51 protein-coding genes, 5 tRNA genes, 1 rRNA gene and 1 other annotated feature are annotated in these 57,671 nt (G+C 27.6%); of the genes, 12 read left to right on the top strand and 45 right to left on the bottom strand.

All coding sequences use genetic code 11. The features are described from left to right. Window positions 1–233: 233 nt before the first annotated feature. Both ACQPUY_RS11870 and ACQPUY_RS11865 read right to left on the bottom strand, forming a co-directional pair. Complete coding sequence (locus ACQPUY_RS11870) at window positions 234–884, bottom strand: SanA/YdcF family protein (RefSeq protein ID WP_430841445.1); 651 nt, start codon at window positions 882–884, stop codon at window positions 234–236. Window positions 885–939: 55 nt separating this feature from the next. Beyond that, window positions 940–1,410 (bottom strand): GNAT family N-acetyltransferase, encoded by a 471-nt coding sequence (locus tag ACQPUY_RS11865; RefSeq protein ID WP_430841444.1) that lies wholly within the window; start codon window positions 1,408–1,410, stop codon window positions 940–942. A gap of 290 nt (window positions 1,411–1,700) precedes the next feature. Here ACQPUY_RS11865 and ACQPUY_RS11860 point away from each other — a divergent pair, with 290 nt between their 5' ends. The 4 genes from ACQPUY_RS11860 (at window position 1,701) to ACQPUY_RS11845 (ending at window position 5,408) form a co-directional block, all read left to right on the top strand. Further along, on the top strand, window positions 1,701–2,447 hold the full coding sequence (locus tag ACQPUY_RS11860; protein ID WP_430841443.1) for an ABC transporter ATP-binding protein: 747 nt from the start codon (window positions 1,701–1,703) through the stop codon (window positions 2,445–2,447). Window positions 2,448–2,460: 13 nt separating this feature from the next. Next, a complete protein-coding gene (locus ACQPUY_RS11855; RefSeq protein ID WP_430841442.1) occupies window positions 2,461–3,579 on the top strand; it encodes an ABC transporter permease in 1,119 nt (372 codons plus the stop codon). Next, a complete protein-coding gene (locus tag ACQPUY_RS11850) occupies window positions 3,576–4,679 on the top strand; it encodes an ABC transporter permease (RefSeq protein ID WP_430841441.1) in 1,104 nt (367 codons plus the stop codon). Before ACQPUY_RS11855 ends, ACQPUY_RS11850 begins: the two co-directional genes overlap by 4 nt. Window positions 4,680–4,859: 180 nt before the next feature. Beyond that, on the top strand, window positions 4,860–5,408 hold the full coding sequence (locus tag ACQPUY_RS11845) for a lysozyme inhibitor LprI family protein (protein ID WP_430841440.1): 549 nt from the start codon (window positions 4,860–4,862) through the stop codon (window positions 5,406–5,408). Window positions 5,409–5,491: 83 nt separating this feature from the next. On the opposite strand, the gene ACQPUY_RS11840 is transcribed toward ACQPUY_RS11845, so the two are convergent. From ACQPUY_RS11840 to ACQPUY_RS11830, 3 genes are all read right to left on the bottom strand, one after another. Further along, window positions 5,492–6,736 carry a glutamate-5-semialdehyde dehydrogenase gene (locus ACQPUY_RS11840; protein WP_430841439.1) on the bottom strand — a complete coding sequence of 415 codons (1,245 nt, stop codon included), beginning with the start codon at window positions 6,734–6,736 and terminating at the stop codon, window positions 5,492–5,494. A gap of 44 nt (window positions 6,737–6,780) precedes the next feature. Further along, entirely contained in the window at window positions 6,781–7,587 is an 807-nt protein-coding gene (proB, locus tag ACQPUY_RS11835) for a glutamate 5-kinase (RefSeq protein ID WP_430841438.1), read from the bottom strand. 74 nt (window positions 7,588–7,661) lie between these two features. Then, a complete protein-coding gene (locus ACQPUY_RS11830) occupies window positions 7,662–8,735 on the bottom strand; it encodes an AI-2E family transporter (RefSeq protein WP_430841437.1) in 1,074 nt (357 codons plus the stop codon). 187 nt (window positions 8,736–8,922) lie between these two features. Here ACQPUY_RS11830 and ACQPUY_RS11825 point away from each other — a divergent pair, with 187 nt between their 5' ends. Then, window positions 8,923–10,284, top strand: a complete 1,362-nt coding sequence (locus tag ACQPUY_RS11825; RefSeq protein WP_430841436.1) for a YjiH family protein — start codon at window positions 8,923–8,925, stop codon at window positions 10,282–10,284. Between the two features lie 37 nt (window positions 10,285–10,321). Here ACQPUY_RS11825 and ACQPUY_RS11820 read toward each other — a convergent pair whose 3' ends face one another. Further along, entirely contained in the window at window positions 10,322–10,975 is a 654-nt protein-coding gene (locus tag ACQPUY_RS11820) for a pentapeptide repeat-containing protein (RefSeq protein WP_430841435.1), read from the bottom strand. Window positions 10,976–11,215: 240 nt separating this feature from the next. On the opposite strand from ACQPUY_RS11820, the gene ACQPUY_RS11815 reads away from it, so the two are divergent. Continuing rightward, window positions 11,216–11,905, top strand: a complete 690-nt coding sequence (locus tag ACQPUY_RS11815; protein ID WP_430841434.1) for a YjjG family noncanonical pyrimidine nucleotidase — start codon at window positions 11,216–11,218, stop codon at window positions 11,903–11,905. A gap of 70 nt (window positions 11,906–11,975) precedes the next feature. Here ACQPUY_RS11815 and ACQPUY_RS11810 read toward each other — a convergent pair whose 3' ends face one another. The 4 genes from ACQPUY_RS11810 to ACQPUY_RS11795 all read right to left on the bottom strand — a co-directional run bounded on the left by ACQPUY_RS11810 (window position 11,976) and on the right by ACQPUY_RS11795 (window position 16,122). Then, window positions 11,976–13,148 (bottom strand): serine hydrolase domain-containing protein, encoded by a 1,173-nt coding sequence (locus tag ACQPUY_RS11810; RefSeq protein ID WP_430841433.1) that lies wholly within the window; start codon window positions 13,146–13,148, stop codon window positions 11,976–11,978. A 139-nt stretch (window positions 13,149–13,287) separates the two neighbouring features. Beyond that, window positions 13,288–13,644, bottom strand: a complete 357-nt coding sequence (locus ACQPUY_RS11805; RefSeq protein WP_430841432.1) for a hypothetical protein — start codon at window positions 13,642–13,644, stop codon at window positions 13,288–13,290. A gap of 175 nt (window positions 13,645–13,819) precedes the next feature. Next, a complete protein-coding gene (locus ACQPUY_RS11800) occupies window positions 13,820–15,526 on the bottom strand; it encodes an ABC-ATPase domain-containing protein (RefSeq protein WP_430841431.1) in 1,707 nt (568 codons plus the stop codon). An 11-nt stretch (window positions 15,527–15,537) separates the two neighbouring features. Then, window positions 15,538–16,122, bottom strand: coding sequence for a DUF1836 domain-containing protein (locus ACQPUY_RS11795; protein ID WP_430841430.1), 585 nt, complete (start codon window positions 16,120–16,122; stop codon window positions 15,538–15,540). Window positions 16,123–16,332: 210 nt separating this feature from the next. On the opposite strand from ACQPUY_RS11795, the gene trhA reads away from it, so the two are divergent. Beyond that, window positions 16,333–16,980: a PAQR family membrane homeostasis protein TrhA gene (trhA, locus tag ACQPUY_RS11790; protein WP_430841429.1), complete on the top strand. Its 648-nt coding sequence runs from the start codon at window positions 16,333–16,335 to the stop codon at window positions 16,978–16,980. 218 nt (window positions 16,981–17,198) lie between these two features. Here trhA and ACQPUY_RS11785 read toward each other — a convergent pair whose 3' ends face one another. The 4 genes from ACQPUY_RS11785 to ACQPUY_RS11770 form a co-directional block, all read right to left on the bottom strand. Further along, window positions 17,199–17,951, bottom strand: coding sequence for a hypothetical protein (locus ACQPUY_RS11785; protein WP_430841428.1), 753 nt, complete (start codon window positions 17,949–17,951; stop codon window positions 17,199–17,201). Beyond that, window positions 17,951–18,826, bottom strand: coding sequence for an ATP-binding cassette domain-containing protein (locus ACQPUY_RS11780; RefSeq protein ID WP_430841427.1), 876 nt, complete (start codon window positions 18,824–18,826; stop codon window positions 17,951–17,953). The genes ACQPUY_RS11785 and ACQPUY_RS11780 overlap by 1 nt, the downstream gene beginning before the upstream one ends. Beyond that, the gene (locus ACQPUY_RS11775; RefSeq protein WP_430841426.1) at window positions 18,826–19,191 is read right to left on the bottom strand and encodes a GntR family transcriptional regulator; all 366 of its coding nucleotides are present in this window, start codon (window positions 19,189–19,191) and stop codon (window positions 18,826–18,828) included. Before ACQPUY_RS11775 ends, ACQPUY_RS11780 begins: the two co-directional genes overlap by 1 nt. Before the next feature lie 170 nt (window positions 19,192–19,361). After that, on the bottom strand, window positions 19,362–20,672 hold the full coding sequence (locus ACQPUY_RS11770; protein WP_430841425.1) for a sodium-dependent transporter: 1,311 nt from the start codon (window positions 20,670–20,672) through the stop codon (window positions 19,362–19,364). A gap of 477 nt (window positions 20,673–21,149) precedes the next feature. On the opposite strand from ACQPUY_RS11770, the gene ACQPUY_RS11765 reads away from it, so the two are divergent. Further along, a complete protein-coding gene (locus tag ACQPUY_RS11765) occupies window positions 21,150–22,763 on the top strand; it encodes an ABC-F family ATP-binding cassette domain-containing protein (RefSeq protein WP_430841424.1) in 1,614 nt (537 codons plus the stop codon). A gap of 47 nt (window positions 22,764–22,810) precedes the next feature. Here the strand turns inward: ACQPUY_RS11765 and ACQPUY_RS11760 are convergent, their stop codons facing one another. The 7 genes from ACQPUY_RS11760 to ACQPUY_RS11730 all read right to left on the bottom strand — a co-directional run bounded on the left by ACQPUY_RS11760 (window position 22,811) and on the right by ACQPUY_RS11730 (window position 28,685). Beyond that, a complete protein-coding gene (locus ACQPUY_RS11760; protein ID WP_430841423.1) occupies window positions 22,811–23,173 on the bottom strand; it encodes a GNAT family N-acetyltransferase in 363 nt (120 codons plus the stop codon). Beyond that, window positions 23,145–23,294, bottom strand: coding sequence for a hypothetical protein (locus tag ACQPUY_RS11755; protein ID WP_430841422.1), 150 nt, complete (start codon window positions 23,292–23,294; stop codon window positions 23,145–23,147). The genes ACQPUY_RS11760 and ACQPUY_RS11755 overlap by 29 nt, the downstream gene beginning before the upstream one ends. A gap of 75 nt (window positions 23,295–23,369) precedes the next feature. Further along, complete coding sequence (locus ACQPUY_RS11750) at window positions 23,370–23,639, bottom strand: hypothetical protein (protein WP_430841421.1); 270 nt, start codon at window positions 23,637–23,639, stop codon at window positions 23,370–23,372. 3 nt (window positions 23,640–23,642) lie between these two features. Beyond that, on the bottom strand, window positions 23,643–23,939 hold the full coding sequence (locus ACQPUY_RS11745; RefSeq protein WP_430841420.1) for a hypothetical protein: 297 nt from the start codon (window positions 23,937–23,939) through the stop codon (window positions 23,643–23,645). A 500-nt stretch (window positions 23,940–24,439) separates the two neighbouring features. Continuing rightward, window positions 24,440–25,765: an MATE family efflux transporter gene (locus ACQPUY_RS11740; protein WP_430841419.1), complete on the bottom strand. Its 1,326-nt coding sequence runs from the start codon at window positions 25,763–25,765 to the stop codon at window positions 24,440–24,442. A 189-nt stretch (window positions 25,766–25,954) separates the two neighbouring features. Then, window positions 25,955–26,761, bottom strand: coding sequence for a Cof-type HAD-IIB family hydrolase (locus tag ACQPUY_RS11735; RefSeq protein WP_430841418.1), 807 nt, complete (start codon window positions 26,759–26,761; stop codon window positions 25,955–25,957). 193 nt (window positions 26,762–26,954) lie between these two features. Continuing rightward, window positions 26,955–28,685 (bottom strand): ferredoxin hydrogenase, encoded by a 1,731-nt coding sequence (locus ACQPUY_RS11730; protein WP_430841417.1) that lies wholly within the window; start codon window positions 28,683–28,685, stop codon window positions 26,955–26,957. 486 nt (window positions 28,686–29,171) lie between these two features. Between ACQPUY_RS11730 and ACQPUY_RS11725 the strand changes: the two genes are divergently transcribed. Both ACQPUY_RS11725 and ACQPUY_RS11720 read left to right on the top strand, forming a co-directional pair. Next, on the top strand, window positions 29,172–30,065 hold the full coding sequence (locus ACQPUY_RS11725; RefSeq protein WP_430841416.1) for a phosphatidylserine decarboxylase: 894 nt from the start codon (window positions 29,172–29,174) through the stop codon (window positions 30,063–30,065). Between the two features lie 12 nt (window positions 30,066–30,077). Beyond that, entirely contained in the window at window positions 30,078–30,884 is an 807-nt protein-coding gene (locus ACQPUY_RS11720; RefSeq protein WP_430841415.1) for a MurR/RpiR family transcriptional regulator, read from the top strand. 134 nt (window positions 30,885–31,018) lie between these two features. Here the strand turns inward: ACQPUY_RS11720 and ACQPUY_RS11715 are convergent, their stop codons facing one another. The 9 genes from ACQPUY_RS11715 to ACQPUY_RS11675 all read right to left on the bottom strand — a co-directional run bounded on the left by ACQPUY_RS11715 (window position 31,019) and on the right by ACQPUY_RS11675 (window position 38,868). Beyond that, on the bottom strand, window positions 31,019–31,279 hold the full coding sequence (locus ACQPUY_RS11715) for a hypothetical protein (RefSeq protein WP_430841414.1): 261 nt from the start codon (window positions 31,277–31,279) through the stop codon (window positions 31,019–31,021). A gap of 8 nt (window positions 31,280–31,287) precedes the next feature. After that, window positions 31,288–31,668, bottom strand: coding sequence for an SHOCT-like domain-containing protein (locus tag ACQPUY_RS11710; protein ID WP_430841413.1), 381 nt, complete (start codon window positions 31,666–31,668; stop codon window positions 31,288–31,290). A gap of 25 nt (window positions 31,669–31,693) precedes the next feature. Further along, window positions 31,694–32,056 (bottom strand): DUF2089 domain-containing protein, encoded by a 363-nt coding sequence (locus tag ACQPUY_RS11705; RefSeq protein ID WP_430841412.1) that lies wholly within the window; start codon window positions 32,054–32,056, stop codon window positions 31,694–31,696. A gap of 291 nt (window positions 32,057–32,347) precedes the next feature. Next, window positions 32,348–33,712 carry a 6-phospho-beta-glucosidase gene (locus ACQPUY_RS11700; RefSeq protein WP_430841411.1) on the bottom strand — a complete coding sequence of 455 codons (1,365 nt, stop codon included), beginning with the start codon at window positions 33,710–33,712 and terminating at the stop codon, window positions 32,348–32,350. Window positions 33,713–33,806: 94 nt separating this feature from the next. Next, window positions 33,807–34,949, bottom strand: coding sequence for a Card1-like endonuclease domain-containing protein (locus ACQPUY_RS11695; protein WP_430841410.1), 1,143 nt, complete (start codon window positions 34,947–34,949; stop codon window positions 33,807–33,809). Window positions 34,950–35,112: 163 nt separating this feature from the next. Further along, window positions 35,113–36,522, bottom strand: a complete 1,410-nt coding sequence (locus ACQPUY_RS11690; protein WP_430841409.1) for an NAD(P)/FAD-dependent oxidoreductase — start codon at window positions 36,520–36,522, stop codon at window positions 35,113–35,115. Window positions 36,523–36,773: 251 nt separating this feature from the next. Further along, window positions 36,774–36,850 (bottom strand) — tRNA-Arg (locus tag ACQPUY_RS11685). Between the two features lie 79 nt (window positions 36,851–36,929). After that, entirely contained in the window at window positions 36,930–37,844 is a 915-nt protein-coding gene (locus tag ACQPUY_RS11680; protein ID WP_430841408.1) for a sensor histidine kinase, read from the bottom strand. Between the two features lie 262 nt (window positions 37,845–38,106). Then, entirely contained in the window at window positions 38,107–38,868 is a 762-nt protein-coding gene (locus ACQPUY_RS11675) for a DUF1189 family protein (RefSeq protein ID WP_430841407.1), read from the bottom strand. Between the two features lie 159 nt (window positions 38,869–39,027). Here ACQPUY_RS11675 and ACQPUY_RS11670 point away from each other — a divergent pair, with 159 nt between their 5' ends. After that, window positions 39,028–40,278, top strand: a complete 1,251-nt coding sequence (locus tag ACQPUY_RS11670; protein ID WP_430841406.1) for a L,D-transpeptidase — start codon at window positions 39,028–39,030, stop codon at window positions 40,276–40,278. A 58-nt stretch (window positions 40,279–40,336) separates the two neighbouring features. On the opposite strand, the gene ACQPUY_RS11665 is transcribed toward ACQPUY_RS11670, so the two are convergent. Next, window positions 40,337–41,542: a L,D-transpeptidase family protein gene (locus ACQPUY_RS11665; protein ID WP_430841405.1), complete on the bottom strand. Its 1,206-nt coding sequence runs from the start codon at window positions 41,540–41,542 to the stop codon at window positions 40,337–40,339. A 122-nt stretch (window positions 41,543–41,664) separates the two neighbouring features. Here ACQPUY_RS11665 and ACQPUY_RS11660 point away from each other — a divergent pair, with 122 nt between their 5' ends. Continuing rightward, complete coding sequence (locus ACQPUY_RS11660) at window positions 41,665–43,020, top strand: CCA tRNA nucleotidyltransferase (protein WP_430841404.1); 1,356 nt, start codon at window positions 41,665–41,667, stop codon at window positions 43,018–43,020. 171 nt (window positions 43,021–43,191) lie between these two features. Here ACQPUY_RS11660 and addA read toward each other — a convergent pair whose 3' ends face one another. The 14 genes from addA to rrf all read right to left on the bottom strand — a co-directional run. Further along, entirely contained in the window at window positions 43,192–46,956 is a 3,765-nt protein-coding gene (gene addA / locus ACQPUY_RS11655; protein WP_430841403.1) for a helicase-exonuclease AddAB subunit AddA, read from the bottom strand. Window positions 46,957–46,958: 2 nt separating this feature from the next. After that, entirely contained in the window at window positions 46,959–50,393 is a 3,435-nt protein-coding gene (gene addB, locus ACQPUY_RS11650; RefSeq protein ID WP_430841402.1) for a helicase-exonuclease AddAB subunit AddB, read from the bottom strand. Between the two features lie 44 nt (window positions 50,394–50,437). Next, a complete protein-coding gene (locus tag ACQPUY_RS11645; RefSeq protein WP_430841401.1) occupies window positions 50,438–50,953 on the bottom strand; it encodes a GNAT family N-acetyltransferase in 516 nt (171 codons plus the stop codon). 180 nt (window positions 50,954–51,133) lie between these two features. Then, window positions 51,134–52,078, bottom strand: a complete 945-nt coding sequence (locus tag ACQPUY_RS11640; RefSeq protein WP_430841400.1) for an ROK family protein — start codon at window positions 52,076–52,078, stop codon at window positions 51,134–51,136. A gap of 184 nt (window positions 52,079–52,262) precedes the next feature. Further along, a tRNA-Ser gene (locus ACQPUY_RS11635) sits at window positions 52,263–52,353 on the bottom strand. A 26-nt stretch (window positions 52,354–52,379) separates the two neighbouring features. Continuing rightward, window positions 52,380–52,470, bottom strand: a tRNA-Ser gene (locus tag ACQPUY_RS11630). A gap of 136 nt (window positions 52,471–52,606) precedes the next feature. Then, a tRNA-Ser gene (locus ACQPUY_RS11625) sits at window positions 52,607–52,697 on the bottom strand. A 363-nt stretch (window positions 52,698–53,060) separates the two neighbouring features. Continuing rightward, entirely contained in the window at window positions 53,061–54,338 is a 1,278-nt protein-coding gene (gene serS / locus ACQPUY_RS11620; protein ID WP_430841399.1) for a serine--tRNA ligase, read from the bottom strand. A 52-nt stretch (window positions 54,339–54,390) separates the two neighbouring features. Then, window positions 54,391–54,589, bottom strand: a binding site (T-box leader). Window positions 54,590–54,634: 45 nt separating this feature from the next. Beyond that, on the bottom strand, window positions 54,635–54,889 hold the full coding sequence (locus ACQPUY_RS11615) for a DUF1667 domain-containing protein (protein ID WP_430841398.1): 255 nt from the start codon (window positions 54,887–54,889) through the stop codon (window positions 54,635–54,637). Beyond that, complete coding sequence (locus tag ACQPUY_RS11610) at window positions 54,882–56,294, bottom strand: NAD(P)/FAD-dependent oxidoreductase (RefSeq protein ID WP_430841397.1); 1,413 nt, start codon at window positions 56,292–56,294, stop codon at window positions 54,882–54,884. The genes ACQPUY_RS11615 and ACQPUY_RS11610 overlap by 8 nt, the downstream gene beginning before the upstream one ends. A gap of 18 nt (window positions 56,295–56,312) precedes the next feature. Beyond that, window positions 56,313–56,819 carry a transcription repressor NadR gene (locus ACQPUY_RS11605; protein ID WP_430841396.1) on the bottom strand — a complete coding sequence of 169 codons (507 nt, stop codon included), beginning with the start codon at window positions 56,817–56,819 and terminating at the stop codon, window positions 56,313–56,315. Between the two features lie 15 nt (window positions 56,820–56,834). After that, window positions 56,835–57,344: an HD domain-containing protein gene (locus ACQPUY_RS11600; protein ID WP_430841395.1), complete on the bottom strand. Its 510-nt coding sequence runs from the start codon at window positions 57,342–57,344 to the stop codon at window positions 56,835–56,837. A gap of 137 nt (window positions 57,345–57,481) precedes the next feature. Continuing rightward, window positions 57,482–57,557, bottom strand: a tRNA-Ala gene (locus tag ACQPUY_RS11595). A gap of 10 nt (window positions 57,558–57,567) precedes the next feature. Further along, a 5S ribosomal RNA gene (gene rrf / locus ACQPUY_RS11590) occupies window positions 57,568–57,671 on the bottom strand; the annotation flags it as partial.

Below are 57,671 nucleotides of genomic sequence, written 5' to 3'. Positions count from 1 at the left end.
ATTAACACTTTATCCACAAGATGAATATCCGTGTATTTATTTTTCATTTAATCTTTTTAGTATTATAAATAACACATAATAATATAATAGAAAAATTCATATGTATAATTTGCTTATTGAGTCATTCTGCTCTAAGTCATCGCAATATTAATAGATTAAATCTGAATTATGAAGATCGTAAAAAATAGAAGTGAGGTTTTAATTTCTCACTTCTCCATCTACTTATTTATAAATTACTTCTCGTCTTCCGTTACTCTTCCATCAGAATTATTTACAGGAATAGAATCACCTAAAAATGTAGGTTCAGGTTTTAATATATTCACATAAAAGAAATCCTTTAATTGAGCTAAAACTTCACGTCTTTTATAGCTATCCATTAATTGATATCCTCTTTTATCTGACTTTACACCATAAGCTTCTATTCCTAACCTTCTAGCTATATATAGTGCTCTAGGCAAGTGATATTCATTAGTAACTACAATAGCCTTCTCTACCTTAAAAATCTCTTTTGCTCTATACATACTATCATAAGTACTGAACCCTGCATGATCCATAAAAATTATTTTTTTATCTATATTATCTTTCATAATATAGTCTTTCATTGCTCTGACTTCATTATACTCTTCACTTCCATGGTCACCACTTAAAATAAATACATTACCAAGATTAGATCTATAAACCTCTAAGGAAGTTTCAAGCCTGTCTGCTAATATATCCGAAGGAGTTCCATCATTTCTAACTCCCGCCCCAAGAACTATTATGGCATAATTATCATTAGGTATATCTTCTAAATTATATATATACTTTTTATAACTATTAACTATTGAAATGGTAACACTTATGGTTAATACAAATATTATTAGTAAAGATACAAATATGCCCATACCTCTTTTCTCCACTTCTTAAATTTAAATATCTTCATAAAACCATCCTGCTCCATTATATTCCTAATTTCATTTTAACGTGCGGTATTCCCGCTTCTTCATATTCTGCTGAAACCTCTTTAAATCCAACACTCTTATATAATTCTTTAATATAACTTTGTGCAGATATACTTATATTATTCACTTTATAATTTTTCTCAATCTCATCAATTGCACTAAGCATCATTTCTTTAGCTAGACCCCTCCCCCTGTATTCCTTTAATACTAGTACTCTTCCTATTGAAGCATCTTCATAAGAAAGTCCCGGAGGAAGTAATCTACAATATCCAACTACTTTATCAAACCCATCTCCATTATCTATAGCAAATAAATGAATACACTTCTTATCTTTATCATCAAAATCATTTTCACATGTTATTTCTTGTTCACATGCAAAAACCTCATATCTCGCCTTAGCTATCTCATAAAGCTCATTTATGTTAAGTTCATTAAAATACTTACTTCTAATTTCATATTTTTTCTTCATATAATACTCCTTATCAATCACACTTATCATTTATTATCATTATAATATTATTGTTTTATATTTTCTATAAAGATCCATCGTTAAAACTATATGGCTTTATTATAATTTTCAATATCTAAATAAATACATTTAATATGAATTTTTAAGGTATGAGAACTTATCTAACCATATTGAATTAATTTACATCTTTTTTAGATATTTTAAGGAAATATTAAGTTTGTACAAGGCAACTTGTAGTATTAATATTAAATTATATTTAAATGAACATTGTTCATATAGGAGGAATTTATATGATAATTGAAATAAAAAATCTAGTAAAAAATTACAAAGATTTTAAAGCTGTAGACATAAAAGAGTTAAATATTAAGGAAGGAGATAGTTTTGGATTTCTAGGTCCAAATGGAGCTGGCAAAACAACTACTATAAGTATTTTAAGTGGACTTTTTTCTAAATACTCTGGTGAAGTTAAGATATTTGGAAAAAATATAAAATCAGATCCTGTATTTATTAAAAAAAACTTAGGTGTAGTTCCTCAGGATTTAGCTTTAATTGATGATTTAACAGCTGAAGAAAATGTTAAATTTTTTGGAGAATTGTACGGATTAAGAGGAAAACAACTTAAAGAAGCAGTTAAAGAAACATTGGAATTTGTTGGGTTATGGGATAGACGAAAAGACTTTCCTCCCAAATTTTCTGGTGGAATGAAAAGGAGATTAAATATAGCTTGTGCTATTGTTCATAAACCTAAATTAATAATATTTGATGAGCCAACAGTAGGTATTGACCCTCAATCAAGAAATAATATTTTAGAAACTATAAAGAAACTTAATGAACAAGGCTCTACTATAATTTATACTTCTCACTATATGGAAGAAGTAGATGCTATATGTTCTGATATTTGCATAATAGACCATGGAGAAATAATTGCAAGAGGCACTAATGATGAACTTAAGGCTTTAGTTAAACATGAAGATGGAAGCATAGCTTCTCTAGAAGAAGTATTCCTTCAACTTACTGGTAGAAGCCTTAGGGATTAGGAGGTATTGCCTTATGAAAATATTAACTATAGTCAAATACAGACTACTCCAATCAATAAGAGATGTACAAAGCCTTGTAACAATGATATTAATACCAATATTTCTAATATTGATTTTAGGAAATGCACTAAAAAATAATGAAGACTTTACTGCAAGAACTGTTGATAAAGTAAATTTATTATATGTAGATAAAGATTCAACCGACAGTGCTAAGGCCTTTGAAAACTTTATAACACTAGATGAACTTAGAAATATAATTCAAGTAGAAAAAGTTAATGATATCGAAGAGGGAAAAAAATTAATTGAAAATAGAAAATATGATGCATTAGTTGTTTATGATGAAAATTCTTCTGGTAAACTTGAGCTAATTGGCTCTGAATACAATCAACTTGGAGTTTCTATAGTAAAAGGAATAATAGAAACATATTCTTCTTCAGCAAATGCTATGGAAGCTTTAGCTAAGATTCAATCAAGAGATTTTACTTTAAATCAAAGTAATAATCTTCAAGATGAGGCAGTTTCAGTATCAGGTAAAAAACCTTCTGCTATAGATTATTATGCTATAACAATGCTTGTAATGATAATAATGTATGGATCAATTTATGCTAACTTTGCTATAGATAAATCTTATTATGGTCCAGTAGGAAATAGATTTAGATCTACTCCCTTGAGTCTTCCTGAAATATTTATTGGAGAAACTGTTGGTGTAGTTATAACAATCATGGTTCAAGCTTTAATACTATTGCTAATCTCAAATTTAGCCTTTGGGGTAACCTTTGGAAGTAGTATTCCAACAATATTATTATCAGCACTTTCACTATCAGTGTTATCTACAATGCTAGGTATATTTGTCGTAATGGCAACAAAGAAAGGTCTAATAGGACTTGCTCTTTTAAATGTTATAGTGCCTATATTTACATTTTTGAGCGGAGGATTTGTCAAGGTAAACTTCAGTGGAATTCTTGGCTATTTAGCCAAATTAACACCTAATTATCTAGCTTCAAATGCTATGTTTAAATCAATTTATGGAGGAGCTTCAAAAGAAGTATTCTTAAATATATTAGGCCTTTGGATTATATCTGCCCTATTATTCTTAGGAGCAAATATAATAGGAAGGAGTGAAAGAGTATGACAATATTTAAAGCAACATTAAAAAGATTATTTAGACAAAAATTAAATCTTCTATTTTTAATAGTATTACCATTAATTTTTATGATTATTGCCTTTTCAGGATCAAATGGTACAGCTCCTTTAAAGGTTACTATTATAGATAATGACAATACAGCTATTACAGAAGATATAATTGACAGTATTAAAGATAAGGCAGAGGTTAACTTTGATGATGAAGATACTATCCAAGATAACTTAATTAATAATGAAATAGATTATGCAATAGTTATTCCCGAGGGATATACCCAGTCTTTAATTAATGGTGAAGACCCTGTAATAAAGACTTATGAAGCAAAGGAAGGAAATACTTCTACAGCTATAAAAACCTCATTAGATAACTATATAAATATACTAAAAACTTTTGCTAAAAACTCTAATGGTGATGAAGAAAAGTTTTATGATGCAGTTAAATATTACTCAGATGGCTCTTATAAACTATCCTATACAAGTGTAGATAAGGGTGAAGGAAATAAGTCCAAAACAGATACTGCTATGGCATTTATAGTACTTAATCTATTATTTTCAGCAACTTCAGCAACTAATATTATACTAAAAGATAGAGAAAAAAACGTATTTACAAGATTATTTACTACACCAATAACAAGATTTAAATATATATTCCAAAGCTTACTTTCATTTTTAGTAATTACATTTGCACAAATTACCTTATACTTTTTAGTATTTAAATATATATTTAAATTTAATTTAGGAGATTCTCCTTTAAGTCTCTATATCCTATTCCTAATATTTGGTGTATTCACTATTTCTCTTGGAGTATTTATTACTACACATGCTAAAGATTTAAGGGTATCTGGAACAGTAAGTACACTTGTAATACTACCTTTTGCAATGCTTGGCGGATGCTTCTGGCCAAGAGATATAATGCCAACAGTACTACAAAACATATCTAAGGTAATACCAACAACTTGGATAAATGCTTCTAATAGCAATATACTTTATGGTGCAACTTTAGGAAATGAAATTACTACTATAGTATTACTGTTAGGAATTTCATTAATACTACTAGGATTATCTTCATACAAACTAAAAAATAAATCTTAAGGATATGTCACATAGATAGCAAATTAAAAACTATACATTAGTTTTTAATTTGCTATTTTATATTGTTAAATATTATTATTGGGATTTAATTAATAAAATTTGTTTTTTAAAACTTATTTGTATAACATTGGAAGATATATTATAATATATTTTGTTGTATAAAAATAAAGGAGAACATTCATGAGAAAATTTATGAAAAGTATAATTTTTATTATAGTTCCATTTACGTTGTTTTTAACAGGCTGTACTACTAACATAAATAAAATTGAAGAACAAACTAATGAAAAGGAAGATCAATCAATTTCTTCAGAAAAAATAGAAACTACTATCGATAAATCAAATGAAGAGAATATTACTGATGAATATTCTACAAAGCAAATTTATTTGGAGAAATTAAATCAATTAGAAGAGAATTTAAACACATCCTTAAAGGAAAAGTATGCTAGTCCTAAAACTCAAGATATGATTGATGCCGCTAATAAGGAATATACTGAATGGGATAATATGTTAAATGAAGTTTATACAAAATTAGAGGTACAATTGTCAAAAGAAGATATAGATAAATTAAGAAATGAAGAACTTGCTTGGATCGAAAACAGAGATAAAAAATCTAAAGAAGCATATGATCAATTTAATGGTGGAACAATAGCACCCTTAAGTCGTATTAAAAGTTTATCAAATAATACTAAATCTAGATGCTATGAGTTAGTTAATCAGTATATGAAATAGTAATTTAGATTATTTTTTTAGCACAAAAATTAGACAGTAGATATATATGTCTAAAAACAAAAATATCTCTGTCCTGAATTTTATTATCTTATTTGTCCATTTCCATATATTATATATTTAGTAGTCGTAAGCTCCTTAAGTCCCATTGGACCTCTTGCATGTAGCTTTTGAGTGCTTATTCCTATTTCTGCCCCAAATCCAAATTCTCCTCCATCTGTAAATCTTGTAGATGCATTAACATAAACTGCTGCTGCATCAATTTTATTTAAAAACTTTTGAGAATTCTTATAGCTATTTGTGACTATAGCTTCTGAATGACCTGTACCATATTTATTTATATGTGTAATAGCTTCATTTATATCTTTAACTACCTTAGCTGCAATTATATAATCTGAATATTCCTTACCCCAATCTTCTTCAGTAGCAGGTATAATATCAGATATTATAGACTTAACTTTTTCATCTCCTCTTACTTCCACTTTCTTTTCTCTTAAGGCTTTAATAATAATTGGTAAAAACTTATTTGCTATATTTTCATGAATAAGCATTTTTTCTGCTGCATTACATACTGCTGGTCTTGAGGTTTTTGCATTTACTATTATATTCTTAGCCATTTCAAAGTCACAAATCTCGTCTACATAAATATGGCAATTTCCAACACCCGTTTCAATAACTGGAACTGTTGCATTTTTTACTACAGCTTGTATTAAACCTGCTCCCCCTCTTGGAATTAGCACATCTATATATTCATTAAGTTTCATCATTTTAGTAGCTGTTTCCCTACTAGTATCTTCAACTAATTGAATTAAAAATTCAGGTAAACCAGATTCTTTTACAGCTTCCTTTAACACCTTTACTATAGCTTTGTTTGAATTTATAGCTTCACTTCCACCTCTTAAAATAACTGCATTCCCAGTTTTTAAACAAAGCCCTGCTGCATCACAAGTTACATTAGGCCTAGCTTCATATATTATTCCTATTACCCCCATTGGAACTCTTTGTTTTCCTATTTGAATCCCATTAGGTCTTTTCCACATCTCTATAACTTCTCCAATAGGATCATCTAAAGCTATAAGTTTCATTAATCCCTTAGCCATATCTTCAATTCTATCTTCATTTAAAGATAATCTATCTAGCATAGCCTTTGAAATTCCTTTTCCAATAGCTACATCTAAGTCTTTTTTATTTTCATTTATAATCTCTTGCTTATTTTTCAATAAAGCATTTGCCATTAATTCTAAAGCATTATTTTTTTCAGTTGTTGATGATACTCCTAAATCATAAGAAGCCTCTTTTGCATTTCTCCCTAACATCTCAATAGTAAGCATACTTAATCACTCCCTGCAATATTTTATATACTTTAAAAACTCACTTAGCAACTTACAAACAAAGTTCCTATTTCTTTACCATTTAGTATTCTTAATATTATATTTGGATCTTCTCCATTGGCTAATATCATATGAACTCCAGCCTCAGTTGCTGTTCTTGCAGCCGTTAACTTAGTTATCATTCCACCAGTACCTAAATTACTTCCTGCACCTCCACAACACTCTTCAAGCTCTGGAGTGATTTGTGTTATTTCTCTTATAAGCTTTGAATCTATATTTTTTCTAGGATCTGAATCATAAAATCCATCTATATCAGATAATATAATTAAAAGATCAGCATTTACTAACTTAGAAACTATTGCTGATAAATTATCATTATCTCCAAATCTAACTATATTTTCTATTTCATCTATAGAAACTGTATCATTTTCATTAACAACAGGAATAATTCCATTTTCGATTAATGTTTCAAAAGTATTACAAACATTATTTCTAACATGGTCATCTTCAACTACATCTCTAGTTAAAAGCACTTGACCTACAGTATGGCTATAGTCACCGAAAAACTTACTATATATATGCATTAATTCACATTGTCCTACTGCTGCAACAGCTTGCTTTTCTCTTATAGTTTTAGGCTTTTCTTTTAGTTTTAGTTTAGAAACCCCAACACCTATTGCTCCTGAAGTAACTAATATAACTTCTTTTCCCGAATTCATAACATCTGATAATACTCTTGTTAACTTTTCTATCCTAGTTAAATTTATACTTCCATTATCATATGTTAATGTTGAAGTTCCTACCTTAATAACTATCCTATTAGCTTCTTTTATTTTATCTCTATAATTCATTCCTACTAATCCCCCATTATTGTTCTTTATTTAATTATAGATTTTTTTGTATATTTTTTCTACAGCCTAATCTTTTAATTTTCTTCTTTAAACTCCTTTATCTTTTCTTCTACTTCTTTATTAAAATACTTAAAAATAACTTTAAGTAATGAGTAAATCGGCACTACAACAAAAGCCCCAATTGGTCCAACTAAAGATGCTGCTCCTACTACTAAGAAAATATCTGTAATTGGATGTATTTTCATTGTTTTTCCCATAATTAACGGTACAACTATTCTCCCTTTAAGCGTTTGAGCTATTAAAACTAATACAGATAATTTTAAAATCATATTCCAACCTAAAGCTATTGCAATTATGTAGGGAAGTATTAAAGATATAAAGAAACCAACAAATGGTATAAAAGCTAATATAAATGTAACAGATGCTAAAAGTAATGGACTTGCCATTCCTATTAGTTTATATCCAATAAACATCATTGTCGCCAAAGATAGAGCTACCTTTGCTTGCCCAATAATATATAAGGATAATACTTCATCTCCCTCTTCTACAACCTCATAAATCTTATTTTTATATTTCCCTGGAAATATATTTACTATAGATTCTTTTATATCATCCTCATCTTTAAGTAAATAGAACAATATTAAAATAATTAATAATATATCTGAAAATAATTGCATTCCTTTATCAAATATTTTTCTTAAACTAATACTTAATATAAATATATAATTTTGCATCTCTTCTAAAAACTTATCATAATAATTAGTCATTAAATTATTTCCTATAACTAAATCTTTAATATAATTCATTCCACCTCTTTCATTTATTATATTAAAGAAAATTGACTTAATATATAAAAATTGTTCAATAAAATAATCTCCAAAATATTTAATTATTCCAGTACTTATAAAGAAAAATATAAATAATGTTAAAACTGCAGCTCTGGCTCTTTTCATTTTCTTTTTAACAAATATATTATTTAGCGGTTTAAGTATATAAAATAAAAATACTCCAAATATTATTGGTATAACTACTACTGAAAAAATTACTCCTATAAAGCTTTTTAATAGGGATATCTTGCTTAATAAAATTATTAATAGTACAAATAAATTCAAAATAACTAAATATATTAAAACATTTTTCTTTTTCATAAGTTAGATTCTCCTTTTAGTTACTTAATAGATTTAGTTTATCCTTATTAAAAGAAAATATTAACATGTAATTTTTAAATAAATTTTAGTTGTTTTTGAGTATATATCTATTGATTTTTAGTTTTAAAATGTATTAAGATTAATTGCCATATATAAATATTAATAATTGAATTTAAAGGAGAACAAAATGAATAAATTAACTAATGATAAATTTTCTTTGAAGTCATCACTTACTTTTATTATTCCATCATTAGTAGGAATACTGCTGTTTATAGTGCCTATTAAGTTTAATGGAGAAATTACTATCCCTGTAGCTTTAATGTCTAAATTCTTAGCAACCATGTTAGATGGATATTTAACAACTATAATTACTTTGATCATTTGTATTTCTGCAATATGCAGTATAATTACTAAAATTTTAAAACCAGACCTTATTTTGGAAAACGAATTTTTAAATACTTTATTTAATGTAAGCACTATTTGGTTTATAGCTAGAATTTTAGGTGCAGTATTTTGCATTCTATCATTATTTAATTTTGGGCCTGATATAATAATAAATTCTGCAACCGGATCTTTTGTTTTAAATGATTTACTTACAATTTTATTTACTATATTCTTTTTTGCTGGTTTATTATTACCTTTGCTACTTAACTTTGGATTATTAGAGTTCTTTGGTGCAGTTCTTGCTAAAGTTATGAGACCTGTATTTACATTGCCTGGACGTTCATCAATAGATTGTATTACCTCTTGGCTTGGTGATGGAACTTTAGGAATAATATTAACTAATAAACAATATGAAGAAGGATTTTATTCTAAAAGAGAAGCTGCTGTAATAAGCACAACTTTCTCAGCTGTATCTATAACTTTTAGTTTAATAGTAATAGATACTGTTGGATTATCTCACTTATTTATTCCATTTTATTTAACAGTAACTGTTTCTGGAATAATTGCAGCAATAATTCTTCCAAGAATATATCCTTTACGTAGTATTCCTAATACATATTACAATAATAAAGAAAAAAGAGATGATGAAACAATTCCTGAAGGATATAATTCATTTTCTTGGGGATATAAAAAGGCTTTAGAAAAGGCTGAACAAAATCCTGGAATTAAGGATTTTGTAATAGATGGATTTAAAAACGTCTTAGATATGTGGCTTGGAGTTCTTCCTGTAGTTATGGCACTTGCTACTATTGCATTAATTATAGCTGAATATACTTCTGTGTTCCAAGTCTTAGGTTTACCGTTTATCCCTTATTTAAACCTACTTCAAGTTCCAGAAGCTGTAGCAGCATCACAAACTCTAGTAGTTGGATTTGCAGATATGCTACTTCCATCAGTTTTAGCTGCTAACTCTATCACTAGTGATATGACTAAATTCATAGTTGCTTGTACTTCTGTTTCTCAATTAATATATATGTCTGAAGTAGGTGGAGTTCTACTTGGATCAAAAATTCCTGTATCGTTAAAGCAACTATTAATAATATTTATAGAAAGAACTATAATTACACTACCTGTAATAGTTCTTATAGCAAATTTTATATTCTAACATGTAAAAGGCTGTCTCAAAGACAGCCTTTTGTAAATTAATAATTATTATTTACTACTATATTCATAAGTCTAGTTAAATCTAATGCCTGCATAGTATTAACTACAGCTCCTGATAAATCTTCTATTTCAACGTCTATTCCTGTAATATCACAAGTTGTAAAATCTATTTTATTTAAAGTTGTTTTATTAAAGTAGGCATTAGTTAAATCTGTTTCATTAAATATAACTTTATCTAATTTTACCTGTTGAAAAATTCCCTCAGAGAAATTACAATCATCGATAATAATATTCTTAAGTCTTGAAAAAGAAAGGTTCATATACTTACCAATTGAGTTATTAAATAATACTTCTTTTATACTACAATCATCAAACTTTGCTCCAAGTAGTTTACAATTAATAAACTCAACTCTATGAATACTTCCTCCCCCAAAGTCTACATTTGATAAATCACAATTTTCAAAAACTGAATCTAATAAATCTATATTCTGTAGTGAGCACTCATTAAATGTAGTATTTCTAAATATACAAGAATCTATAGTTAAGCCTTTTTCATTCAAATAATCTATTTCTACATTTTCTATTATCTTATTTTGTATTTTTTCAGATCTAACTACTTCATCTTCTATCCTTTCTATTTCTTCAAGCTCATCTATAAACTTAGGTTTTTGTATTTTATATGCCTTTCCCATATCCGATTCCCCAATCTTTTATATTCTATTTTATTATAAATATTATAACCTAATATAGAAGAAAATAAGAATATAATTAAAATTTCTATTATTTTTAATATAAGTTATGTAATTACAAAAAAGATTTGCATAACAATAAAATAAATCTATAATCATATTTATTAATCTAATGATTTAATGGATTTTAATTCCAAGCTGTTATAATATTTATATATAATGATACAACTATGGAGGTTATATATGAAATACGAAATTTTATTATTTGATGCAGATGAAACACTATTTGATTTTAAGAAATCTGAAAAGCAAGCTTTTGAAAATAGTATTCGTGAATTTAATATGGAATATGATGAAAATTATCATTTAAAGATTTATGAAGAAATTAATACAGGTATTTGGTTAGAATTTGAAAAAGGTCTAATAACTCAGGAGAAATTAAAGGTAGAAAGATTTAGAAGATTATCTGAAGAATTAAATGTACCTTTTGATGCAGTAGAATTTTCTAAAGCATACATAAGACATTTAGCCAATGCTTCATTTTTATATGAGGATAGTTTCGAGATAATTAAGGAGCTAAGTAAAAATTATAGAATAGCTATAATTACTAATGGCCTTAAAGATGTTCAATCTAAAAGAATAGGACAATCTATTATAGCAAATTATCTTGATACAATAGTTATTTCTGAGGTAGTAAAGGTATCAAAACCCAACCCTGAAATATTTGAAATTGCACTAAAAGATCTAAACTATAGTGATAAGAATAAAGTATTAATGATTGGCGATAGCTTAACTTCTGATATCCAGGGGGGCATTAATTTCGGTGTAGATACTTGTTGGACAAACTTTAAAAAGGTTAAAAACTCAACTACACTAAAACCTACATATGAAATTGCAAATCTAAAGGATTTAATGAAAATATTAAATTCTTAATCCTGAATATACTTTAACATAATATTTAATAAGGCTGATCTTACTACAGCCTTATTCCCTTAACTTTATATTAACTTATGAATTCGTAAGTAGCCCTTTTAAGATTCCTAACAATAGGAGTAACCCCCGAATCACATCTTTGTATAAAATAAAGTAATACTATCTTTTCTTTAGGATCCATGCTTACAAAATTACCTGTCCATCCATCCCATCCAAATTCTCCAATGTTTGCACTAGTTTCAGCCTCTTCTTTATTTATTAATATACGCATTAAATTTCCATATCCATAACCTTTCATTCCATCCCAAATAAAATCAGCCTTTTGCTCTTTAGTTAGCTTATCTTTTGTCATAAGCTCTATAGTTTTTCTTTCTAGAATTTTATTTCCATTATATTCCCCATTGTTTACCATCATCATAGCAAAATGACTATAATCATCAATGGTAGAAACTAGTCCTGCACCACCAGACTCATAAGCTACATCTTCTCCATAATATTCTCCTAGATGACTTTTTTCAAATGGAACTAAAGTATTCATTTCCTCATTCCACATATAATTTTGTGCAAATCTATTTAATTTATCTTTAGGCACAAAGAATGCTGTATCTTTCATTTCTAAAGGGTAAAATATTTCTTCCTTAATAAATTCTCCAAACCTTTTATTAGTTACAATTTCAATAATTCCTCCTAGAATATCTGCTGATAAACCATATACCCACTTAGCTCCTGGTTGCTGTACCAACGGAACTCTTGCAATAGCCCTTATATATTCCTGAGTATCTGGCGAATCTCCTTTTTCTCTTCTTTCTATGAAACTTCTAAAAAGTTTTCCCATTTGTCTACCTGATTCATGATTTTCATCTGGATAAGGAATTCCAGCCGTCATATTAAGTAAATCATTTATAGTAATGTCCCTCTTTATATCTTCTAATTCTTCATTCAAGCTATACACTAATTGGTTTGAGAATTCAGAAAAGTACTTGCTCACAGAATCATTAAGATCTATCTCTCCTCTTTCCACAAGTATCATTATTGCTACTGCAGTAATTGGTTTTGTCATAGAATACATTCTAAAGATAGTATCTCTGCTCATAGCAATCTTTCTTTCCTTATCTGAATAACCAAAGGTATTATGATAAATTTCACTTCCATTATGTATAACTAACACATTAGCCCCTACAACTCTTCCTTCCTCTACTTCTTTTATAAGAAGATTATCCATTGTCTCATTATATGAACCCATAATTATACCTCCAATAAATTATTTATAAATAAAAGTCCTATAGAATATATTTTATACCCTATAGGACAATCATATTAACCTGAATTATTTAATTAATTTATCCCTACTTTTTATTAGTAATTTATATTAATGTTTTTTACTAATAATCAATTTTCTTTTTCTTAACAACTAATATTACATTTAATATAAAAATAATTAAGCTTACCATGGAGATTATTATAAGTATATCATTCCAATAAGTCCAATTTAGGGCGTTATTATCTGCTAATACCCCTTGAAACATAAGTCCTGCATACATAGCTAATCCACATAAAATATCAATAATCAAATCTAAAGTTTGAATTGATTTTCTAATTGCATTATTATTTATTAATTTCTTTCTGATCTTTATTGCTTTATAAAAATTAATGCATACTATAATAAATAAGACTATATAAGCAATAAATATCCATTGAAAATGATTCATCACATCATCTAAAGGTTTCACCTCTAACATACTCATCCCCCTAATATAATACTACTTTATTTCCATTATTATACTTATTATATCAACCAATTTATTGTTATTCAATAATTTTGTTAAGTTATCCTAATTATCATTTAAAACCTATTTAAATCTCATTTGATATTTTTTATCTCAAGTCTTATAAAAAATAAAATATTATCATAATTTACTTATTTATCTTTAAATTCCTATATCTATTATGGGCTGCCATAATTTCTTGCTTTCTAGGTAATGACATGCTTCCTGAACCACCTTTTATCGTATCAATAGAAATTAATCCATTTCTTTTTATTTCCTTATACGCTTCAGTTACAGCCTGCTCTAAAGATAAATCTTTTCCCATCATATTATCTTCTATATATTTCATAATAGATCCAATAGCATTTAGTTGCTCATTATCTACTATTTGCTCTACTGCTCTTAAATCAATATTCTCATTATTAATATTTATATTACTTAACCCCATAGTTTTTATTTTTACACCCTTATAGGTGCTTTCTATAGTTCCCTTTTGAAGTTTTCTATTGAAATTTATATTTATTTTAGTATTTTTTTCTTCTATTCTTTTATTTATTTCTCCTCTCATAAGAGACTTTGCTTCCTTTGTAACATCTTTTGCTTCATAATTATCCATTTGTATAACACAATCTGCTACATCAAAGTAATCTCCCGAGCTACCTATAACTAATATAGTTGAAATATCTTTTTGACTGTATAAAGGCCTAACTATTTCAATAAATGGAGTTATCGGCTCCTTTTCTTTAGAGACTAAGCTTTGCATTAAATCATCTCTAATCATAAAGTTAGTTGCTGATGTATCTTCATCTATAAGTAAAACCGTTGATTTTGATTCTATAGCCTCCACTATATTAGCAGCTTGAGATGTACTTCCACTAGCATTTTCAGTAGTAAATCTTATAGTATCTTTTCCATTAGGAAGATTATCTATAAATAATGAAATATCTGTATTTTTAATACTTCTTCCATCTTCTGCTCTAACTTTAACTGCTGTATTATCTGTAATAACAAATTCTCTTCCATCACCTTCAACATGATTATATACTCCTAGTTCTAAAGCATTTAGAAGAGTTGATTTACCATGATAACCTCCACCAACAATTAAAGTTACCCCCTTTTTAATTCCCATTCCTTTAATTAATCCTCTATTAGGAATATTAATTTCTACTTCTAATGATTTAGGAGATTTAAAAGGTAATGCATTTTTTAATGGCTTTTGTGATACGCCGCTTTCTCTTGGTAATATTGACCCATTTGCTATAAATGCAATTAACCCTCTCTTAGTAATCTCTGACCTTATATATTCTTGATCTTGAACTAATTTAACCCTATCTATTACTTTAGCTTTATTAATATTTTTATATATTAATGTATTTTCAACTATACTCGGTATAACATTATATAAAATTTTTTCTAATTCTCTGGCTAAAACAGTTCTACCCTTAGCTGGAAAACCAACATAAAATCTCGCTTCTATATTGTCTCTATTTATTATTACTGATGTTCTTTCTAATATTTCTTGTGGACATCTACTTATAGCAATTAATCCACTTTTTCCTGAACCAAATATCTTTTCACTAAACTTATTTATATTAAAATAAAATAATCTAGTTAAAAAGTCTGAAACTGCAACTTTCTTATAATACTCACTTATTAAATCTTCCGGAAATCCAGCCTTATTTTTATTTATAATAATTCTTAATCTTGAAGGTGATGCAAATGGGTCTCCTTGAACGTAGTCAATACTTAGAATATAATCTTTAAAGTCATATTGTCCTTGTAAATCCTTATATGCCTTATATCCTCTTCCATCTATTCTTTGAAGTTCATTTTTTAAAATTATAGAATTCTTCATATCAACACCTCTTATAACTTATTAAAATATTCGTCTATTAACTTTTCACCCATTCTCCTATACATATTACTCATATTAATAAAGGAACTAAGTAGTAAAAAGTTTTCTTGGAATTCTTGATCTACTTGTATATTTTCATTTAACATCATTTTTTCAATATTATTAGACTTTTCCTCTATAGTTTTTTCTACATAATTTAAATCTTCATTATGTTGTTCTAAATATAAACTGTATAATTCTCTAATTGGATATTCTTCTCCATTTTCAAAGGTTGCAACTATCTTATTTAATGAACTTTTTATATCTCCTATTGATAGTCCTCCTTTTAAATTATAAATAAGACTCATTAGTATTAAATGTTCTTTACTATACTTCTTATTCTTTATAGACATTAGTAATTTTCCCTTAGCATAATTATTTACCATAGTCTTAGTTAAAGCCTTATCTTCTTCTGTTCTTTTACTATCATTAAACTTACTATCAAATAGCTGAGTAACTTGATCCATATATAAATCTATCTCTGGCATCTCATCTAATGTTAGTTGATTTTGCAAGTTTAATTCTCTAAATTTTTCCATCAATTCATTTTTATCCATAATTTCCTCCACATAGTTTTGTAAACTACTTATTAATGTGTATGTATTTAAATATACTAGTAATCATTAGATAATTCAAGAAAATTAATTAAATATATAAATTTTTCTAAATATTTGAGTTTTTTTGAGCTTTGACTTTTAAAATGTGCTTTATTAATATATAAATAACAATACGTAGTTTTGAAAACTATATGTGAAGAGGTGTTTATTTTGGAAAAATATTTTAGGGAACCAATCAATAGTTTAACTCACTTAGTGGGGGCTATTCTTTCACTTTTTGCTTTAATTGCAATGCTAGTAAAAGGTATACTAACTAACTCATCTACTGTTGCAATTGTTTCAATAGTAATATTCGGTATTAGCTTAATACTACTATATAGCGTTTCAGCAACTTACCATGGAGTAATAACTAGTGATAAAATTATTTTCAGACTTAGAAAATTAGATCATTCTATGATTTTTATATTAATAGCCGGATCTTATGCGCCATTTTGTTTAATTGCTCTTGGAGGATCTAAAGGAACTGTGTTCTTTGCAACTATAGCTTCTATTGCAATAGCTGGTATACTATTTAGAATGCTTTGGTTCAACTGTCCAAGATGGCTACAAACAGCCCTTTATATAGGCTTAGGCTGGGCTGCTATATTTATGCTCAAACCCTTATCACAAGCTTTAACGCCTATAAGTTTATCTCTATTAGTTTTAGGTGGCGTACTTTATACAGTAGGTGGAATTATTTATGGTCTTAAGCCTAAGAATCTTCAGTTTGGACAATTTGGTTTTCATGAAATATTCCATATATTTATTATCCTAGGAAGCTTATGTCACTTTATTTGTGTATTCATATATTTATTATAGAAATTATTGGATATATGTAAGTTAATTATTCCATCGATTTGTTCCAGATAATCGTAAACTTTTATATACCCATTAAAATTTAAAAGAAATTATTTAAAATTCTTCTTAATAAGAACTTTTGATAATTTCTTAAAATATAAATGCTGTATAAGAAGATTCATTTTTTCTTATACAGCATTTTTTATTATTCATTTTACATTGTGCGGAAGCACCAAGTATTATCCTTGTTTAATTATTGCTTTTCTAGTTAAAAGCCTTGATATTCCTATAAAAATTACAAATAATATTACAAAGGTTAGTATAGCAGAATATACATTTTGAGTATTAAATCCAAATATACTATTTATAAATTTATTTATATTTATCATTAGATTAGGATAAATTGTTCCTATTATATTTGTTAAGATAGATACTACCACTGGAGAAATAGACACTACTACCTTCATAAAACTGTTACATTTATAATAAATGATAGTTATTAAGAAACCCAAAGAAATTGCAAATAAACATACTGAAGCTTGAAACATAAAGCTATTAAATAAAGTTCCTATACTATTATTTTGAACCCAGTTAATAGAAGAATACCACTCTCCACTTCCTATATTAGCATAAACCATATCGTAAATAGTTGGATTTCTCATAAATATATTATAAATACGATTAATTATTATATCTATAATTGACATAAATAAAGCAACTGGTATCATAGATGCTGCTGTTCCATATAGGAAGTCCTTTCTAGATACATTATTACTCTTCATAAAATAGAAATTTTCTTTAAATAGATTTAACCCTGCAACAAATATAAATATTGCTGATGATATCTCTAATCCAGATGAAGATGCAGAACCATTACTACTTGAAGAAAGCACTAATAAAGCTACGCATACAGTAATGAAAATTGAGTAATAAATTGCTATTGAAGCTTTTAAACTATTAAGATTATATTTTATTATAGATTTTAATTTCATTATTTTACTTCCTCCTCTCCAGTTAAGTGGATAAATAGTTTTTGTAATTCTACCTTTGATGTTTCCAATTCTAAATTTCTTATTTGTATTTTATTTTCATCAGTTAATTTTCCTATAATAGTTGCTGCCTTAAATCCTGCTATAGATTCTATATTAATACACTTCTTACTTTCTATATATTTTTCAACCTTATCAGCAGCACCAGATACTAAATAAGCTTCTCCTAATAAGCTTTCTACTTCTTTATCTCCTAATACTTTCCCATCCTTAATTATTATTACTTTTTCTAAAATCTCAGAAACCTCTTCTATAATATGAGTTGATAAAATTATAGTTTTAGGTTTATCAATATAATTAGCAACTAATTCCTTATAGAATATATCTCTGTGATTAGCATCTAACCCTAAAACAGGCTCATCAAAAAGTAATACTTCTGCTCCTGATGATAAAGTTATAATTATCTTACAAATTGATGAATATCCGGTAGATAATTCTTTAAACTTCTTATTAGTATTAAGTCCAAACTTTTTACTTAAGTTCAAGGCATAATCCATATCAAAGCTTTCATAAAATTCCTTTGACCATTTAAATAAGTCTTTAATTTTCATTCCTTCAGGATATAGATCTTGTTCTGTCATAAAATAAATTTTACCTAAAACATTACTATTTTCAATTACATCTTCATCATCTATTTTTATACTACCTTCAGTTGGGAATATTCTATTAGTCATAAGATTTAAAAGAGTTGTTTTTCCTGCACCATTTCTTCCTAATAATCCGTATATCTTATTTTCTTCTATGGTTAATGAAACATCATCTAAAACTTTATGCTTTCCATATTCCTTTGTTAAATTAGATACTTTTATTAATGCCATTAGCTATTCCCCCTCTTAATCATTTCTATGATATCAGCAGTAGATATATTAAGCTTCTTTGCTTCCTCAATTAATGAAACTATATAATTAGAATAAAAATTATCTCTTCTTTTTTGTTTTAATATATTCTTACTGCCACTTGAAACAAACATTCCAACACCTCTTCTTTTATAGATAATCCCATCATCAACTAATAAATTAAATCCCTTTGCTACAGTAGCTGGATTAATTTTAAATTTAACTGATATTTCAGTTGTTGATGGTATAGCTTCATTTTCCTTAAATATTCCATTTAAGATACCATCTTCTATTGATTGTGCTATTTGAATATATATAGGTATTTCACTAGAAAAATCTAAATTCATGACTACCTCCTTTTAACTTTATATTATAATATATGTTTCTTTCGTTATTTAGTTCATTACTCATGTAATTAACTGTATATCCATTAGGATTATTTGTCAATAAACTTTGATAAATTTTTCAATAAAAAAGATGATGCTATTAACATCATCTCTTTTCTCTATATAAAAGTCTATATTCCTCCATAGATTATTCCTAAAATTATTACTAAAATAGTTATTGATGTAAATCCATACTTAGCAAATATAAGAAATTTATTACCTACCTTTCTTTTGGCACCCATATTTATTTCATTTAAAATTTCTTTTTTATCTCTCATAAAATAAAATATAATAAGAACTATTAATGCACCTAAAGGAGATATAACTATTGTAATAAAATCTGAAAATCTATTAAATAAATCCATATTTAAGTTCAAAGGTATTGATAAAATAAATAAGCCTATAGCTATTAATATAGTTGCTTTTTTTCTACTTAACTTACTTTGGGACATTAAGGCTTCCACAGGCCCCTCTAGCATATTAATTGATGAGCTTATAGCTGCAAAAATTACACTTAAGAAAAATAATATTGATACTAATCCACCCGCTGGCATTGCCTTAAATATAGTAGGTAAAGTTATAAATAATAATGGTGGTCCTGACATTGGATCTAGCCCAAAAGCAAATACCGCTGGCATTATTACAAATGCTGCTAGTAAGGCTGAAATAATATCAAAAATTGCTGTACTTATAGCTGCCTTTGGTATATCCATTTCTCTTCCTATATAACTACCATATACAACCATACCACATCCATTTAATGATACAGTAAAAAATGCTTGTCCAAGAGCCATGACCCATGTATTTATCTTAAATAAGTATTCCCATTTAGGAGTTAATAGATATTTAACTCCTTCTATAGATCCTGGTAAACTTAGAGATCTTATTGCTAACAATAAAAAAATTATAAAAAGTATTGGCATTATTATCTTATTAGCTTTTTCTATTCCTTTATTTATTCCTATAACTACAATAATTAGAGCTATAAATATTGCAATAGCATTCCATATTATACTCTCATTACTTCCTGAAAAATTATTAAAATACGTATTTACATCTATATTTTTCATTTCTCCAGTTACACTAATAGTGAAGTATTTTATTATCCATCCTACTACTACATTATAAAACATAAACACACCAGCTAAACCTATTGCTGGGATAGCACCTACTAATAATCCACCCTTAAGTTTCTTTTTCTCAAAAGACTTTTTTATTCCTGTTAATGATCCAGCTTCTGCTGTTCTTCCAAAAGTAAATTCAGTAATAAGACCTATATATCCTAAGACTAAAACGAATATAAAGTATGGAATTAAGAATACTGCACCTCCATTTTGTCCTAACCTATAAGGAAACATCCATATATTCCCTAATCCTACTGCTGCTCCTATGCACGATATTATAAATCCTGCACTACTTGCAAAATGTTCTCTTTTCTTCATAACCTACTCTCCTTCTAATATATAATAAAAACCACATAGGTTTTCCCATGTGGTTAATTATCAAAATAAAAAATACCACATAGATTATCTATGTGGTTAATCAACTTAATTTTTGGCATCGCTAATAATTATAACCATCATAGATACAAACCCTAAATTTTACTAACGGCTTGTATCTATAATAATTTTATAAATACAAAGCCTACCTATAATAGATATAATAATAATTTTTATTAACTTTTATGCTTTTAAAGTTAACTCTCCCTGCCATTTTTATTCTCCTAATACTACTCATACTACTTTTTAATAAATATTACCACTTGAAATTTTAAATGTCAAACTAAAAAGATCTTAAAAATAAATAATTTACTTAGTTTCCATTAAATTTTCTAAATATTATTTTACTTTCAATGAAATTATGTTGACTTTATGATATAATAACGAAATGAATAATTTTAGAAATGAGGTAGGTTTTTAGTGATAACTGTATCAAACGTAAGTTTAAGATTCGGTGGCCGTAAGCTATTCGAAGACGTAAATATAAAGTTTACTCCTGGTAACTGTTATGGTGTTATAGGTGCTAACGGAGCTGGTAAAAGTACTTTCCTAAAAATATTATCTGGTGAAATAGAACCAAATACAGGTGATGTAAGCATAGCCCCTAATACAAGAATGTCTGTTTTAAAACAAGATCACTTTGCTTATGATGAGTATGAAGTTTTACAAACAGTAATTATGGGTAATAAAAGATTATATGAAATAATGGAAGAAAAGGATGCTTTATATGCAAAGCCAGACTTTTCTGATGAAGATGGTATAAGAGCTTCTGAATTAGAAGGTGAATTTGCTGATATGAACGGTTGGGAAGCTGAATCAGATGCATCTTCTTTACTTCAAGGCTTAGGTATCGGAACTGATATGCATTATAAGAAGATGTCTGAATTAACTGGTTCTGAAAAAGTTAAAGTTCTTTTAGCACAAGCTTTATTCGGAAATCCTGGAATATTAATTCTAGATGAGCCTACTAACCACTTAGATATACAATCAATTAACTGGTTAGAAGACTTCCTTTTAAGATTTGAAGGAACTGTAATAGTTGTATCCCACGATAGACACTTCTTAAACACAGTATGTACTGTAATGGCTGACGTTGACTTTGGAAAAATCAAATTATACGTTGGTAACTATGACTTCTGGTATGAATCAAGCCAATTAGCTCTTCAAATGGCTAAGGATCAAAACAAGAAGAAAGAAGAAAAAATTAAGGAATTACAAGACTTTATCGCAAGATTTAGTGCTAATGCTTCTAAATCTAAGCAAGCAACTTCTCGTAAGAAGTTATTAGATAAGATTACTTTAGATGATATCCAACCATCAAGCAGAAGATATCCTTTCGTTGGATTTAAGCCTGAAAGAGAAGTTGGTAATGAAATTTTAACTGTTGAAGGTTTAACTAAGACTATTGATGGTGTTAAAGTTTTAGATAATGTTAGCTTTAGAGTTAATAAAGATGATAAGATTGCATTCGTTGGAGACAATGAAATTGCTATAACAACTTTATTTAAAATAATAAACGGTGAAATGGAACCAGATAGTGGAGAATACAAGTGGGGAATAACTATAACTAATTCTTACTTCCCTAAAGATAATACTGAATTCTTCGAAGGTTGTGATTTAAGCTTAGTTGATTGGCTTAGACAATATGCTGGAAAGACTGTTGAAGAACAATCAGAATCTTACTTAAGAGGATTCCTTGGAAGAATGTTATTCTCAGGAGAAGAAGCATTAAAAAAAGCTAGTGTATTATCAGGAGGAGAAAAGGTTAGATGTATGTTATCTAGAATGATGCTTACAAATGCTAATGTATTAATTTTAGATCAACCTACTAACCACTTAGATCTTGAATCTATTACTGCTGTTAATAATGGATTAAAAGATTATAAGAGCGTAGTTTTATTTGCTTCACACGACCATCAATTTATTCAAACTATTGCTAACAGAATAATAGATATTAAAGAAGATGGTTCAATAGTAGACAGAACTATGACATACGATGAATACTTAGAATTCTCAGGAAAAACAAGCAAATAGAAAAAAGTCAGCAATGCTGACTTTTTTATTTTTAATTATAATAAGATTTATAACTCGGCAACCATTCTAAACTCTCTATATTTTACTCCTGAAAATTCATATTCAAATACTTCCTGCTTTTCAAAACCACTTTTTTCATATAAATTAATTGCAATAATATTATCAACCTCAGCACTTGTATAAAGCTTCTGATGCCCATATTTATCTACAAAGAATTCTAAAAATTTCTGTACTGCTATTTTCCCTATTCCTTGATTTTGATATTTCTCGTCTATCATAAACCTGCTCATTGACCATCCATTAAGTTCATCATCAAAATCATACAGGATGAATCCCACCATCTTATTATCTTTATAAATTCCTAATGGATATAAATTAGGTTCATAAGCTGATTGTACTAAAGAATACATATTTGAGGCTATAAACCTTTTTTTGATTTTCACTAACTTTCAATTCTATACATTCATTATAATTACTTCTATCAATTTCTATAAACTCTATATTCATCTCTAAATCTCCCAAATATTTCATATTAACATAATTATACACCTTTACTTCTATATACTTTTCTATACATAAAAAAGAGATACTTAAAAGTGTATCTCTCTATAAAGCATCTAAAGTTATAGGTTTGTTTATATCTGGAACTGGTATAAAGTCTGCTCCTGTATTTTTATTTTCAGGGATTATCCTAATTTCACTTTTTTCATTAGTAATGCTATTTCTATTGTAATTAATAATAATGTTACTCTTCTTATCGTTATCATTTGATTTTAATAAAACATTTATTGATATTAATGAACAAAAAATAGTGCCTCCGACAATGAAATATTTAATCTTGCTTGATTTCATTAAATCCCTTCCTTTACTAAACAAATATTAGCCTCCTCCATGATATGTAACTATATAAAAAATTCCTATCCTAGTTGTCTTGTATGCTAATTTAGAATTTCCTGTCACTCTATCCTTTGGTTTAGGGCTAAAAATATAAAATTTTACTCTTTCACTTTCTGATCCTAATTTAATTTCTTCTATACTTGTAGTAAATGCTAACTTAGGATGCCCTTCAAGAAATAATCGTGTTCTTAATGCATTGTGGGGAGTAATGTGCAGCAATCCCCAAATCGTTATACAAAATAATATTACCCTAGGCCATGTTATTATTTCCTTCTTCATCCATTCATCTCCTATCACTACTTTTTATTAATTATACACTATATCCATTTTATTACATATAGTATATTTATTTATCTTTAGAAATATATTAAAATATATCAATAAAGTTGTAGTTAATTCTTCTCTTCTTAGTCTAAAGAAGACGGGGTTAGCTGATACCTTTGGAAATCTTAAGCTAAATGGTGAACTGTTAATGATAGATTGTATAGATTATACATCATATGATAATGGAATAATTATTAATGCTATTAAGTATAAAAGTTCCATTAGCTGCTAACTTTTATACTATTAATCTTGCTATTGAAAATAATGAGTGAGTATTAAAAAATATTACTTTAGACGGAATAGCATAATCAGAAGGAGGCTGTTAATTTAAACATCCTCCTTCTGATATTATTATTGATTATAGATACTTTATTTCTCTTATTTTTGATTCTACTATACTTTTAGAGCCTTCAATATGACCAGCAGAAAATGATATTCCTTTCTATGATTTAATTCTATGTGCTTATTTCTTTTCTATATTTTAAATATAATGTACTACTAATTAATAAAGTAATAACTTCGGCTAAAGGAATAGTAAGCCAAACTCCTGTCATTCCAAGAAAGTTAGGTAATAATATTATTAATGGAATAATCACAACAAGTCCCCTTGATATAGATATAATAAATGATTCTTTTGCCTTATTAATTGATGCAAAAAATGATGTAGTTACAATATTCAATCCCATAATAATAAATGCTATGAAGTATATTTTAACCCCATCTACAGCCATAGATTGTAATATCATATCCCCTTCACTATTAAATAAATTTACTATTTCATCTGAAAATCTAAATCCAATGAAATAACATCCAATCCCTAATACAATGGAAGTTATTAATCCATACTTAAATATCGCTCTAATATTTTTAGCCTCACCTTTTCCATGGTTTTTACTTATAATAGGTTGAATTCCTTGAGCTATTCCAGTAAATATAGAGACTACTATTAACGCTAAGTTTGCTATTATTCCATAAGCTGCAACTCCAGTATTATTTGATATTCTTAAAATAGTAAAATTAAATAATAATATTATTATCCCAGAAGAAAACTCAGTAATAAATGATGGTATTCCTAATGAAATTATCCCCTTTGCATAAGATAAATTAAATTTACATTTAGTAAGTTTAAAGTTGTTTTTCTTTCTAATAAAGTGAGTTGATAATATAATTAAACTTAAAATCGGTGTAGTTCCTGTTGCAAGGGCTGCTCCAAACATTCCAAGCTTAAATGGAAAAATAAATACATAATCAAGTACTATATTACTAAGACTTCCTAAAATCATAGCAATCATTGCCAAATTAGGTTCATTATCATTCCTAACAAAGGCTGTTATTATATTATTTAAAATAAATATACAAGAAAAAGATAAAAGTGTTTTTAAGTACTCTCCTGCCAATGGAGCTACAACTTCATCTGCCCCTAATAGCTTTACTATATCATAAGAAAAGAATAAGCCTATAATAGTTATAATAATACCAACACTTACTCCCATTACTATAGCATGAGTAAATACTCTATTTGCACCTCTTTCATTATTCTTACCTATTTGTATAGAATATCTAATACCTGCTCCCATTCCAATCATTAATCCAATACCACTAACTAAACTCCATAATGGTAAAACTAAGTTCAATCCAGTTAACCCAACACTTCCTACACCATTAGCTATAAAAAATGTATCTGCAAGTATATAAAAGGACATTCCAATCATACTGATTACATTTAATGATACATATTTTGCAAAGTCTTTTAGAATATTATTTTTTATATTTACTACCATATAAATCCCCCTAAGTTTAAAATATCTTTATTTTACTAATGAACTAAAAAAGCACTAGATAGTTTATACCCAAGGCCTAACGGTATAAATCTCTAATGCTTCCCATACAAATAAATATATCCGGCGATATACTTATTCAAATATCTTCATTTTATAAAATTCTATAATAGTATACTATTATTGTCAATATTATTCCATGATGCTTTTTATACATTCCCCAACACTTGAAACATATTTATTTGCAATAGTCTTAAGCTCTTCTTCTACATTATGAAAAGTGAAGCTATTTTTAGTTAAATTAAACATTGACACATCATTAAATGAATCTCCTATAGCATAAAGGTCATCTACATGAATATTATCTAACTCTAATATTTTTCTTAATCCATTTCCCTTCGAGCAATCCTTAGGCGCTATGTCTACAAAATATTGATTTCTAAAAGCCTCTAAACCATGTCCATAATTTTCAATTAACAAATCTTTTGCCTTTTCTGCTACTTCTATATCTTTATTAGTTGAAAAAACACTTATAAATGAATACTTTCTTTTCTCAGAAAATAAGTCTTCTATTGAAATTCTATCTCTAAAGGCAAATAAAATCTCATTTATATCCTTTGATGAGGAGCTTGTACATTCTATTCCTTTAGATTCAACAAGATAATGTTGTCCATCCGCCTCAAAATGTATACAAATATCTTTTTCATCTATAAAGTCATTGAAAACTCCTTCTGCTATATTGCTATTTATATAATTACTTGAAATAACCTTCTTATTTTTATCTAATACTATAGCTCCATTACAAGCTACTATATAATCATATTCTATCTCTGGATAATCCTTAAATAAGTCATAAATTGAATCTAAATTTCTTCCTGTTGATATTATAAATTTATTTCCGGCTTCTTTAAATCTTACTATAGCTTCTAAATTTTCTTTACTAATAGTATGATCTTCCTTTAATAAAGTTCCGTCCAGATCACAAGCTAAATACTTCATTAAATTCCACTCTCCCATTATTTATTCCTTAAAAATTATATCATACTAATGTTAGAAAAATTTTTAATATATAAAATTTAACTAATTTTACAAAACACCTTATTCAATTATATGTAAATTTTATAAATATTGATATATAATTTAAAATATATTAAAAAAGTGTGAAAGATTATCTTTCACACTTTTTATAACTTTAATTTTCTTTTTTGTAACTCATATGAAGTAATTCGTGAGCCTTTCCATGACCTGGTTTACCCATATAAGTATCATACATCTTATTTAATGCACCATTTTCATGAGATTTTCTCTTCTTTAAATGCTTATCTTGATTATATAGTACCGATGCTCTTACACTTCTAATATCCATATTTAATCTATCTAAAGCATTAACATGAGGTTGCCCACCACCATTTACACATCCACCTGGGCAAGCCATTACTTCAATAAAGTGATATTGTTTTTCATCAATTTTACCACTATTTATAAAATCAAATAAACTTGAAGCTCCATTAATTACTGCTACATTATAATTTTCTCCACCAATTTCTACTGTAGCTTCTTTAATTCCTGCAAGTCCTCTTACTTGTTCATACTCAATATTTTCTAAATCCTTTCCTTCAACAAAGTCCTTTGCACTTCTTAAAGCTGCTTCCATAACACCGCCAGTTGCTCCAAATATAGCACCTGCTCCAGTGTATTCTCCCATTGCTGGATCTGCTTCACTATCTTCAAGTTTAGCAAAATCAATTTTTGCATCTTTAATCATCTTCGCTAATTCTCTTGTAGTTATTACTGCATCTATATTTCTTAGTCCTTCATTCTCCATTTCAGGTCTGTCTGCTTCATATTTCTTAGCAGTACAAGGCATTATAGTTACTGTAAATACATTCTTTGGATCTATATCTAAAGTTGTAGGATAATAAGTTTTGCTAGCTGCTCCAAATATTTGTTGTGGTGACTTAGCAGTTGATAAATTTCCTAAAAGGTTTGGATAATAATTTTCTACTTGTCTTACCCATGCTGGACAACAAGATGTAAACATTGGGAATGGTCCACCAGTTTTAATTCTCTCCACTAGCTCTGTTGCCTCTTCCATTATAGTCATATCTGCTCCAAAGTTTATATCGAATATTTTATCAAATCCTAATTGTCTTAAGGCAGTATATACTTTACCGGTTACATCTACCCCATATCCCATTTTAAATAATTCACCCATCGCTGTTCTTACTGATGGTGCCATAGCAACAATAACATGCTTTTCTTCATCTGCTAATGCATCTTTAACTCTATCCATATGAGACTTCTCTGATAAAGCATCTACCGGACAAGCTGCTACACATTGACCACATAATAAACAGTTAGTATCATCAAAACATTTTAAATTTTCAGGTCCAATTACTTTTTCGCCATTAACTTCTATAAACTTTATAGATTCTGTTCCAGTCTTAGTTTTACATGCTGCAACACATCTACCACAACTTACGCATTTTGTTCTATCTATAACAATTGATTTACTTCTATCATCAACATATTCTGATTTATCTGCAACAACAAAAGGTTTAGTAGCTCTAGCTCTAGTTTTAATTACCAGCTTTAGGAACTCACAATTTTCTCTTCTTTCACAAGGTCCACACTTAAACTCATGTTTATCTAATAAAGCTGAAACTCTTTCTTTAACAGCTTCTTGAACTCTTTCAGTATTAGTATTAATAACCATTCCATCCTCTGGAATAATACAACAAGCCTTAGCTAAATTTTCTTGTCCCTCAATTTCTACTAAACAAATTCCACACTGTCCAACGCTGCCACAATCCTCTAAAAAGCATAAAGCAGGAATATCTATTCCATTTTCCTTTGCTACTTTAATTAAGTTATCTTCATTACTTACTAGAATTTTATTTCCATTGATGGTTATATTTTTCATTGAAATTTCCCCCTATAATTAATGTAATGAAACCACTTTTATTGTTATAATATTAACAATTATATTGTACACCACATTTAAAATAATTACTATCTTTTAATCTATAAAATAAAAGATAATGTTTTTAATGTTTCTTATATAAAGTCAATCTTTATATTATATTTCTACTTAAAGCTTAAACTCCACATTTAATGCTAATTATTAAGTAAATTCACTTTAACTCATATATTTATCTTTAGTTATTATGCCTTTAGTAAACATCTACTCTGTCTTAAATGTTTCTTAGATATTCCAGTATATGTATGCAACAAAGTAATCAATTTTATAAAATATCCTAAAACGACTTATCCTCCTCCAAAACTTTTTTTCAATAAATATTATCTTTTATAATTTATAATATGTAAAGTAAATTTATATATTGAAGAATTTTTATTTTTGTTTTATGGTAATATAATACTATATAAAAATATTTCGATGAGGTAACTTATGATACAAGTATATAATAGAAAAACAAAAAAATATGAAGTAGAAAAGGTTGCTGGCGAGAACTACATTAAGTGGTCTTATGAATCTCCTGCTGGCAAGAGTTTTACCGAACTACTTATAAAGAAAAAACTATTTTCAAGACTTTATGGCTCTTATTGCGATACTTCACTAAGTAAGAAAAAAATCTCAAACTTTATAAAAAATTTTGATATAGATATGGGTATTAGTTCAAATACCTTGAATGACTTTAATAATTTTAATGACTTTTTTATCAGAGAGTTAAAGGAAGATGCTAGACCAATACCTAAAGATAATCGTTTATTAATTTCTCCTGGAGATGGTAGATTATTTGCTTATGAAAATATTTCTATAGATAAATTAATCCAAGTTAAGGGAATTCATTATAGCTTGTCCGAATTAATTGGCGACAATGAAATAGCTAAGGAATATGAAGGTGGCGTATGCCTAGTTTTAAGACTTTGTCCAACAGATTATCATAGATTTCATTTTATAGATAATGGTACTCCTTTAGAAAATCACTTTATTAAAGGTAATTATTATTCCGTAAACCCAATAGCTCTTGAAAGGATTCCAAAGTTATATTGCCAAAACAAAAGAGAATGGAGCATTTTTAAGTCTGAAAATTTTGGAGACATAATTCATATTGAAGTTGGTGCTACTTGCGTTGGAACAATAATTCAAAGCTATTCTCCAAATACTAAAGTTATAAAAGGTCAAGAAAAAGGTTATTTTAAATTTGGTGGATCAACAACTATATTATTATTAAAGAAAGATACTGTTAAAATTGATGAGGATATAATAAATCAAACAAACCTAGGATTTGAAACTATTGTTTTAATGGGTGAAAGTATAGGAGTAAAAATAGCTAAATAGGGGTGAATATTTATGGGGGATTTAATCTATAGACTTTTAATATTTTTAAATAGTAGTAAGGAAAATGATATTAACTATAATATTGCAATTACTATGCTTAGAAATGTTGAAATTATACCTAATATGTCTATTAATAAATTGTCTGACCTTTGTTATACTTCTCCAGCAGCTATAACGAGGTTCTGTCATAAGCTTGGATATTCAAGTTTTATAGAGTTTAAAAAAAATATGAAAATTAATATAGATAGCTATAACGAAGGTCTTATGAAACCAAAATCAATAACTTATAAATTATCTAGGGAAGATATTTTAAATAATATGTCTTTGGAAATTGTAAATGAAATTGAAAACTTTAAATCTTTTGTTGATTTAAAAATAATTGACAGTGTTGTAGAGCTCATTCATAATAGCAATAATGTTTGTATATTTGGAACTCAGTATTCTCAATTAATGGCTCAGGATCTTCAAAGGAAGCTAGTAAATTTATCAAAAATAATATATAACGCTAACGATGTTCAGGAGCAGGAAAGAATAGCTAGTGAACTAGATAAAAATTCTTTAGCAATATTGATCTCTCCAACAGGTAAATTTCCCCTTTACCATGAAAGACTTTGGAATAAAATCAAAAAGAGCCCAGCTAAAGTGATTGTTATTACTGAAATGCAGAATCCAGAATACTTAAAGAGAAGCGACTATTTAATTTATCTACCACCTAGAAATGATTCAAATGAATATGTTCAAAATCATAGATATGATTTAGCATATCTTATTGAATATATATATGCAAGATACGGAAATTTATATAAAAACAATTACTAAAAAAAGAAGTAAAGGTAATAATTCATAATTCCTCGGAATTATGAATTATTATTACACTACATTCCTCCCAAGTCATCGCAAAATTAATAATTTCACTTCAAAGTTTAATTTAGAAAATTCTTACCTTTTTATATTTAAATTTTTATTAATACATAATTCCCATTACTTTCTTTTACTTCTACTAATGTAAGCCCTTTGAATTTCTTTAATTCTTTTACTGCAGTCAACAAAATCTTTGTATCTATATAATCAACATATTTTATTGCCTCATTCATACCCTTATCTGAATCAACATGCTTACTAATATATTTTGAAATTCTTATACCACTAGTTATAACAAACATAGGCACATAAAATCTAAGGTTTTTCCCTTCTGATTTAATAACTATCTTCATTTTTTCACCTATTCAATAATAATTCTAACAACGTCACCGTTACTTGAGTCAACAGTTATAATATCTCCTATCATTTCATTATCTAATGCAGCAATAATTGACTCGGTTAACATTTCAAAATCAATTCCTTCCATATCTGCACTTTTAATAGGTAACTTTCCTGTTGCTTTTAATATCGATGTTATAACAACTACTGGTAAATTAATTTTTACATTGTCACCATCTGCTGAATCTACAAGTACCCTAAGCATTCTCTTATCATAATTCTTAATTACCTCTAAATTCTTTTCTTCTTTTACATACATTGCCTCAATTAAGTCTGCACTTTTTCCAATGTTTAACTTTCCCTCTGATAACATAGTTAATACCTTTAATAAATCCTCTCTCATTTTCTTTCCCTCCAAAATTTAATTATTATTCTCTCATTCTCTCAATTGCTTCTTGAGGAGATATCTCTCCTTTTTCTAATGCCTCGATAACATCACTTGTTGATGTTTTTAATTGCTTTGAATTACCTCCATATCCTAAAGCATTAATAACCTCATCTAGCTTTGCCCTTACTGTTGGGTATGAAATTCCTAATTCCTTCTCCACATCTTTAATACTTCCTCTACACATAATAAATACTTCAATGAATTTTAATTGCTCTTTAGTTAAATAATCAAACTTAGAAAATTCAAATTCGTTTTCTATAATAGTTTTACATGAAGAACATTTTAACCTAGTTGCTTTCAATTTTTTATTACATACTGGACAAGAAGTTATTACTTTATACATGCCATTATCCCCTCCTGTTAATTACATATTATTCCTATTTATAATTTTTGTCAATCGAAATATTAAATTTTATCATATTATAATTAATTTTATTAATTTAATACTTTTATTTTATTAATTATATTTATATATTTATTAATTTTTACAATATACTCAGTTGGATTATTACTTGTATAAATAATAATTAAAAACATTGAAAAAGAGGATTAATTTTAAAATAATCCTCTTTTTCTTTCTATTAAATAACTTATATAAATAAGTTATTATATTAATTATAAATTATTAATCTACCTAAAACTCTCCTCTTTCTACTTTTTCAATTTTCTCTATAACATCTTTAAATTGTGGTAAATATTCTTTATTAGCTACTAGCATCTCATTTAATAATTTTCTTCCTCTTATATCATCTGCTATTAATGGATTTGTAACCATTGCTAAAAGTGCAGTGTTATAATCTCCAGTATAAGCCGCTTCTGCTGCTAGCCTTTCAAATGATTTAATTTGTCCAACTAGTCCTTGAGCAAATACAGGTAATTCATTAATAGTTTCTACTGGAACTGGACCATTTTTGCCTACATAACAACTTACTTCAATTGCTGAATCATCTTCAAATTGCTTTAATGTTCCATTATTTCTTGTGTTTACAGCAATTATAGTATTCCTATCATTATATATTCCATTAATTACATTACATGCAACATCTGAATAGTAAGCTCCTCCACGCTTCGATAATTCTTCTGGTTTTTCATTTAAATCAACGTCTTTATACATTTCAAATAATTTCTTTTCAACTTCCATTACTACTTCTGCTCTAGTTCTGCCATTCTTGAATTCTTCTAATTCGTAATTAAGCATATCTCTAGTTTTATAGTAGTATCTATGATATGGGCAAGGTATTACTCCAAAAGCTCTAATTGTAGCAATATCCCACTCTAAATCTTTAATATTACTCATTGTTTGGCTCTTGGCATCAGGTGCTGTTAATCTATTAATAAGTTCTGTTGTAACGTCATTTCCATCTAAATAAACTCTTTCTGCATAAACCATATGGTTTAATCCAGCAAAATCTACAGTAACTCTATCTTTATCTGCTTCTAATATATCTGCAAATGAATATTGTAATCCTATTGGAACATTGCATACTCCCACTACTTTTTTATGAACACCATATCTTAATAATGCTTCAGTTACTATCCCCGCTGGATTTGTAAAGTTAATTAACCATGCATCTGGACATAATTCTTTCATATCCTTAGCTATATCTAATATTACTGGGACTGTTCTTAAAGCTTTAAATAATCCTCCAGCTCCATTAGTTTCTTGTCCTAAAAACCCATGACTTAAAGGAATTCCTTCATCTTTACATCTTGCTTTTAATAATCCAACTCTTAATTGAGTAGTAACAAAATCTGCTCCCTTTAATGCCTCTCTTCTATCTAAAGTCAAATGAATATTCATTGGAACTCCAGCTTTTTTAACCATTCTTTTAGCTAATTCTCCAACTATTTCTAACTTTTCTTTTCCATCTTCAATGTCTACTAACCAATAATCACTTACTGGCATTTCATCGTATCTTTTAATTAATCCTTCTACTAATTCAGGCGTATAGCTTGATCCTCCACCTATTGTAACAATTTTTAAAGGTTTCTTTCCCATATGCTCAACCCCCAGATATTTATTTTCATTTTTCTGATAATTCAATTATACCTGGTATTCTCAGTAAACATTTTCATATTTTGAAAATCCTTATTTACTTCTTAATAATGATTGATTTTATTTGATTTTTGAATTTTTCCTCATTTCCATCAAAAATTATAAGATTTATACCCATTTCTTTAGCCCTATCTTTAACTGCTGATTTAATAGGCTCTTTCGTAGCAACTAAAATCTTATATGCATTTTTTCCTCCAATTTGTTTACTATAAACATCTAACTCATTTAAAGCATCCTCATTATATTTATCACTATCCTTGCATGAAATACAAATAGGAATAGAGTCTTTCACTGCAATTACATCTACTTCATTTCTAACCACCTTACTTTTATCATTCCATAAAAACATAACTCCACTTTTAACTTCATCAATTTCTTTGATTTCATTAATAATATTATTTGTTGCAACTTCAAGCCAAGTTCCACTTTTAAAAATAAAAGACTTTAAATATTCATTTTTAAAATAAACTTTAACTTCTTCACTTGACTCATTAAAATATTCTATTCCATTTATATCTTTTAGACTTTTTAGTATTTTATTTAATAATACTTTTTCTTCATTTTCTAACAAACTCAAATTTATTTTAATCTCTTTAGGACGCTCTGCATTATGAATAAAAATATTAGACTCATATAATTTTTGTTTGTATTTATGCCAAATCGCTAGATTTTTATATATCTTCTTAGTTAATAAAACTAAATCCTTTTTATTTGAAAGTTCTGTAGAATCATTTATAACTTCTCCACCACTAGCCTTTAATAATTTATCTAACTCTAAATCTTCATATTCCTCATTAATTACTTCTATTTTATTATCAAATTCATATAGTTTTTTATTTTTGATATCTATATATACCGCTTTTATACAATTATCCTTGCATATATTTAATAACTCTAGAGAATTTATTCTGCTTCCCCCTGTTAAATTTACTATTATATTTTTATTTTTATTTTCATTAATACTTCTACTTAAGGATTTTAAATCTCCTTCTTTCATAACTATCTTTTTTAAACTATTTTCAGGTAAATATGTCTCATAGTATTTTTTTAATGAATTCATTAAAGCTTCATCATTTTCATTGTATATAAATATTACTTCCTCAGGATTAAACCTTTTTGTTGCAAGTATATTGACCTCATTATGACTATCTAATTGATTAATTAAAACATCTATTTTCATAAATTCTTTCCTCTTTAAAAATAATATATCTTTAATTTATCCAAAGAATTATTAATTTATCCTAATAACTATAAATACTTCTTTGTTACAATCATCTATTACCCTATAATTTTTTTAATAGCAAAAAGAAGAGATCTACCTAGATAAATCTCTTCATATATTTCTATTTATATAAATTTCTTGCTAAATATACACCTGAACATGAAGCCATCATTAATCCTCTAGTAAGACCTGCCCCATCTCCAATTGCATAAAGATTTTTAATATTAGTTTCTAAGTTTTCATTAAGCTTTACCGAGTTTGAATAAAACTTAATTTCTGGTCCATAAAGTAAGTTATCTGGATTAGCAAATCCCTTAACAACCTTATCCATCTCTAATATAAAGTTAATTATATTAGTCATAGTTCTATATGGAATTCCTAATGTTATATCTCCTGGCATAGCTGTTTTTAAAGTTGCTTCAACAGAGTTATTATCAAGTTCTTCTTGCCAAGTTCTTTTTCCATTTAATATATCTCCAAATCTTTGAACTACTACATCTCCATTAGATAATAAATTTGTAAGTTCTGCTATCTTATTTGCATATTCAATTGGTTTATTAAATGGTTCTGTAAATCTATGAGATGATAAAATTGCAAAATTAGTATTTATACTTTTCTTTTCCTTATAAGCATGACCATTAGCTAATGAAACTCCATTATCATAAACCTCTGCAGCAACGAATCCATCAGGATTTTGACAAAAAGTTCTAACCTTATCATTAAAAGGTGCTACATTAGAAATAAATTTACCTTCATACATAAGTTCATTTACCTTTTGAATATCACCTTCAGATTTCATCTCAAATCTTACTCCAATATCTACAACTCCAACTTCTTTTTCAATATTATGTCTATCACATAAATCTGATAAGAAATCAGCTCCATTTCTTCCTACTGAAACTACTACCTTTTCTGCAAAATAGTCTCCTCTTTCTGTAGATACACCTTCTACTTCTCCATTACGAATTATTAAATCTTTGACCATAATTCCAAATATTATTTCTACACCATTTGATAACAAATAATCTTCAATTCTTCCATACAACTCTCTAGACTTTTCAGTACCTAAATGCCTAATTGGAATATCCACTAAGTTTATATTTTCAGACTTCGCCCTATCCTTAATTTTCTTTATTTCATCTTTATGTTCAATTCCTGCTATATTCTTTTCTCCACCAAAATCTAGATATATTTTGTCACAATAATCAATTAGATCTTTAGTCTTTTTATGTCCTATTACCTCTGGTAAATTACCTCCAACTAATACTTCTTCTGAATCCTTATCATATAATGATAATTTAGCATCAGAAAAAGCACCTGCTCCTGCAAATCCTGTAGTTATATTGCAATACGGTTTACACTTTACACACTTATTTAATTTAGGTATTGGGCAATATCTCTTATGAACGGATTTTCCTTTTTCAATAATTAAAATTTTCTTTTGGGGACTTATTTTTAAAAGCTCATATGCAGTAAAGATACCACTTGGTCCAGCCCCAACTATAATGACATCATAACTATTATTATTCATTCAGTAACCCCTTCCGTCGAACGTTTTTTTATAGTCCATAGAATATTATACGACTTTTTAAGATAATATCAACATTTTTTAGATGTTTTAGTTTTATATTCTAGTTTTATATTGAGTTTTTCCGAATGAAATTTATATTAAATAAAATCAATATTTTCTATTTCAAAAAACCTATAAGGGGAAAAATGTTAAAAACTACTCATTTTCTCAAAAGAAAAAGCCTTGTAAACTTAGCATTTACAAGGCTTTCATGGTACGGCGGAGAGGATTCGAACCCCCGACCAACTGGTTCGTAGCCAGCTACTCTATCCAACTGAGCTACCACCGCATACTATATTTTTAACAATATTTATCTTATCATAACTACTTAAATAAATCAAGCAACTTATATTTAATAGAAAATGTTTTTAATTACTATATATGTCGGCAAATTCTACTTCTAACATTTGAATCTTGTTACTTCCTTCATCATTCAAGCAATGATCCTCATTTTCTTCAACAATTGTTATAGGAAAATTTATTATAAATTCACATCCATTTCCTTCATTGCTTTTCAATGATATTTCTCCATCCATAGATTGAACTAAATAATTTACTAAATCTAGCCCTATTCCACTTCCTACTGCATCACTTTCTCTTTTTTTTGACATTTGATAAAATCTATTAAATATCTTTTCTTGATATTCCTTAGATATTCCTGGTCCTTCATCCTTAACAGAAATCCTTATTTCATCATTGAGAACAAACATATCAATATAAACATTTGTATTACTATATGAAAATTTTATTGCATTTGATAATAAGTTCATAATTATTCTATCTAATACTTCTGGGTCTACTCCCATTATACATTCTTCCTCATTTGTATCAAAAATAAGCTGAATATTTTTTTGTTTTGCATATTTATCTATACAACTTATTGTGCTTTCTACCATAGAAATAATATCAATATTTTTTTTATTTAATACATAGTAATGGTTTTCTAATTTTGTAGTATCTATTAAGTTATTTACTAGTCTAAGCATCTTTAAACTATTTCTTTTAACTATTCTCATGTATTCATTAGCTTTCTTATCGCTTATCAACATAGATCCATATTCCATAACTTGCATAACACTTAGAATAACATTTAAATGACTCCTTAAATCATGAGAAATATTAAGTAAAAAATTTTCTTGCTCTGCATTCTTATTAATTAACTCTGTTATGATGCCTACTAAATCATCTTTCGTGAGATTCCTACCACTTTTAAAAAAAAATTCGTTTAATTTATCTTTGTTTGATAATAATTCCCTCTCCATAAATTCGTTAATAATCATCATAAAAATTCCTTTCGTAACAGCTTCAGCTTTTATTTATCTACCCCATAACATTAGTTTATCATATACACTTTTTTACAACAACATCTTTTGTATTTTTTTCCATTTTTTTTATTTTTTATTATATTTTCATTTTACTATTTATTTATTTTGTAAATTACTTGTAATTATATACATATATTCTTTCTTGATTCCCATTTAATAGCAAATAAATTACAAAAAAAATATCCTAGCAAATACTTGCTAGGAATTTGTGATCCTTTGTTTACACTATACTCTCTCTCTTCAAATGCTTTATAACAAATATTAGGTAAGTTCCCGATATTAATATACTAAATGAACCTATTGGTAATATTAAACTTAGAATTGTAGGCAGAGTTGTAGCATAAACACAAATTTTAAATATATCCCCATAACTAAGTTTTAAATAATTTACTTTATTTAATATAACTCCAACTATTGATAATATAAGTGTATTTAACATAAATTTAATATATGTTATTATTATAGCCACTAAAAATGCTATGTATTTAGTTATACCAATTAAATTTAAAGATTTTAATAAGGTTTCATTATTTATCTTACTCATAAGTGGGAAGTCACTAAATTTATAATTATATTCTTCTCCATTGATTCTATAAGAAATTCCATCCTTTAATATTGCAAATGATAAATCTTTATGAACTACAATCTTTCTTATACTTTCTACATCATCTAAAGATATATTAGTATCTATATAGACCATAGCTCTTCCTTCTTCTCTTTTAATGGGAGAATTTTCAAAATTTAGTACGCCATTATCTAATGTAAATTTAAATTCGTCTGATGATATTACATTTTCCATGGTTTTTTCTACAGTTCCTATTGCTGTAAAACTTACAGCTCCTAATATAGCCCCTACTACTAGAGACAATAATATAGAATAAAGTATAGTTTTAGAAATATTTTCCTTAATTAGATCTTTATATTTCCTTATACTAGTTGTACTTAACCTTACTTTATTAATAAAGTTTATTTTTTCATTCATAATTATCTAAACTCCTTAGAATTTTCTATTTAATTAATATTTTAACATATAAAAATATTTTTATAAATAAACGGTAATTTATATAAAAGTTAATTTTTTAAGATTAAATTTTATCTTTTTTGTTAATCATTATAGTATAAGTTTTAAGGAGGTCAAAAAATGTATAGTAATAAATCCAAAAAACATAATAGATTTTCTTTTTTTAAGCTATTTTCTATTTTTGTTTTATTAATATTATTAGGATTTACTGCAAATATTTATTTAAACTCACAATATGAATTATTAACTTCTAATTTTTATAATGAGTTTAATAATTATAATTTTTCTGATGCAAAATCTATATTAAATAATAAAGTTTTAACTATTAAGAAAAATAAACTTAATAATGATTTAACTTCTTATTTTACTGATGTAGTTAACAAGGTTTGTATAGCATTATCCAATAGCGAGATTAATTCTAATAAAGCTTTAGAAATTTTAAATGAAATTAAAGATTATGATATTCTTAATTCTTCCCTAGATAAGTTAATAACTTCATTAGATGAAAGCCATAAAAATATTGCAACCAATAATCAAGATAGCACGACTAATAATTCAAAATCTTCTCTTGATAATGATGAAACATTTAATTATAACGAAGATAGCTTTTTAAATCTCGGAATATCAGCTTTCAATTCTAATGATTATGATACAGCCATGAAATATTTTAATAAAATTACTGATTCTACTTCTAAAGATTATGAAATAGCACAAAGTTATATTAAAGACTATAAAGCAAACTATAAAGAATACTTACTTGAAAGTATAGACGAATTAGTTGCTAATAAATATTACACTAAGGCAATTAATATTTTATCTAATTATGATGCAAGTCTTCTAGCAAAAGAAGATATAACTGAAATAGAAAATAAAATAAACTCTATAACAATGTTTAGAGAAGAATATAGTGGTGAGGATTCTGAGTATACATCAAATGCTATACTTCAAGAAATAACTCCTAATAATATAAATAGTCTATCAATCGCTAGTAAAACAGCTTATCTTGTTTATTTAAATCTAGATAAGCAAATGACTTATGTATACGAAGGTTCTAATAACAATTGGAGTCTTATTAAAGAATTTCCTAGTTCCACTGGAATAGATGGAGAAGAAACTCCTAAAGGTATTTTTTCAGTTACTAATAGGGGGGAATGGTTTTACTCAGAAGAATTCCAGCAAGGCGCTAAATATTGGGTACAATTTATGGGTGACTATTTATTTCATTCATTACCTTTTGATGAAAGTCAAAGTAATATTGTAGATTATACTATAGGTGAACCATCATCACATGGTTGTATAAGATTAGAAGTAGAAGATGCTAAATGGTTATATGATAATATTGCTAATTATACTAAAATTATCATAAATTAACTTAATTAATAAATTTCAAAAATGGCCAATGCACATATATGCACTGGCCTTCTTTATATTAATAATTATTATAAATATCTTCATATGAAAAATCCATAATTATAACTGGATCTTTCTCTGGATCTAATCTTGTAAGAAGATTAATTAAATTTTGTTGCGGTATGGCAACACATCCATATGTATATGAACCTGTATCGCAGTGTAAAAATATAGCCGAACTTTTTCCTGGAACTACTGGCCATCTATTATAATCTATAACAATTGCATAATTATAATACCCTTGGAAATCTATAAGCCTTTCTGCTGATAACCATCTTCCATTAGGCTCTCCAAACTGCATAGTATTATAAAACTCAGATCCTTCATCATCTACCCAATATTCTGTACCATTCAACTGCCTGTACCTAATTCCACTGCCAGGATTATCATTTATACCAAAAGCTTCTGTTAAAGAATATATACCTGTAGGAGTACATTTATCCATTTCATAAACTTTACTAGCAACCTTCATTCCATTCTGCCCTAATCTAGCTGATACCTTGTCCACCAAAATCCAATTGTCAGAGTCATCTTTTTCCCAAAATACTAATTCACCATAAGAACCACCTTTGCTTACTACAGTTACTATCTGACTGGAATATTTAGAAGCTACAGTATTTGCAATTCCTAATTTGGCGGCATTATCGGTGTTATCATCACTACTATCTTTATCTATAGAATTAGCTTCCTCCTCTGTTCTTTTTTCTTCTAATCTATTATTATATATATTCTCTATATCTGAAATATCTTCATTAGGATACTTTTCTTTAAAAACATCTATTAATCCTTTTACTGAATCTATATCTTCATTTATAGCTGTTTTTATTTTTTCCTTTTCTTTCTCAATTTCATCATAATAAGATTTTACTTTTTTCTCAATATCCAATAAATCTTCATTTAGTTTACTAAAAATTTCATTATTTAGATTACTATTATATTTCTCTTTAAAACTATTTACCTTTTCTTTAGATTTCTCAATATTACTTTCATCCTTTACTTTCAAAAATTCTTCAAGTATATTTTTATATAAAATTAATACTTCACTATCTTTACTTTCATAAATGGATTTTATTGCTTCCTCATAATCTCCATTTAATATTAAAGTTTCTATTTTATTAATTACTTTTGTTTCTTTTTTAGCCTTATATATGAAAAAACTAAAAGTGAGAATAACTATAATTACTAAGATAGAAACTATTAATACCCTGTATTTTTTGTTCTTCATAACTACCTCCTCTATAAACAAGCTTGCATTAAAAGTATAACATATTAAAACCTTTATATTTATTATTAATTATTTCATTTTATGGTATTATTTATATATAAAATTTTAAAGGTAGGATAACAATGAAAATAAATATTCCAAAGGACGTTAATTATATTATTAGTAATTTTTATAAAAATAACTATGAAGCATATATGGTAGGAGGTTGCGTTAGAGATAGTATTTTAGGGACATTACCTAAAGATTATGATATAACTACTTCTGCAAAACCAAAAGAAACCATATCTCTATTCGAGAAAACTATTCCTACAGGTTTAAAGCATGGAACTATTACTGTTCTTATAAATAGTAATCCTTATGAAGTTACTACTTTTAGAACTGAAGGAACTTATTTAGATAATAGGCGCCCCTCTTCAGTAAATTTTGTTACTGATATAAAAGAAGATTTATCAAGAAGGGATTTCACTATAAATGCATTGGCTTACAATGAAAATAAAGGCTTAATTGATTACTTTAATGGAATTAATGACATAAATAATAAGACAATTAGATGTGTTGGTGATCCTGATAAAAGATTTAAAGAAGATGCATTAAGGATGCTTCGTGCTATAAGATTTAGTTGCCAATTAACCTTTAATATTGAGAAAAATACTTATAATGCAATTAAGGATAATTATAAGCTAATTGAAAATATAAGCTTTGAAAGAATTAGAGATGAACTTTGTAAAATACTGATTTCTCCTAATCCTTCAAGAGGCTTAAAACTATTAAAAGATACTAAATTATTGGAATTAATACTTCCTGAGATAAATTCTCTAGTTGATTTTTCAGCTAAATGTACTAATCATAATAGAAATGTATTTACTCATACACTAAGAGTTATTAATAATACTGAAAATAACCTATTATTAAGATTATCTGCTCTTTTACATGATGTTGGAAAACTAAATACACTAACTCCTTTCAATGATGGAAGTTTTTATGGTTTCCCTGGACATAGTATAGAAGGATCTAGAATGAGTAAAAAAATTCTTTCTAAATTAAGATTTGATAATAATACTATAAAAATAGTTTCTAAATTAATAGAACACCATTTGGTTTTAAACGCAAATACAATGCCTACTAAATATGAAGTTAAAAAGCTATTGAATGATGTTGGTAAGAATAATATATCATTATTATTTAAGCTCCAAAGAGCAGATATAAATTCTCTAGATAATCCCAAGATCTTTTTAGAAAAAGTAAGTTATACTGAAAAATTAGCTAAACAGATTTTAGAAAACAATGAGCCTCTAACTATAAAAGATTTAGATATTACTGGAGAAGACTTAATATCTAATTTAGAATTAAAACCTGGGAAAATAATTGGTGATATTTTAAATTATATTTTAGATAGAGTTTTAGAAAATCCTAATTTAAACTCAAAAGATATATTATTGGAATTAGCTAAAACCAGATTTTGCAAAGCAAAATCTTAAAAAAGAAGGTAGAATGAAGAATGAAAAATTGAGGATGTTTTCCTCCATAGAACTTAAAATTCATTAGTAGAAGATAATTTTTATTTAAAAATTCTAGAGAATTTTCCCCTTAATTTTTCATTATTAATTCTTCATTTTACCTCATAAAAATGCTCTTATTTTAATCTATTTCTATATTAAGACCTCTTTACCTAATCCAAATAGATATAGGTAACTTTCTTTCACATTTTTACCAGTTATCTTTTCAACTGCTTCTTTATAATACTTCAATTGTATTCTATATTTATCTAGTATTTCTTCTTCCATTCCCTCTACTACATAATTAGTTTTATAGTCTAATAATACTATTCCATCTTCTTCTTCAAATATACAATCTATTATCCCTTGAAGTCTTACCTTTTCTTTTTCGTAAATCTTCTCTGGTAATGTACTGTCAACATTTAAGCTACTAATTTCAGTGTAAAAAGGAATTTCTCGCCTTAGCAATCTACCTTTACTATATGCAGATAACATTCTTTTTCCTAAATTGCTTTTAAAAAATCTTAAGAAATTAATTTTATCAATAGCTTTAACTTCTTCTTCTGAAAGTAAGTTGTTATTTTTCATTTCTTGTATTTGATCTCTTATTTCTTCATTATTTGCTATTCTCTCTAAATCTAATTTTTGCATTATAAAATGAACAGCAGTACCTCTTTCTGATGCTGATAAACCTTTCTTTTCTTGAAGGAACTTAGGTTTTAATACTTCTTTATCTTTAAAAATATTAACAGTTAATACATCATCATCTTCATTCTCATAAAGAGACCTCTTTAAATCAGATACTGATACGTTACTAGGTAGTCCCCCAGCTAAGCTATACTTATATTCATAGTCTAATCTTCTTCTTATTTCTTTATCTATATAATTTATATCTGAATATATAAATAAGTCTTCTTCATCATTTTCATCCACAGCCACTTCATCTTTTTCCACAGTTAGGGTACTTTTACTCCACATTTTAACCTTCCATGTGGAAAAATCATTAACAAGCAAACTGTTTGTAGAGCCAATATAATTTCTTAGCTTCTCTCCATCTCTATGCTTACATAAAGCCATTCCAATCCAATCTAAATAGCTTTTTCCTTTTAGCACTTCTGATGGTGGAACAATATCTTCATCTAAAGCAGCTGCTGACATCCATCTTGTTATAGACTTTTCTAAATCTCTAGTTGCTCCTGTAATAATTAATTTTTCTTTAGCTCTAGTAAATGCAACATAAAGAATTCTCATTTCTTCTGAAAGAGTTTCAAATAATATCTTCTTTTTTATTGCTTCCTTAGCTAAGGTACTATATGAATTTCTCTTTTCTAAATTAACGTAGTCAGGTCCCAAACCTAAATCATCATGATAAAGAATAGATTTGTTTAAATCCATTAAATTAAATTGTTTTCCAAAACCTGAAGTAAATACTACCGGGAACTCAAGACCCTTACTTTTATGGATACTCATTATTCTAACAACATCCTCATTTTCCCCAAGAACTTTAGCACTTCCCATGTCTCCCGATGAATTTCTGAGCTTGTTAATAAAGTTTATAAAATTAAATAATCCTTTAAAGCTAGTTTTCTCAAATTGTTTTGCCCTTTGGAATAGTATTTTTAAATTTGCCTGTCTTAGCTTACCATTTGGCATAGCTCCTACATATCCATAATAAGCTGTATCCATATAGATATACCATATAAATTCATCTATTGGAGTATATATAGATTTCTTTCTCCACTTCTTTAGATTATTTATAAATACCTTACACTTATTTTTTAATTCCTCACTCACTTCATAATTATCTTCAACAACTTCACTTATGATCTCATAAAAGTACTTCTCTTTATTTAAGAGTCTGACATCTCCTAATTCTTCTGCTGTAAATCCTACTAAAGGAGATCTTAAAACTGAAATCATAGGAACGTCTTGCATTGGATTATCTATTATTTTTAATAATGACATAATAGTTCTAATTTCTATAGTTTCGAAATATCCTGTTCCTGTATCTGCATAAACAGGGATTCCTTCATATCCAAGTTCATCTAAAAATATCTCTGACCAATTTTTAGTTGCCCTTAATAGAATAACTATATCTTTATATTTAAGTGGCCTATATTCTCCTGTTTCCTTATCTAATACCTTAAATACCTTTCCTGTTTTTAAATCAGGATTTAATAACTCCTTAATTCTTCTTGCTACTATTCTTGCTTCAAGAGTTATAGCATCTACATCTTCCTCTTCTTCTACATCTGAGTCTCCAATATTAACTTCTTCTATTTTATCTTCTTCAGGAATATCCTTATTTCCTGACTTATCTAAAATATGAAGTTCTATTGAGCCTGCAACCACTGTATTTTCATATTCATTTTCTTTATAGCTTGCACCTAGATTTAATGACTCTTTATCAGTATATTCAAGCTCACCAACTGTTTTAGACATCACTTCTTTGAAGATATAATTTACCCCATTAATAACTTCTTCTCTGCTTCTAAAATTCTTATATAATTGAATTTTCCTATTTAAACTTCCTTCTTCTAGTGGATATCTATTATATTTATCTAAAAACAACTCTGGTTTCGCTTGTCTAAATCTATATATACTTTGTTTAACATCACCAACCATGAATACATTAGGATCTTCTAAGCTTTTTCTTGAAACTAAGTCTATAATAGCTTCTTGAACATTATTAGAGTCTTGGTATTCATCCACAAGAACTTCATCAAAGTACCATCTAAATTTCTCTGAAACACTTGAAGGAATAATATTCCCATCAGCATCATGGTTTATAAGTATTTTTAAACATAGATGTTCTAAGTCATTAAAATCTAATATATTTCTATCTCTTTTCTTTTGTTTAAATCTACCTATAAAATCTAAAGTTAACTTACTTATCATCTTCATATAGGGATAAGAATTTTTAATTCCAGATAAAGCATCTTCTAAAGGCATAGAAAAACTATCTTCAACTAATTTAGATGCCTTTTTCTTAATACTATCCCTTATTGATTTTACTATTTCTAAGCTTTCTCCATCTGAAACATTATTTTTCTTAACTGACTTCAATCTTCCAAAGCTTATTTTATTAACTTCAGTATATAGTTCTTCTATTCCATAGTTTAATGAATCTAAAATTCTCTTAAACATCTCTAAATCATCATTAAAGGTAGGTTCATAAGGCTCTAATCCTTCTGTTGATCTAATCATATCTAAAGCTTTCTCTAGGACCTTCACATATCCTAAAACTTCAATTTCAATAGTCTGTTTTAATATTTTAATCCACTCTGTGTTATTTAAATCTTCAATAGTATCTATATTAAAACTTTCTGCACTTTCTACAAGCCATTTTTCTGGCCAAGGACCGCTCATTGAAAATCTATATAAATCTAAGATAATTTCTTTTAATCTTTCATCATCCCTAGAAGTACTATAGGCCTCAATTAAATTTTTAAAATCACTATCTTCATTTTCATAATAATCTTCGAACATGTCATTAATTACTTCTAATTTTAATAATGTATTTTCTGTTTCATCAGCTATTCTAAATGTTGGATCTAAATTAATAATATGATAATAATTTTTTATAACATCCAAACAAAAAGAATGCATAGTAGTTATATTCGCCCTACTTAAAAGTGTTAATTGTCTTTGCAATACCTTTGAATTTGGATTAACCTCTAACGCCTTTGATATAGCATCTGCTATTCTTTCTCTCATTTCTGCTGCTGCTGCTGAAGTAAATGTAACTACCAAAAGTCTATCTATATCTACAGGATTATCTTCATTAGTGATAATCCTAATTATTCTTTCAACTAAAACTGCTGTTTTTCCTGAACCTGCTGCTGCTGCTACTAAAAGATTACATCCTCTTGTTGTAATAGCTTTAAGTTGATCTTCTGTCCATTTAGTACTTCCCATATCTATACTTGACCTCCCTTCTCTACTTCATCCTTTATTAATTTCCATGCGTCTTCATTACTCTTTTTTAATACTATCTTGTACTTATTATTTTCTATAGAAGTATCAAATTGGCATATAGATGAATAATCGCAGTAATTACAATATGGAGTATTATTATTTTTACACGGAACTATCTTAATTTCTCCACTTAGCATCTCTTCGCAAAGCTCTGCCATCTTGTCATTTACATACTTTCTTAATATATCAAATTGTTCCTCTGTAACTACTGAACTAGCAGCAGTAAAATTACCGTCCTTCTTAACAGCAGCTGGAATAATTAAAGAGTAAGATGATTCTATATCACTATCAATAGCCTTAACTACATTTATATCCTTAAGTAATAAGCCGCTCATTTTTAATTCTTTTAATATATTTTCTTTAATTTCTTCTTCTGTAAGTTGCTTTTTAGATTTAATTATAGGATCATCTATTTTAAAATATAAAATTGCTCCAGGCATAGCTTGTTTTTCTAATATATATTTTGAATTCTTTATAAGAGCATCTAAATAAACTAAAAGCTGTATTTGAAGTCCATAATATACCTCTGTTAAATTAAACTTTTTATTACCAGATTTATAATCCACAACCTTAATATAAGTATTACCATCTAAATCTAAAGTATCTATTCTATCTACTCTACCAACTAAATATACTGTCTCCTTAGATGGAAGATCTATTTTTATAGGTTCACCATCTTTAAAACCGCCAAATTGAAACTCATTTCTAAATACTTCAAAACGACCTTTTCTCATCTGCTCTGAAATAACCATAACAGACTTAGTTATAGTCCTCTTAAACCTATCTGCAAAATATTTATATTTTTTAGTACTATTTAATATTGAGTTAACATCATTTTCTAATTTTTTATCTACTAGCTCATTTACTATTGCAGTGCATTTTTCCTTGTTTAAATCAGACCAAGCTATTTTTTCGTTTCTAATAGTATTAGTAAAATCATCTAATACATTATGCATAAATGATCCTAAGTCTGGCGCTGAAAATTCATATACCTTTCTATCCTTTGCCTTTAATCCATATTGAACATAATAAGAAAATGGACATTGAGCATATTTTTCTATTCTAGATATATTAAATACTAGCTTTTTATTTTCTAGTTGATAAAGTTTTTTTATCTTCTCTCTAGGAACCTTCTCAACTAAATTAGTATAAGTTAGTCCCTTAAACATTCTATTAGCTTTGTTCTTAAATACTTCATTATTTTCAAACCATTTAAAAGCCTGTGCCCAGTATTCATCTACCTCTTCTTTTTCAAATTCCATCCTTAGGGCTGAAATAAGTTCATTGAAGGTAGGTAATGGCGAAGTTATTTTACTAAACTTATCTTTTCTATCTCTTAAATTATAAATCTCACTTTCTTCTATTAAATTGGGCAGTACTTTTTTTATCCTTGGAATAATTATAGAAGGTCTCAAAGACTTACCTTCAAAATCTGCCATAGGAAAAGTTATCATTAAGTATTCTGAAGCAATTGTAAGAGCAGTATAAACTATGAATTGTTCTTCAAAAGCTCTGCTTTTTGTATCTGAAGCTAACCTTATACCTATATTTCTTAATAAATCTCTTTCTCTATCACTAATTATTCCTTCATCTTTATTAACAGATGGCAGTACTCCATCATTTACTCCTATTAAATATAATGCTTTTACTTCTCTACCTTTAACTCTAGATATATCTCCAATATTAACTTGATCTAAAGCCATAGGTATTACTCCTATTTCCTTCTCTTCAAAACCTGATATAAGAATCTTTGTAAATTCTTTAATATCTATTACTTCATCCCCAAGAACTTCTACTAATTGATCTAAAATTTCTATAACCATTTCAGGAACTTGCATATATTCCTTAATTTTATCTTGAAGTCCTAATTCATTGAATTCATCAAGCCAGGATTCTAGAGTTTTAAATACATCTAATTCAACTAAAAACTCATAAAGGTTAGTAGCTATTTCTTTTACAGATTTATTTTCTTTTATTTTTTTATGAAGTCTCATTAAAGGAGTCCTAACTTCCTCCATAATTTCTAAAACTAGATTTTCATCATCTGGTATATCATCCTTGTCATAAAGATTTTTAGTCCACTTATATCCTTTTATCCCATTAGCTAAAACGTAATTTTCTAGTATATCTATATATTTTTCTTCTACATTAACTAAACCACTTTTTAAATATTTAAATACACTTTCATAAGACCAATTACTAGATAATATTTCTAAAGAAGAAATTAGCAATACTACTAGGGGATTGTTTAATATCTCTCTTTTCTTATCCAAAAAAAATGGAATTTTGTAATCATTAAATATTACTGTAACTATTTTTTCATACTGATCTATATTTCTACAAACAACGGCTATATCCTTATATCTATATCCCTTATCTCTTACCATAACTAATATATCCTTAGCAATAGTTTCGACTTCTTCATAGCTATTATTTGCTTTATAAAGTCTTACATTATTAGCCTTTCCCTTATATGGTTTGAAAGGATAAGTAAAAAAGTGTTTTTCTAAATGTTGAATATCTTCACTGTTTAAAAATCTATAGGAATACCCCTTATTTAAATCAATTGGCTCTAAATAAGATATATTTCCTTCCTTCATAATATTTAAAATGGAATTTTCGGTATTCTTTATAGCATCAAATATATCCGTATAATCTACTTCTTTTCCTCCACTTAAATTATCACTGCATAAAGTTATGTTTACTGTCTTCGCCTTTTTAGCTAATATTTTTATAACCTCTAATTGTTGTGGTGTAAAAGTAGTGAATTCATCTATCCAGATTTCTGCTCCGTCGTAAATATTACAATCAGCAAGTTTCTTTGCTAACAATGTTAACTCATCGTCTGAATCTATGAATCTTTTATGAAGCACTTCATTAAAATCATGATAAATTATCTTTAAATCATTCATTTTCTTTTTTAATTCATCATCATGAATTTCTTCTTCTTTAATCCCTAGTATTTCCGTGGAAATATTATATTTTTTAAATTCAGTTATTATTTTTGACACAACAGAAGAAAAACCTTGTTCCTTCGTCATCCTATTAAAGTACTGAAGTTCATCTCCCTTATCTCTTAATAACTTATAAATAAGCATATTCCTACCTGAATCGCTTATTTTAATATCTGTTCTTCCACCACATTCCTCAAAGACTCTATGAGCCATTCTTTTAAAGCTCAACACTTCTCCCCTTAAAAAACCTTTTTCCGTAACTATATCTAAAAATTTTTTTTCTGTATCAAAAGTATATTGCTCTGGTACTATCAATATAAGCTTGTTACTTGAATCATTATTATCTATCTTTTTCTTAATTTGATCTAAGCAAAACCTACTTTTTCCTGTACCCGCTCTCCCAAAAATAAATCTAATTCCCATTCAAACACTCCTATTATTTAATATCTTAATTATATCCCATAGTTCTAAATAAATTCCTCTTTTAATAGCCCCATAACTAAAGTATCTATGTATTTTCCATTATAATAATACTTACTTCTTCTTACTCCTTCACCCTTGAATCCGCATTTTCTATAACATTTTATTGCCCTTTTATTTTCTTTTACAACTTCTAATTCAATCTTATGAGCTCGTTTATTATTAAATAAATAGTTACATAAAGTTCTTATAGAATCTAATCCATATCCCTTATTCCAATATTTTTTTCCTATTGTTATTCCAATAGAGTAAACATCTCTTGTATAACTATTTTCTTTGTAATAAACATATCCTATTAAATCACTAGTTTTAGTTACTATAATTAATTCTTTTTTATTAGGCTTTGTAAAATGATGAAATTGACTATTTAAATACTCTTTACTCATAACTGCTGTAGATAAACCATTATACTTTAGCACATCCTTATCTGCACAAATATCGTATAGTTCTTCTATATCCTCTCTAACTGGATTCCTTAGGTATACATTTTCTCCATATATCATTTTACACCATCTCCCTGATTAATCTTCTTACTTTTATTATAAATCTTTTATACATAGTAAAAAAAGAGTACAAATATCATAATTATATTTATATCTCTACCTTTAAAATTAATATTATATTTTTATAAAATTAAGGCTATATCACACTTAATATATATTGTGATATAGCCTCATAATTAATTATTTACCTTCTAAAATTGCAAGTGCTGCTGCACCTAGAACCCCTGCTTGGCTTCCTAAAACCGCCTTTTCTATTTTACAGTTATTATAAATAGTCTTTAGACATCTTCTCTCCATCTCATACTCTATTTTATCGAATACTATTCTACCTGCTTCACTAACTCCCCCACCAATTATTATTTTATCTGGATCAAATGAGTTTGCAATATTAGAAATAGTTATTCCTAAATATGATAATGAATCATTTAATATATCTTGAGAAACCTTATCTCCTTTTTCTGCTTCTAGGAATACTTCTTTTGCAGTTACTTCTTCATAATTTTTTAAAGTTGTTTCTACTTTGCTTTCTACAGCTTCTCTTGCTCTTTTCATTATTGCAGTTCCTGATGCCATAGCTTCTGCACATCCAGTATTACCACATCCACATCTAGGACCGCCCTTCATTACTGTTATATGTCCAATTTCTAAAGCATTTGCTGTACTTCCTCTAAATAGACTTCCATTTAAAATAGCTCCTCCACCGATTCCAGTGCTTACAGTAACATAAACCATATTTTTGCTACCTTTTCCTGCTCCAAACATATACTCACTTAATGTTGCTACATTTGCATCATTATCTAAATAAGTATCAATTTTATATTTTTCCTTTATAGGTTTTACTATATTAAAGTTTTTAAATGGTAAATTTGGAGTATAAACTATTAATCCTTTTTCTAAATCTAGAGGCCCTGGAGAGCCAACTCCAATAGCTTTAACTTCATTTATATCTGTTCCTTGTAAAACATCATCTATAGTCTTTAATAGCTTCTCTAAAACAGCCTCATCGCCTTTATGGGCTTCAGTCTTAACTGTAACTTCTTTAATTATCTTTCCTTCTAAGTCAACTAAAGCAGTGTATATCTTAGTTCCTCCTAAGTCTACACCAATTACATATTTCTTTTCCATCTCCATCCTCCTATATATACCTCATAATATAACTTTTATAAATGATAAAAATAGTATATCATTTATTAAAAATGTTTACAATGAAGCAATTTTCATTAAAACATTTTATAATGATTTATTTATAGATTAAATTTTTATAAATTTATAAATAATAAAAAAGCATCTAATATTCATTAGATGCTTTTGGCGGAGAAACCGGGATTTGAACCCGGGCGCCAGTTGCCCAACCTACGCCCTTAGCAGGGGCGCCTCTTCAGCCACTTGAGTATTTCTCCATGTGCCTTCTCTTATAAAGGTTATATGGCGGAGAGAGTGGGATTTGAACCCACGGTACCCGTAAAGGTACGCCGGTTTTCAAGACCGGTGCCTTAAGCCAGCTCGACCATCTCTCCATATTTCAGTCTTGCGACAAATATTATTATAGCAACCACTATATATATTGTCAATTATTTTTTTTAAATTTTTAATATATTTTTTATTATGTTCATATTTAAATTAAAAAGCATCTAATTTTAGATGCTTTTTCTATGGCGGAGAGAGTGGGATTTGAACCCACGGTACCCGTAAAGGTACGCCGGTTTTCAAGACCGGTGCCTTAAGCCAGCTCGACCATCTCTCCATGTTTCGTCTTTCGACAAATATGATTATAGCAACAGAAAAATATTATGTCAACATTTTTTATTTAAAACTTTTAAAAAACCACTATTGGCCTATAAGATATACTAATATATATCTCATAAACAGTTACTTATAAATACATTTTTTAACCTCTGTATTGATTCATTTTTATAAATAATAAAATATATAATATTATTATTTTATATTAAATTAATATATTTATACTTAAGTATCCTTAATAAAAATAGGATGCATATTATTTTACCACTAATTTATTGGTAGTTATATTATGCATCCTATCATTATGTTTAGATTTAACTCACTCTAAATCTATTGTTATTTTATTTCATCAAGTTAATAAATATTACTTAATTACCTTCATATTTCCCATATATGGTTGAAGTGCACTCGGAATATTTACTGAACCATCCTCATTTAGATTATTTTCTAAAAATGCTATTAACATTCTTGGTGGTGCAACAACTGTATTATTTAATGTATGAGCAAAGTATTTTCCATTCTTAGAATTTACACGAATCTTTAAACGGCGAGCCTGTGCATCTCCTAAGTTTGAACAACTTCCTACTTCAAAATACTTCTTTTGTCTTGGGGACCAAGCTTCAACATCTACTGACTTAACTTTAAGATCTGCTAAATCTCCAGAACAACACTCTAAAGTTCTAACTGGTATATCTAAAGAACGGAATAAATCTACAGTATTTACCCATAATTTTTCATACCATTCCATACTTTCTTCTGGTTTACATACAACTATCATCTCTTGCTTTTCAAATTGATGAATTCTGTATACTCCTCTTTCCTCTATTCCATGGGCTCCCTTTTCTTTTCTAAAACAAGGAGAATAACTTGTTAAAGTATGTGGTAATGATTCTTCAGGTAATATAGTATCTATATACTTACCTATCATAGAATGTTCACTTGTTCCAATTAAATATAAATCTTCACCTTCAATTTTATACATCATAGCATCCATTTCAGCAAAACTCATAACACCTGTTACAACTTCACTACGAATCATATATGGAGGAATACAATAAGTAAATCCACGATCTATCATAAAATCTCTAGCATATGAAATTATTGCTGAATGAAGTCTCGCAACATTTCCCATTAAATAATAGAATCCACTTCCTGCTACTTTTCTAGCGCTATCTAAGTCTAATCCACTTAACTTTTCCATTATTTCTGTATGATACGGAACTTCAAACTCTGGAACTTTTGGCTCTCCAAAACGTTCAACTTCTACATTTTCACTATCATCTTTTCCAATTGGAACACTTGGATCAATTATATTTGGTAAAGTCATCATTATTTCCTTAACTCTTTCAGCTAATTCACTTTCCTTAACTTCTAACTCAGATAAACTCTCTGAGTTTTCAGTTACCTTTTTTTTCATTTCTTCTGCTTCTTCTCTTTTTCCTTGAGCCATTAAAGCTCCTATTTGTTTTGAGAATTTATTTCTATCTGCTCTTAAGGATTCAGCTTGTTGCTTAGCTTCTCTAAGCTTTTTATCTAATTCTATTACCTCATCTACAAGTGGAAGTTTACTATCTTGAAACTTATTTTTTATATTTTTCTTAACTATCTCTGGGTTTTCTCTTACAAATTTTAAATCTAACATTATTATATCTCCTCTCTTATTTTTTTAAATAAAAAAGAACCCTTCTCCCCTAAAAAGGGACGAAAGATTCCGCGTTGCCACCCTAATTAATAGCAATAATATGCTATTCACTCAATAAATTTAACGGTTTCTACCGTACTGCTCATCGCAGTCCCTCCGAGGTGGATTCATAACATATTACTATCGATTTACACCAACCATCGACTCTCTTAAAGTAAAAATGATATTACTAGCCTCTTCAACAGTTTTATTATATTTATTTTAATATAGTATAAAAAAATATTTATGTCAATATTTTATTCATCAAATAAATCTCTTGTACAGATTATATCTATTCCAGTATTTAATATATTTTTACATATTATATTTCCTACTTTAACAGGAACACTTACATATATTCTTCCAATTACCTTAGATAACTCTATCCAGAGACTTCTATCTACCTCTTTACTAGATTTTACTGGTACCACCTTATACTTATCACTTCCCTTAACTCTAACTATAGATGTAAATATATCCTTATTGCTATCGTCATTATTCAATTTACACATCTTCAAACTCCTTTATTCTACTAGATATTATCTTAGAGTCTTTAGAATCATCTACTATATCAGTAATATTTTTATCTAATTCCCTAGCAAGTATGTTTACTATCTTTTCATAACAATAAGATCCATGACAATTTCCAAATCCTGATCCAGTCCTTCTTTTAACACCTTCTACAGTCCTAGCACCTAAAGGTCTTCTGATACAATCAACGATTTCTCCTTCTGAAATATTATTACACACGCATATAATCTTTCCATATCTCTTATCCAAAGCAATTATTTCATTTGCTTCTTTTTTACTAAGTTCTCTAAACTTATATACTTCTCTTCTTTTATCTATAAAATTCTTTTTTAATGTACAATTTAAATTATTAGCAATGGTATCACAAAGCATCTTAGCTATTGCTGGGGCTATAGTTATTTTACCATAATGAGTGCCAGTTACTCTAATATATCCCTTATCTACTTCACTATCATCTATTAACATAGAATCTTTATTATAGCTTTCCCTAAAAAGATTATTTATATTATTTTTTTCTAAACCTTGCAATAAATTATTTGCATATAATAAATTATGTCTTAGGGTAGTCTTTTCAGTACTTTTTATTCCTATTAATGATCCTGTAGTTGTAGTCGGCGTACTTAAAACAAATGTATCTTTATCAAATGTCTCTATCACTATTTTATTCAACTTATTTTTATAATTATCATCTACCAATAAATAACTCATATTTTTAAAATGAGTCCCTTCTCCCTTAGTTTCCTTATCCTCTACCTTACCATTTTTCTTTATATATATCTCATGAGGAATAGTATTAATAACAACTTTACAACTAAACTTATTCTTGTTAGTTGTTACCCTAAACCCTTTTGATAAGTTCTGTATATTTAGAACTTCTTCTTCTAATCTAAAAATAACCCCATTATCAGCAGCTACTTCTGCATATGCAATAGCTAAGTCATATGGAGCTACTATTCCTATATTTTCTGAATAAAGACCTTTCCTTATATTATGATTTATATTCGGTTCAATATGATATACTTCTTCAGCGTCAATTAAATGAACCCCTTCAATTCCCCTTCTTCTAGCTCTATCATACATTTCTCCTAATTTTTTCACGCCATTTTCATCATTAACTACTCTTAGAGCTCCAATTTTCTTAAATGGAACTTTAAACTTATTACAAGTCTCTTCCATTATTGAATTTCCTATATACTCGAGTCCAGCCATTACATCATCAGAGGTTTCAGAGCCATCATATACTATAGATGTATTAACAAATGAAATATCATCTGCTATATCATAATCTCTTTCTATTAAAGCTATATTAAAATTATATTTAGATAACTCATAAGCTACAGCACAACCTATTATACCTCCACCTAATATAAGAATATCATAATCCATAGTTTCCCTCCTCCCATACTATAGTAAAAATCCTTTTTCTTTTAATTCTCTTTTTATTTCCTTAATGTCTTCTTCACTGTCTGCTGCAATCGTATGAAGATGAATTCCATCAGTTAAATTAGATAGAGGTTTAACATTTTTATTTTTAAACTCATTTTCAAATTTATTTAAATCATTTAAATTCTTTATCATTAAATTTCCTCTTATTTCTCCATATAAAGGATGCTCAATAATTACATCTTCTATTATTCCTCCATATTTAACCACTATTTCAAGTTCATCTATTGTTTTATTCTCATCATGATTAACAGCTATTATAGATTTAACTTTATTTACGTCCTTGTTATAAATATATCCATCTGGAGTTGCTATAATAGTATTACCTTCCGCTCTTAAAATTGCAATATCTTTCACTATAATTTGCCTAGTAACTCCAAATAAAGAAGCTAGTTCCGTACCCTTTATAGCTTTGTTGCTTTTAACTAGCATCTTACCAATCTCTTCTCTTCTCTTTTTAGAACTCATAAACCACCTCAAAAGCTAATTTTTATCATCACATACTTTTATTATATCAAGTATATGATTACCTTTTATGAAATCTTTACTATGATGATATCTAACTACTTGCAATAATTCTTTATCTTTTTCAAAGCCATTATCTTTCAATATATCTAATCCTATTTTAGGATGATTATAGTATACATTTATTTGTTTTATATTATCGTATTTTTTTATTTTACCATTACTAATCTTATCTAATAATACAACAGCAGATTTTTCAAATAAGGATAAATGTGTATATCCCTTACCTACATCATGCAAAAGAGCTGCTCTCCCTAACTTATACAAATCTACATTTATATTTAAGTCATTCCTCATCTTTATAGAATCCTTGCAAACCCTAATACAATGATGTTTATCATTATGCTTAAGATTATTAAATATTCTAATTTCTTCTTCATTTAAAAATTTAGTTACATATGTATAATCTATTTCCTTAAACAATGAAGTGAATCCCCAAATAAATTGCTTTACTCTATATAAAGCCATCGAAATCACCTTTCCGAAAATATATAGTGTTATTATTTCTATCTATAAAAATAATAACACTATATATTTTTATTATCAATTATATAAATTATTTTAATTTTAAGCATAAAAAAAGAAGTTATGTTTTCATAACTTCTTGGTGGAGGTAAAGGGATTCGAACCCTTGACCCCTTGCGTGCAAGGCAAGTGCTCTCCCAACTGAGCTATACCCCCATAAAAAATAACCTGGCGACGTCCTACTCTCCCACATAGTCTCCCATGCAGTACCATCGGCGCTGTAGAGCTTAACTTTCCTGTTCGGAATGGGAAGGAGTGTTTCCTCTACGC

The sequence above is a fragment of the Clostridium nigeriense genome (assembly GCF_050585245.1).
GTDB lineage: Bacteria > Bacillota > Clostridia > Clostridiales > Clostridiaceae > Clostridium > Clostridium nigeriense_A.
The sequence above is the reverse complement of the archived record's forward strand: the minus strand, read 5'-3'. Positions and strand labels throughout refer to the sequence as shown.

Coding starts and splice junctions, on each gene's coding strand:
- ACQPUY_RS11870 (WP_430841445.1), bottom strand. CDS start 884: ATGGGCATATTTGTATCTTTACTAATAATATTTGTATTAACCATAAGT.
- ACQPUY_RS11865 (WP_430841444.1), bottom strand. CDS start 1,410: ATGAAGAAAAAATATGAAATTAGAAGTAAGTATTTTAATGAACTTAAC.
- ACQPUY_RS11860 (WP_430841443.1), top strand. CDS start 1,701: ATGATAATTGAAATAAAAAATCTAGTAAAAAATTACAAAGATTTTAAA.
- ACQPUY_RS11855 (WP_430841442.1), top strand. CDS start 2,461: ATGAAAATATTAACTATAGTCAAATACAGACTACTCCAATCAATAAGA.
- ACQPUY_RS11850 (WP_430841441.1), top strand. CDS start 3,576: ATGACAATATTTAAAGCAACATTAAAAAGATTATTTAGACAAAAATTA.
- ACQPUY_RS11845 (WP_430841440.1), top strand. CDS start 4,860: ATGAGAAAATTTATGAAAAGTATAATTTTTATTATAGTTCCATTTACG.
- ACQPUY_RS11840 (WP_430841439.1), bottom strand. CDS start 6,736: ATGCTTACTATTGAGATGTTAGGGAGAAATGCAAAAGAGGCTTCTTAT.
- proB (WP_430841438.1), bottom strand. CDS start 7,587: ATGAATTATAGAGATAAAATAAAAGAAGCTAATAGGATAGTTATTAAG.
- ACQPUY_RS11830 (WP_430841437.1), bottom strand. CDS start 8,735: ATGAAAAAGAAAAATGTTTTAATATATTTAGTTATTTTGAATTTATTT.
- ACQPUY_RS11825 (WP_430841436.1), top strand. CDS start 8,923: ATGAATAAATTAACTAATGATAAATTTTCTTTGAAGTCATCACTTACT.
- ACQPUY_RS11820 (WP_430841435.1), bottom strand. CDS start 10,975: ATGGGAAAGGCATATAAAATACAAAAACCTAAGTTTATAGATGAGCTT.
- ACQPUY_RS11815 (WP_430841434.1), top strand. CDS start 11,216: ATGAAATACGAAATTTTATTATTTGATGCAGATGAAACACTATTTGAT.
- ACQPUY_RS11810 (WP_430841433.1), bottom strand. CDS start 13,148: ATGGGTTCATATAATGAGACAATGGATAATCTTCTTATAAAAGAAGTA.
- ACQPUY_RS11805 (WP_430841432.1), bottom strand. CDS start 13,644: ATGTTAGAGGTGAAACCTTTAGATGATGTGATGAATCATTTTCAATGG.
- ACQPUY_RS11800 (WP_430841431.1), bottom strand. CDS start 15,526: ATGAAGAATTCTATAATTTTAAAAAATGAACTTCAAAGAATAGATGGA.
- ACQPUY_RS11795 (WP_430841430.1), bottom strand. CDS start 16,122: ATGGATAAAAATGAATTGATGGAAAAATTTAGAGAATTAAACTTGCAA.
- ACQPUY_RS11785 (WP_430841428.1), bottom strand. CDS start 17,951: ATGAAATTAAAATCTATAATAAAATATAATCTTAATAGTTTAAAAGCT.
- ACQPUY_RS11780 (WP_430841427.1), bottom strand. CDS start 18,826: ATGGCATTAATAAAAGTATCTAATTTAACAAAGGAATATGGAAAGCAT.
- ACQPUY_RS11775 (WP_430841426.1), bottom strand. CDS start 19,191: ATGAATTTAGATTTTTCTAGTGAAATACCTATATATATTCAAATAGCA.
- ACQPUY_RS11770 (WP_430841425.1), bottom strand. CDS start 20,672: ATGAAGAAAAGAGAACATTTTGCAAGTAGTGCAGGATTTATAATATCG.
- ACQPUY_RS11760 (WP_430841423.1), bottom strand. CDS start 23,173: ATGTATTCTTTAGTACAATCAGCTTATGAACCTAATTTATATCCATTA.
- ACQPUY_RS11755 (WP_430841422.1), bottom strand. CDS start 23,294: ATGAAATATTTGGGAGATTTAGAGATGAATATAGAGTTTATAGAAATT.
- ACQPUY_RS11745 (WP_430841420.1), bottom strand. CDS start 23,939: ATGAAGAAGGAAATAATAACATGGCCTAGGGTAATATTATTTTGTATA.
- ACQPUY_RS11740 (WP_430841419.1), bottom strand. CDS start 25,765: ATGGTAGTAAATATAAAAAATAATATTCTAAAAGACTTTGCAAAATAT.
- ACQPUY_RS11735 (WP_430841418.1), bottom strand. CDS start 26,761: ATGAAGTATTTAGCTTGTGATCTGGACGGAACTTTATTAAAGGAAGAT.
- ACQPUY_RS11730 (WP_430841417.1), bottom strand. CDS start 28,685: ATGAAAAATATAACCATCAATGGAAATAAAATTCTAGTAAGTAATGAA.
- ACQPUY_RS11725 (WP_430841416.1), top strand. CDS start 29,172: ATGATACAAGTATATAATAGAAAAACAAAAAAATATGAAGTAGAAAAG.
- ACQPUY_RS11720 (WP_430841415.1), top strand. CDS start 30,078: ATGGGGGATTTAATCTATAGACTTTTAATATTTTTAAATAGTAGTAAG.
- ACQPUY_RS11715 (WP_430841414.1), bottom strand. CDS start 31,279: ATGAAGATAGTTATTAAATCAGAAGGGAAAAACCTTAGATTTTATGTG.
- ACQPUY_RS11710 (WP_430841413.1), bottom strand. CDS start 31,668: ATGAGAGAGGATTTATTAAAGGTATTAACTATGTTATCAGAGGGAAAG.
- ACQPUY_RS11705 (WP_430841412.1), bottom strand. CDS start 32,056: ATGTATAAAGTAATAACTTCTTGTCCAGTATGTAATAAAAAATTGAAA.
- ACQPUY_RS11700 (WP_430841411.1), bottom strand. CDS start 33,712: ATGGGAAAGAAACCTTTAAAAATTGTTACAATAGGTGGAGGATCAAGC.
- ACQPUY_RS11695 (WP_430841410.1), bottom strand. CDS start 34,949: ATGAAAATAGATGTTTTAATTAATCAATTAGATAGTCATAATGAGGTC.
- ACQPUY_RS11690 (WP_430841409.1), bottom strand. CDS start 36,522: ATGAATAATAATAGTTATGATGTCATTATAGTTGGGGCTGGACCAAGT.
- ACQPUY_RS11680 (WP_430841408.1), bottom strand. CDS start 37,844: ATGATGATTATTAACGAATTTATGGAGAGGGAATTATTATCAAACAAA.
- ACQPUY_RS11675 (WP_430841407.1), bottom strand. CDS start 38,868: ATGAATGAAAAAATAAACTTTATTAATAAAGTAAGGTTAAGTACAACT.
- ACQPUY_RS11670 (WP_430841406.1), top strand. CDS start 39,028: ATGTATAGTAATAAATCCAAAAAACATAATAGATTTTCTTTTTTTAAG.
- ACQPUY_RS11665 (WP_430841405.1), bottom strand. CDS start 41,542: ATGAAGAACAAAAAATACAGGGTATTAATAGTTTCTATCTTAGTAATT.
- ACQPUY_RS11660 (WP_430841404.1), top strand. CDS start 41,665: ATGAAAATAAATATTCCAAAGGACGTTAATTATATTATTAGTAATTTT.
- addA (WP_430841403.1), bottom strand. CDS start 46,956: ATGGGAAGTACTAAATGGACAGAAGATCAACTTAAAGCTATTACAACA.
- addB (WP_430841402.1), bottom strand. CDS start 50,393: ATGGGAATTAGATTTATTTTTGGGAGAGCGGGTACAGGAAAAAGTAGG.
- ACQPUY_RS11645 (WP_430841401.1), bottom strand. CDS start 50,953: ATGATATATGGAGAAAATGTATACCTAAGGAATCCAGTTAGAGAGGAT.
- ACQPUY_RS11640 (WP_430841400.1), bottom strand. CDS start 52,078: ATGGAAAAGAAATATGTAATTGGTGTAGACTTAGGAGGAACTAAGATA.
- serS (WP_430841399.1), bottom strand. CDS start 54,338: ATGTTAGATTTAAAATTTGTAAGAGAAAACCCAGAGATAGTTAAGAAA.
- ACQPUY_RS11615 (WP_430841398.1), bottom strand. CDS start 54,889: ATGTGTAAATTGAATAATGACGATAGCAATAAGGATATATTTACATCT.
- ACQPUY_RS11610 (WP_430841397.1), bottom strand. CDS start 56,294: ATGGATTATGATATTCTTATATTAGGTGGAGGTATAATAGGTTGTGCT.
- ACQPUY_RS11605 (WP_430841396.1), bottom strand. CDS start 56,819: ATGAGTTCTAAAAAGAGAAGAGAAGAGATTGGTAAGATGCTAGTTAAA.
- ACQPUY_RS11600 (WP_430841395.1), bottom strand. CDS start 57,344: ATGGCTTTATATAGAGTAAAGCAATTTATTTGGGGATTCACTTCATTG.